Genomic DNA, 57,671 nt, shown 5'->3' with positions numbered 1-57,671 from the left:
CGGCCAGCTAAAGCGCGATGATCGTCATCGCGCTTTAGCTTGATTGTCTGGGCATGATCCTGTCGGAAAACCGCTGCACACTTTTCCGGAATCATGCTGTACAACCGGAGTTCTCATGAGCCTGAAGTTCTCGGTCGGCGATCTCACCATCCATCGCGTCATTGAGCAGGAAACCTCGTTCGTCCCGGCGCTGGAGATGCTGCCGGGATTGACGGCGGAGGTGCTGGCCGAGAACCGGGCATGGATGCGCGAGAACAAGGCGCTGGATGACCAAGACGTGCTGCTCCTGTGCTTTCAGTCCTATGTGGTGAAGACGCCCCATCACACCATCCTGGTCGACAGCTGCATCGGCAACGACAAGCCGCGGCCTCGGCCGAAATGGAACATGAAGACCGACGACACCTATCTGCGCGGGCTGGGCGCCGCCGGATTTGCGGTCGAGGACATCGACTTCGTGATGTGCACGCATCTGCACGTCGATCACGTCGGCTGGAACACGCGGCTGGAGAACGGCCGCTGGGTGCCGACCTTCCCCAAGGCACGCTACGTCTTCGCCAGGCAGGAATTCGACCACTGGACCGAGCAGAATGCGAAGGCGGAAGTAGCTCCCTTCGCCGACAGCGTGCTGCCGGTGGTCGAGGCCAACAGGCACGAGCTCGTCGGCAACGATCATGAGATCGGCGATCACGTCCGCATCCTGCCGACGCCGGGCCATACGCCGGGTCATATCGCCATCACGATGGGCCGCGGCAAGGACGATGCCGTGTTCTCCGGCGATCTCATGCACTCGCCGCTGCAGACGCTTCATCCGGAGCTGTCGATCAAGTTCGACGTCGATCCGGTCGCGGCAGCGAAAACGCGCCGCAGCTTCCTGGAACGCTATTGCGACACCGACACGCTGTGCTGTACCGCGCATTTCCCCTCGCCCTCGGTGGGGAAGATCCGGCGCAAGGGCAGTGCATTCGTGTGCGCGGCTGTTTAGCGAGATGCCGTAGGGTGGGCAAAGGCGCGCGCTTCGCGCGCCGTGCCCACCACTCTTTATGGTGGGCACGCTCCGCTTTGCCCACCCTACGATTCCACCCGAGTGGAGAGACACGATGACTGCACTCCCCGACATCCCCCTGCCCGCCGGAATCCGCTCGCGTTATGTCGACGGCATCAACGGCTTGCGCATGCATGTGCTGGAGGCCGGGTTCGAGACCAGGGGACGGCCATGCGTCCTCTTGCTGCACGGTTTTCCCGAGCTCGCCTTCTCCTGGCGCAAGGTGATGCCGACGCTGGCTGCGGCCGGCTATCACGTGATCGCGCCGGACCAGCGCGGCTATGGCCGCACCACGGGATGGCGCGCGGAATACGACGGCGATCTCGCGCCCTTCTCGCTCTTCAACCTGGTGCGCGATGCGCTCGCTCTGGTGTCGGCGTTCGGTTACAAGCAGGTCGATGTGGTCGGGCACGATTTCGGCAGCCCGGTCGCATCCTGGTGCGCGCTGATAAGGCCTGATGTGTTTCGTTCGGTGACGATGATGAGCGCGCCGTTCGGCGGGCCGCCGCCCCTGCCCTTCAATACGGTCGACACACCGGCAAAGCCGCCCGCCGAAGACCCCGTGCATCGCGAGCTCGCCGCGCTGCCGCGGCCGCGCAAGCACTATCAATGGTACTATTCGACACGCGAGGCGAACGCCGACATGCAGCACGCGCCGCAGGGCGTCCATGATTTCCTGCGCGCCTATTATCATCACAAGAGCGCGGACTGGACCGACAACAAGCCGTATCCGCTGTCATCGTGGTCGGCGAACGAGTTGGCAAAGCTGCCGACCTACTATGTGATGGACCTGAACCAGACCATGGCCGAGACGGTGGCGAAGGAAATGCCCTCACCCGCCGCGATCGCCGCCAACCAATGGCTGCCGGACAGCGACCTCGCCTATTACAGCGCCGAATATGGCCGCACCGGATTCCAGGGCGGGCTGCAATGGTATCGCTACGGCACGTCGGGCATGCTCAACAGCGAGATGCAGCTGTTTTCAGGACGCAGCATCCACGTGCCCTCATGCTTCATCTCGGGCAAGCAGGATTGGGGCACTTATCAGCGTCCGGGCGTGTTCGAGGCGATGCAGGGGCGCGGCTGCACAAGGATGCTCGGCTGCCATCTCGTCGACGGCGCCGGCCATTGGGTGCAGCAGGAGCAGCCCGCCGAGGTGAACCGGCTGCTGCTGGACTTCCTCGCCAGAACCCGCACCGCGTGATTTGACCCGGGAACCCCGGCCCCTTATATAGTTTAGAATAGTTCTAAACTATCGATACAGGGCCACCGTGAAGAATTTTGCCGATCTGACCGAGCGCGAGGTGCTTGCGGTCGCGATCTCCTCCGAGGAAGAGGACAGCCGCATCTACATGACCTTCGCCGAGGACCTCCGCGAGCGTTACCCGGACACGGCAAAAATCTTCGAGGAGATGGCCGAGGAAGAGCGCGGCCACCGGCACATGCTGCTGGAATTGTACGAGCAGCGCTTCGGCAAGCATCTGCCGCCGATCCGGCGCGAGGACGTCAAGGGATTCCTGCGCCGCCGCCCAGTCTGGCTCACCAAGAACCTGTCGCTCGACGCCATCCGCAGGGAAGTCGAGACCATGGAGATGCAGGCGGAGCGCTTCTACGTGAAGGCCGCCGAACAGGCCCAGGACGTCGGCGTGCGCCGCCTGCTCGGCGATCTCGCCGAAGCCGAGAAAGGTCACGAGGAGACCGCCGCAAAGCTGACGGGCGAGATCCTGAATTCCGACGTCCGCGCCGAGGAGGATCGCACCAACCGCCGCATGTTCGTGCTGCAATATGTGCAGCCGGGCCTCGCCGGATTGATGGACGGATCGGTCTCGACGCTGGCGCCGCTGTTCGCGGCGGCCTTCGCCACCCACCAGAACTGGCAAACGTTTCTTGTGGGCCTCGCCGCATCGATCGGCGCCGGCATCAGCATGGGCTTTGCCGAGGCGCTGTCCGACGACGGATCGCTCACGGGGCGCGGCTCGCCCTGGCTGCGCGGCATCACCTGCGGCGCGATGACGACGCTCGGCGGGCTCGGCCATACCGCGCCCTATCTGGTGCCGGATCATTGGGCCAATGCGTTCTGGATCGCAACCGCCGTCGCCTGCGTCGTCGTGTTCTTCGAATTGTGGGCGATCGCCTTCATTCGCTCGCGCTATATGGACACGCCGTTCCTCCAGGCCGTGTTCCAGATCGTGCTCGGCGGCGCGATCGTGCTCGCGGTCGGCGTATTGATCGGGGCGGCGTAGCGACCCGCCCGCGGTGTCATCGCCCGCCTTCGCGGGCGATGACGACGAATTCTGAACTCCTTCCGTTCCGTCTCGCCGGGACATCAATCGCGATCAAACGGCGGTTGCAGCATTCGGGCAAACTGCGCATCATCCTCCGACAACAAGAGCAGGAGAAGCGCCGTGGCCAGATCGGAATGGAGTTTCAAGAGCGCGGTCGAGCTGTCGGCCGCATTGACCGCAAAGAAGGTCTCCGCGGTCGAGCTTACACAGGATGCCATCGACCGCATCGAGCGTCACGACGGCAAGGTCAATGCGATCTGCGTGCGGGATTTTGATCGCGCCCGCAGTGCGGCACGCGAGGCCGATGTGGCGCTGGCGCGCGGCGAAAGAAAACCGCTGCTCGGAATTCCGGTGACGGCGAAAGAATCCTTCAACATCGCGGGCCTGCCCACAACTTGGGGCTGGATGCCGCAAAAGGATTTCAAGCCAACGGAGGACGCGCTGTCGATCTCCCGGGTGAAGAACGCAGGCGGCGTCATTCTCGGCAAGACCAACGTTCCCGTGGGCCTGGGAGACTGGCAGAGCTACAACGACATCTACGGCACGACGAACAATCCATACGATCTCGGCCGCACGCCCGGCGGCTCGTCGGGCGGCTCGTCGGCGGCGCTTGCGGCCGGCTACGGACCGCTCTCGCTCGGATCCGACATCGGCGGCTCGCTGCGCGTGCCGGCATTCCATTGCGGCGTCTATGCGCACAAGCCGACATACAATCTCTGTCCCACGCGCGGCCATACGCCGCCGCCATTTCCGGCGGTCCCGATGGAACGCGATATGGCGGTGATCGGCCCGATGGCCCGTAGTGCAGCCGACCTGACGCTGCTGCTGGACGTGATGGCCGGTCCCGATCCGGTCGACCTCGGCATCGGATACAAGCTGGCGCTGCCGGACGCACGCCACGACAGGCTGAAGGATTTCCGCCTGCTTGTGATCGACAGCCATCCGTTGCTGCCTGCGAATTCCGACATTCGCAGCGCGATCGAGACGCTGGCCGGGCGATTGACGGGCGCCGGCGCGAACGTCGCGCGCGAAAGCCCGCTGTTTCCGGACTTCCGCGAAGCCTCGCGCCTCTATATGCGCATGCTGATGAGCTTCCTCGGCGCCTTCCTTCCGCCGGACATTCTCGCCGGCGCGCGGGCCGGCGCGGCGCAACTCTCGCCCGACGACAAGAGCCTTGCGGCCGAGCGGCTGCGCGGCATGACCTCGAGCCATCAGGCCTGGGTGTTCGACGAGGGCGCGCGCGCCGGGCTGCGCGCGCAGTGGCGGCAATTGTTCAGGTCATTCGATGCGGTGATCTGCCCGATCATGCCGACCCCCGCCTATCCGCATGATCATTCGCCGGAGCAGGAGAAGCGTCGGATCAATATCGACGGCAAGGACCATGTTTATCCGGACCAGCTTGCCTGGCCCGGCATCGCCACGCTGACGGGCTTGCCGGCCACGGCCGTTCCGCTCGGCCTGTCGAAGGATGGTCTGCCGGTCGGCGTCCAGATCATCGGCCCCTTCCTCGAAGACCGCACGCCGCTCAGGCTCGCTGAACTGATTGAGTGTGAGTTCGGCGGGTTCCAGCCGCCGCCATTATTCAATGACTAGTTCTTCCCGTCATTGCGAGCGAAGCGAAGCAATTCAGAATTTTTCCGAGGCGACAGTCCGGATTGCTCCGTCGCCAGCGCAAAATTGCTTCGCAATTTTGTCGCGGGCTCCTCGCGATGACGGAGGACGACAACGTCGCGATTTTGGGCTCGCGCGTCGGGCGCCCCGGATTGACGGAAAGGAAGCACCATGAGCCAGGACCTCGACCAACTGACCGCCCTCAACCGTGACTACGTTGCCTCCGTGCAGAACTGCGACGTCAAGCGTTTCGACGAAATCCTGGCGGCGGAGTTTTATTGCTCCAATCCCGACAAGACGCTGGTCGACCGTGCCGCCTTCCTGGAGCAGACGGCGCGGCCGATCGCTATCCGGAACTTGAAAGAGCGCGACGTCATCATCCGCATCATGGGCGACTTCGCCATCATCCACGCCGCGACGAGCTACACCACGGCGGATGGCCAGCAGGCGACGGGGCGCTACACCGATTGCTGGGCGAAGCAAAATGGCAAGTGGCTCGCGGTGTCGGCACACGTGTCGCGGTGAGGAGGGAACGCTGCCGTTCCCCCTCAGGCCGCGGGTCATTCGACGACTGCCATAAAGAAATCGCTAACCAAACAATCTTTTCCCGAGCAATGGGCAAACCGCACATCTGAGATTTATCCGGCTGGCAATCGTTCGCCCGTCAAAATTGCAGGCGACGAGAGGTCCCCTCAGGGCATCGATCTCGAGCATGTCGGGAGGACACGCTACGAATCCGGCGAGAGTGATTGCGTGACAAACGATACAATCGAGATAGGCGCGCTCCGCGACCCCTATCATCGCGTCAATCCAGACGAGACGCTGCCCGAGAGATGGCGGATTCCGATCGCCATAGCGATCGGGTGCGGGCTCGTGGGCCTTGTGCTCCGTTACCTCGCGCGGGAACACGCGACCGCTGACGCCGCCGAGTACATCACCTGGTATAGCTTTGCGCGAGATCACGGCATTGGCGGGCTGGCCGAGGCTTTCACCAACTACACGCCGTTTTACAGCTACCTGCTGCTGATCGCCACGCAGTTCGATTGGCTAGGCCAGCCGCTTTCTCTCGTGAAGATGATCTCGGCCATATTCGAGTTCGGCTGCGCGATCGTCGTGGCCCGGATGGTCTGGCGCGTGACAAGTGTGCCGTTGCGCGCCTCCCTGGCCTTCTGCGCGGTGTGGCTTGCGCCGACAGTGCTCTTCAATGGCGCAATGTGGGGACAGGCCGATTCGATCTGGACCTTCTTCGCGCTGATTTCCGTGGCGATGTTCATGCGGGACCGAAACGGCGTTGTGCCGTTCGCAGTGGCCTGCTCGGTGAAAGCCCAAGGCGTCTTCCTGGGGCCGTTCGTGTTGGGCATGATCCTGCGCCGCAGGATCCACCTGGCATGGCTTGCCGCTATTCCGGGAGCGTATGCGATCCTCGCCATTCCGGTTCTCGTCGCCGGCAGGTCCCTGGTCTCCGTACTCGGGATCTATCTCGGCCAGGCCAACACATTTCATCACCTGACCATGAATGCAGCGAATATCTGGGTGTTCGCGGGAGGAACGCCGTACGCAATCGGGGTCGCCGCCGGCCTCGTGCTCGCGGCGGCGAGCGGGCTTGCCCTATCGATCTTCATCGCACAGTCCAGGCGCACGGGGCCGGAGTTCATTCTGCTCGTCGCGTGCGTATCGCTCATCCTCATGCCGTATTTGCTTCCGAAGATGCACGAGCGCTATTTCTACGGGTTCGAGCTTGCGGCGATCGCCCTGGCCTGCCTCAATCTGCGCTATCTGCCGTTCGCGGTGATTGCCCAAGTCGATGGCGTGCTATCCTACCTCGCATTCGAGAGCGAGATCGTCATGGGCCTGTTGCCGGCGGCGCTCTGCAACACCCTTCTCGTGTTCTACCTCGTGCTCGATCTCCGCCACGGCGAACGTGGATTTCGCCTTCCGAGGTTTGCCTGGCTTGGCTTCACCGCGTCGACCGCGGGATTGTTCTCCTATCTGCTGTTCGCGGGTCCCGGCTTGAACGTATCCCTCGCGTATATGCTCGTCGCGGGTCTCGCCACGGCCATGACGCTGCTGCTCGTGAAGGAGACACGTTGCGCCTCGGCCGACGGTCCGACCGCGTCGCATTGACTTGATTTTCGAGCGACGACGGCGTCCGTGGCGCTAGCTGTCGAACACGATCACGCTGCGCAGCGTCTTGCCGGCTTTCATGTTGGCAAAACCCTCGTTGATCTCGGACAGCTTCAATTTCGCCGAGATCCAGTCCTCCAGATGCAGCCGTCCGCGCAGGTAGAAGTCAACCAGGCGCGGCATGTCGACGCGAAAATGGTTCGAGCCCATCGAGGAGCCCTGGATCCGGCGCTCGCGCAGGAAATCGAAACCGTGCAGCTCGATCTTCTGGCCGAACGGGATCATGCCGACGATGGTGGCGGTGCCGCCGGAGGCGAGCATGCCGAACGCCTGCTCGGCGGTCTCCTTGCGGCCCAGCACCTCGAAGGAATGATGCACGCCGCCATTGGTGAGATCGCGCACCTGCTTCACGACGTCGCCGTCGGCGGGGTTGATGATGTCGGTCGCACCCAGCTTGGTCGCGAGCTGAAGCTTGGCCGGATTGGTGTCGATGGCGATGATGCGGCCGGCCCCGGCGATCTGCGCACCATTGATTGCGGCCATGCCGACGCCGCCGCAACCGATCACCGCCACGGTCTCGCCGGCCGTCACCTTCGCGGTATTCACCACCGCGCCATAGCCGGTGATGACGCCGCAGCCGATCAGCGCGGCGAGATCGAGCGGCATTTCTTTACGGATTTTGACGATGGCGTTCTCGTGCACCAGCATCTGTTCGGCAAAGGACGAGAGATTGAGGAACTGGTGCAGCTTCTCAGGCTTGGACCACTGCATCCGGTTTGAGGCCCCCGGCAGCAACTTCACGGTGGTGTCGGTGCAGAGGACGGTGCGGCCCGTGGTGCAGTTATCGCAGGTGCCGCAGAACACCGACAGGCAAGTGACGACGTGGTCACCCGGCTTGACGTAAGTGACATCGGAGCCGACCTGCTCGACGACGCCAGCGGACTCGTGGCCGAGCACCGCGGGCAGCGGATGCGGATAGAGCCCTTCCATGAAATGCAGGTCGGAGTGACAGAGCCCGGCGACCGTGGTGCGGATCAAGACCTCGCGCGGGCCCGGCTTCGGCAGGCTGACGTCCTCGATGACGAGCGGCTGGTTGACTTCATAGAGGACGGCGGCCTTCATCGAGCTCTCCCTGTCGCGTTTCTTGGTTTGATCGTGGCGTGCAGCCTACGCTGCCAGAACCAGTTCGCCAACCTCGCTCATGCCGGCTGAGCTGTCGCCGAGCAGCAGCGCAGCGATCCTGGCTCGCGTCGCATTTTCCGTCAGCCGGAACGGATCGCTTGGCGCCACCCGATGATCGATCACCAGCCGCGACAACAGCAACCGGCGCGCATCTCCGCGCATCTCGTGGATACGATGTGCCTCCCAGGCGAGCGCGACCGCGCTGGCGACATGATAGAGCAGGCTCGTTGCACGACGCGCATCCGCTTCGTTCTCGGATTTCCCCGCGACCTCTCGCGCAAAACCCACCGCACGATCGACGAGGCCACGTAGATTGTCGCGCCAGGCCTGCGGCACGGATGCACTGTCATCGAGCCGCGCATGCAGATCGGCTGACAGCGCGGATTCCGCGCCATGGCGACCGACTGCGCGCCGGAGCGCATCAATCGCGACGATGTTGCCGGTGCCTTCCCAGACCGAGCCGAGATGCGCATCGCGCAGCAGACGCGGCGTCGCGAATTCCTCGATATAGCCGATGCCGCCGCGCATCTCGAGCGCATCGCCGCAGACCTTGCGCGCATCGCGCGTGGCGCGGAATTTCAGCGTCGGGGTGAGTATCCGCAATAGCGCCGCCGCATCCTGGCTGCCGGCCTCGGCGCGGTCGAGCGCGTCCGCAGTGAGGAAGCTCATCGACAGCGCCTGCTCGACCGGCAGCATGATCTTCAGCATCTGCCGTCGGCCGAGCGGCAGGTCGATGATGCGATTTCCGAACACGACCCGATTTGTCGCAACCGTCATCGCGTCGTGATAGGCGCGGCGCATCAGTGCGGTCGATTTGACGCCATTGGAGAGCCGCGACGAATTCACCATCTCGGCCATCTGCACGAAGCCGCGGTCGAGCTTGCCGACCGCATAGGCGATCGCACCTTCGAGCTTGATCTCGCCCGAGGCCATCGAGCGTGTGCCGAGCTTGTCCTTCAGACGCACGATCCGGTAGTGGTTCTGCGAGCCGTCGTCGAGGAAGCGCGGCATCAGGAACAGGCCGACGCCGCGCGTGCCGGGGCCGGCGCCTTCGGGCCGTGCCAGCAGCATCACCACCTTGGCGTCCGCATTCGAGCAGAACCATTTCTCGCCAGTGAGGCGCCAATGGTCGCCCTCCTGCACCGCGCGCGTGGTCAGCGTGCCGACGTCGGAGCCGCCCTCCTTCTCGGTCATGAACTGGCCGCCTTGCGTTAGCTTGCTCATGTCGGTCTGGGTCAGGCCGTCCAGATATTTCGCCTTCAGCGCCTCGCTGCCGAAATTCGCCAGCAGCTTTGCGCAGCCGTCGGTGACGTTGATCGGACAACCCATGCCGAATTCGGTCTGGTTGAACAGGAAAGTAAAGGCATGTTTGGCCACCACGGGATATTTGCCCGGCCAGCCCATGATGCCCTTGCGGATCGAGAGCGCGTGGATGCCGAACTCGCCGAACGCCGCGTTCTCCAATTCGCGATAGGCCGGGTGATATTCGATCCACTGCACGTCGCGGCCGAACTTGTCGCGCTGGTGTAGCACCGGTGTATGACGGTCGGCGAGCCGCGCGCAGTCGTCGAGCCGGCCGCCGGCGAGTTCGCCGAGACGATCGAGATGCGGCTCGATATGGCGGAACAGATTTTCCGGGAGATGGATGCGGAGCAGGTCGGTCAGCGCGGGATCGGCGCGGTAGAAATTCATCCCCGTGGTGTCGGGCGCCAGCAGTCCGGATGATGCGGCCACGACATTCTTCGGCTGCGCTGGGGCCGGCTTGGGCATGATCGTCCTCTTGGTTTCCGTCGTGCGGACATTTTGCGCTGATTTGGCGCTTGCCGCTTGGAATGATGTCGATCATGCTCCAGCGGCGGATGCGGATAAACCCGCAAATCGTCAAGGCGGCATGATCGCCGCGAGGGAGCAAACTCGCCCTGCGGAATTGTGACCGTCCCGGCTGGTTGTCCGTGCGGACCATGCATAGATCAACGGCTTCCCGTCTGCGAGAAATCACGCCATGGAACATCCGAAATACAAGATCGCCCTCATCGTCGGTGCCGGCGAAGGCCTGAGCGCTTCGCTGGCGCGCTTGCTGGCTGCGCAAGGCATTCGCGTCGCGCTGGCGGCGCGCAAGATCGAGAAGCTGGGCGCGCTCTGTAGCGAGACCGGCGCGAAGGCCTATGCCTGCAACGCGGCGGATCCGGAGGAGGTCGAGCGGCTGTTCGGCCTCGTCGAGCGCGAGATCGGCACGCCCGACCTCGTGGTCTACAATGCCAGCGGCCGCACGCGCGGGCCGTTCGTCGACCTCGTCCCTGCCGACGTCGCCAACGCGATCGCGGTCAGCGCCTATGGCGGTTTTCTGGTTGCGCAACAGGCTGCAAAACGCATGCTGCCGAACAAGCACGGCGCGATCCTGTTCACCGGCGCCTCCGCCAGCGTCAAGGGCTACGCGCAGTCGGCCTCGTTCGCGATGGGCAAGTTTGCGCTGCGCGGCCTCGCACAGAGCCTGGCGCGTGAATTGTCGCCGCAAGGCATCCATGTCGCGCATTTCGTGATCGACGGCGGCATCCGCAGCGCGGCGCGGACGGAAGCCGAAGACAAGCCGGATTCGATGCTCGATCCCGACGCGATCGCGCAGAGCTATTGGAACGTGTTGCAGCAGCCGCGCAGCGCCTGGAGCTGGGAGCTCGAGCTGCGGCCCTGGGTGGAGAAGTTTTGAGGCGAATTGCCGTAGGGTGGGCAAAGGCGCAACGCGCCGTGCCCACCATCTCGGACGCGAAAAGCAATAATGGTGGGCACGCTTCGCTTTGCCCACCCTACGAGAGTGGGGAGGAATAATGAGCAGCGAAACCACCATCGACACCGGCACCAACGAGCTCCTCTGCGTCATCCGCGACCGCGTCGCTGTCATCACGCTGAACCGGCCGGACGCGCGCAATTCGCTGTCGGATACGCTGACACCGGCGCTGCGCACGATGATCCGCGGCTGCGGCGAGAACCCCGGCGTCGGCGCGCTGCTGATCACCGGCGCGGGCGAAGCGTTCTGCGCCGGCGGCAACGTCAAGGGCATGGGCGCCCATCGCGACAAGGCAAAGCTCGAGATGCCGCTGGAAGATCGCATCGCCGATCTGCAGGAACGGCAACGGCTGCTCACCGGCGCGCTGGTGTCGGTGCGCAAGCCGACCATCGCCGCCCTGCCCGGCCCCGCGGTCGGCGCCGGACTCGCCATCGCCATGGCCTGTGATATCCGCATCGCTGCGCAATCGGCCTTCGTCGCCACCGGCTATGCCCGCATCGCACTGAGCGGTGATTACGGCATCGCCTGGCTGCTCACCCGCCTCGTCGGCACCGCACGGGCGCGCGAGCTGATGTTCACCGGCGACCGTGTCGATGCCGCGCGCGCGGAGGCCATCGGCCTCGTCAACCGCGTCGTGCCCGATGACAAATTGCAAGCCGAGGCCTTCGCGCTGGCCAAATCGCTCGCCGAAGGCCCGCGCCTCGCGCTGCGCTACATGAAGGATAATCTCGACGAAGCCGTGCTGTTCGACTTCGAAACCGCGCGCGACCACGAAGCCGAACGGCTGATCCGCTTGACCACGACCGCCGATCACAAGGAGGCAGTGCAGGCGTTCATCGAGAAGCGGAAAGCGGTGTTCACGGGAAAGTAGCAGCGTTCGAAGATCTATGACCTTCACCCTGAGGTGGCCGCTTCTTCAGCGGCCCTCGAAGGGCGACGGCCCGACTGTTGCTGCGCGAAGTCCGACACCGGGGATGCAGAGGGGCCGCTCATCCTTCGAGGCTCCCCGCGCGTCGCGTTGCGCCGCGCGTCTCGCACCTCAGGATGACGGATCTGCAAGCAAAAAAACGCCCGGCTCTGGCTATGCCAGGCCGGGCTTGCAGTGATGTCAAACCGAGGCTGAGGGGCTTTCGGCCTGACGGGAAAGGGCGGCAAGGCGCCAGCTCGCGCAGGGAATATCCTTTGCTGCGACACTGATCTCCTTGTCGAAGCGCACCAGCTTCCAATCATCAGGGTGGTTGAAGGCGAAACCGGATTTGCGGGCGAGCGAGACCATGGCCTCGTTGGAGCGCAGCGTGTCGCCAAAGATGTGCTCGGCGCCAAGCGCGGCGGCGCGGCATTCGAGATTCTTCAAAAGCGCCGTGGCGATGCCATGGCCCTGCCAGCAATCATGGACCGACAGGCCGAATTCAAGCGCCGCGGTTTCGGCCTGCAGCGCATAGCGCGCCTCGGCGACGATGGTCTCGAAGCCGTCGACCATCATGGTCGCGACCACGGTGAAACGTTCGCGCTCGCCGATCTGAAGGAAGTCGTGCAGCAGTCCGTTCGGCAGCTCGCTGATCGCGCCGAAGAAACGGTTGTAGCGGGAGCGGGTCGAGAGGGAGCGGAAATAGTGCTGAAGCTCGTCGGTATCGCGCGGCTCGACGAAGCGCACATTGAGCGCCTCACCCTGCCGGGTGCGCAGCGTGTCCGAATATTGCTTCAGATCTTCCAGGCGAAGAGCGGTCATGACACATGCTCGGGACAAAAGTGACCGCCGGCGCCCCACAGTCAGGCGGCGCCGGCCTGGCGGCCAATCAGGCCCGCCAGAAGGGTTTGTCGGCCTCGTAGGCGATGTCACTCCAGGACAACCCGACGTCCTGAAGGTCGCGCGCGGTCCATTGGGTGAGTTCGCGCCTGTTACGGTAGCGCTCGTGCCAGACGTGGAGGGTCTCGCCGATCTGCTGGACCAGGCCGGGCGCATGATGATTTGTCATCGAATTGTCAGTCAAAGTAGACATTTTCAGCTCCTGGAGCTAAGTTGACCGCTAATATCTGCTTCCTGGTGCAGTGCGACAAACGACAATTTGTACCTTTTCGCATGAATTAACGTCATGTATCCTGCTGCCAAATGACTGCCAGATTGCCGTCCCTGAACGGATTGCGGGCGTTTGAGGCCGCCGCGCGCCATCTCAGCTTCACGCTGGCGGCGGCCGAGCTGAACGTGACGCAGACCGCGATCAGCCATCAGATCCGAAGGCTTGAGGAGGAGCTCGGCATCCGCCTGTTCATCCGGCAGAACCGTGCGCTGGCCCTGACCCCGGAGGCGCGCGACTACCTCCCCGGCGTCCGCGCTGCCTTCAACGATCTCCGGCTTGCGACCGACCGGTTGCTGCGCAAGGACGACGACAAGGTGCTGACGGTCTCGACGCTGGCCTCGCTCGCCGCAAAATGGCTGTTGCCGCGACTGACGGATTTCCAGGAGCAGCATCCCGGCATCGACGTTCGTATCACCACCTCGACCAGCTTCGTCGACTTCCAACGCGACAATGTCGATGCCGCGATCCGCTACGGCCGCGGCCAATGGCCGGGCCTGCGCGCCGACTGGCTGATGGCGGATGAGCTGTTTCCGGTGTGCAGTCCGTCGCTATTGCGTGGCGACAAGCCACTGCGCCGGCCCGAAGACCTGGGAAACCATCCGCTGCTGCACACCTCAAGCGCCAACAGCGACGATTGGCGGCTTTGGCTGACCGCGGCAGGCCTGCCGGCCGACATCGCGAGGCACCCCGGTATCACCTTCGACATGATCTTCATGACCATCCAGGCCGCGATCGACGGCATTGGCGTCGCGATGGGACGGACCTCCTACGTCCAGGACGACATCGCCAAGGGCCGCCTCGTGGTGCCCTTCAAGATCGCGCTGCCGGCCGACGCCGGCTTCTACCTGGTCGCGCCCGAGGGGCGCCGCGAAGCACCGAAGCTGACCGCATTCCGCCAATGGCTGATTGCTGCAACGCAAAATAAAGCCTGAAAAATCAGCAGCTTCCTCCGCAAAACGGATTGACTCGCCCAGCCTCGCGCGGGAAGAGGCGTGGCAGATTGTCGCAGCCTCTGTCGCCTTGCCGTGGGATGATTTCCCGGTCCGGCCAGACCTTTCCAAAGGGAGCAACGCCATGGCTGGACCAGCCGCATCGACCAATCCACCCGCGATCAAATCGCGCATCGGCGCCATCCTGCGCGCCACGTCAGGCAATTTTCTCGAGCAGTTCGACTTCTTCCTGTTCGGCTTCTATGCCGCCGCGATCGGCAAGGCGTTCTTCCCCTCCTCTGATGAGACCGCATCGCTGCTCAACACCTTCGGCGTGTTCTGGCTCGGCGCGTTGATGCGGCCGGTCGGCGCGATCGTGCTCGGCGCTTACATCGACCGCATCGGCCGCCGCCAGGGCCTGATCGTCACGCTCGCCATCATGGCCTTCGGCACCGTCGTCATCGCATTCTGCCCGAGCTATGCGACCATCGGCATCGCCGCGCCCATCATCGTGCTGGTCGGACGTCTGCTGCAGGGCTTCTCCGCCGGCGTCGAGCTCGGCGGCGTGTCGGTCTATCTCTCGGAGATCTCCACCCCGGGCAATCGAGGTTTCTACACCTCGTTCCAGTCGTCGAGCCAGCAGGTCGCGATCTTCGTCGCCTCGATCCTCGGCTACATCCTTTCGGAGGTGATGCCGGCCGACACCGTCGCCGCCTGGGGCTGGCGCATTCCCTTCTTCGTGGGCTGCCTGATCATCCCCCTGATCTTTGTCCTGCGGCAGACGCTGGAGGAGACGCCTGCCTTCCTCGCCATGAAAAAGCATCCGACGGCCAGCGAGGTGTTCGCCTCCGCGCTCGCCAACTGGCGTATCGTCATCCTCGGCATGATGATCGCGATCCTGACCACGACGACGTTCTACTTCGTCACCGTCTACACGCCGACCTTCGGCAAGACCGTGCTGAAGCTGTCGACGCAGGACGCGTTGCTGGTCACGTTGCTCGTCGCCGTGACCAACTTCTTCTGGAACCCGGTCGGCGGCGCGCTGTCCGACCGGATCGGCCGCAAGCCGGTGCTGATCGCGATCGCCTGCATGTCGCTCGTCACCGCCTACCCGGCGCTGCACTGGCTGGTGACGGCGCCGAGCTTCGGCAAGCTGCTCGCGGTCGAGATGATGTTCTCGTTCTATTTCGGCGTCTACAGCGGCACCATGCTGGGCGCGCTGGTCGAGATCGTGCCGGCGCATGTGCGCACCACCTGCTTCTCGCTCGCCTTCGCGCTCGCCGCCGCCCTGTTCGGCACCTTCACGCCGTTCGCCTCGACCTTGCTGATCGAGCATACCGGCGACAAGGCCTCGCCCGGCTTCTGGCTGATGCTCGCTGCACTGCTCGGCATCATCGCGGCCTCGACGGTGTACCGCGGCGGCGGCAAGGCGGTGCCGACATATGATGCGGTGGCCGAGCCTGTGGCGGGGCGTTGATGGTCGCTTCGATCATCGCCGCCTCTTACCCTGCCCCTCCAGGGGAGGGTAAAGAAAAGGGGCTACAGCTCCACCACCACGTAATCGCTCTCGACTTTCACCGGGATCGTCTCGGCCACATATGGCCCCTTCACCACGCTCGCGCCCGGCTCGACATGGGCCGGATAGGCCTTCACGCGGAAGCGGCGGGGATCGCAATAGGACTGGCCGGTGCGGATGTCGAACTCCCAGCCGTGCCAGGGGCAGCGGATGATCTCGCCGAGCCTGGTGTATTCGATTTCGCCGGGCTCCTTCGACTGCGCAAGACCAATCAGCGGGCCCTCGCACAGCGCCGCGCCCTGATGCGGGCAACGGTTCATCAGGCCGAAATATTCACCTTTGATGTTGAAGACCGCAATCGGCCGCCCGTCGATCTCCAGAAATTTTCGCGTCCCCGGCGGCAGTTCATCGACCGGCGCGATCACATGCCGCGCCATCAACCAATCCCGTACAGTGCGCGCGCATTGCCGAGATAGAACGCCTCGCGATTGGCCTCGCTGACGCCTGGAGGCAAGACGCGGGAGGGCTCGTCATAGTCCCAATGCGGATAGTCAGTGGCGAACAACAGGCGATCCCAGCCGATCCAGTTGATGACGTCGAACAGATCCTCGCGGCTTTCAGGATCCTCCATCGGCTGCGTGGTCCACCACACCTGCTCGCGAATATATTCCGACGGCGGCCGCTTCACATGCGGCACCTCGCTGCGCAGGCGCTGCCAGGTCTTGTCGAGCCGCCAGGCCAGCGACGGCGCCCAGCCGAAGCCAGCCTCGATCATCACCATCTTCAGTTTCGGGAAGCGCTCGAACACGCCTTCCAAAACAAGACTGGCCAGCGCCGATTGCTGGCATTGCGAGTGACCCACCATCTCCTCGATATAATAGGACGGCCAGCCCGACGGCGTAATCGGATTGCCGCCGAAGCCGAAGGCGTGGACGCCGACGGGAAGGCCGGCTTCCTCCGCGGCCTGGTAGATCGGCCAGTAACGGCGCTGGCCGAGCGGCTCGACATTGCGGCTGAGCAGCAGCACCTGCACGAAGTTCTTGTCGCCGGCGCGCTCGCGGATTTCGGCGGCGGCCGATAGCCCGTCCTCATTGCCGACGACGATCGAGGCTTTGAGCCGCTTGTCCTTGCTGGTCCATTTGTCGATCTGCCAGTCGTTGATCGCCGAACACAAAGCGGCCGAGAGTTCGTGATTGCGGATGCCCTGCCCGGTGTTGAGCGGATTGAGCACGCCCAGCTGCACGTTGTTGGGATCGAGCAGCTGCTTCTGCATGAAGGACAGCGAGGAGCCCTGCGGGCCGCCTTCGGGCGGATAGGCATCGCGGCGCGAGGCGTTGGGCTGGGCCTTCGGATAGGGCGGGCCTTCCATCATGCCCTGATAGGCATGGACGCCGTAGACTTCGAGATGATGCTGCCAACGTTTGGCGAGATAGGGATAAAGCTCGGTGCGGGTGGCGCGTGCCGGATGGATGTCGCAGTCCGCGATCGCGGTTTTGACGGTCAGTGGGGAAGCGGCTTCTTGGCTCTCGCGGAATTGGATATTCATCGCCTTGCCTCCTTTGGCAGCGGGCTCATTTCAGGCCGGGATAGGTCGCATGTGGATTTTCGATCATAATCTTGCGCACGAGATCGGGGGTGAGACCTTCGGGCAGCGCGTCCTGGCCGTCGAACTGCCAGTGCGGATAGTCCGTGGAGAATAGGACCAATTCGTCGGACTGCATATGATCAAACAGGCGAATTAATGTCGCCTCGTCTGGCGGCGCATCAAATGGCTGTAAGGAGAAACGGATGTTGCTGCGCACAATATCCAGCGGCGCGCGGTCGACCCAAGGCGTCTCCATCCGCACCCCGCGCCAGAACTTGTGCAGGCGCCAGAGATAGGGAGAGATCCAGGAGACGCCGGATTCCAGCATCACCATTTTCAGGCGCGGATATTTGGCGAACACGCCCTCGACGATCAGACTGGTGAGCTGGGTCTGGAACGCCTGGGCCTGCCCCACATAATCCTCGATGTGGTAGGAACCCCATCCCACGGCGGTCGGCGGATTGTGATAGGCGGAACCCGCGTGAATGCCGACGGGTAGTTCCAGCCGTTCCGCGGCTTCATAGATCGGCCACAGCGCGCGCTTGCCGAGCGGCGTGTAGCCCATCACCAGCATCAGCACCTGGACGAAGCGCTTGTCCTGCGCGCAGCGCTCGATTTCTGCTACGGCCTTCTCGACGCTTTGCGTCGGGATCACGATCGAGCCGCGCAGCCTCTTGTCGCGATCGAGCCACTCCTTCACCAGCCAGTCGTTCAGCGCGCGGCAGAAGGCGGCCTGCAAATCTTCCGAAAACACCATCTGCACGCCGTAGAGCGGATTGCAGATGGCATGTTCGAGCTTAAAAGCATCGAGCACATGGCGCTGCATGTCCTCCAGGCTTTCGCCGGGTTTTCCGCTTTCGGGGCGCCAGTCTGGCCGCGCCGTAATCGGTGAACTCTGAGGATAGGATTGCGAGATAAGGTCGACCATGCCGCGCGTCGTCACCTGATCGCGCCAATAGTCGTTCAGGTACGGCAGCAGGCTGGTCAGATGCGGCACGGCCGGATGCACGTCGCAATCCACCCCGCCGGCGATCAGGGACGCCATGACGTCTCCCTTCTCACGTTCCCTCGCATGTCTCTTCTTGTACCCGCCATTCAAGCAGGCCTGCCCGTCGCCCGCAACTCAGCCAAGCGTCCTGTCATATGCTAGGAAGGCTGAGCTCGGTTGCGAAGGAATGAGGGGTTGCGGAATGAAAGAGCTCGTCGGCATTGCGGAACAGGTCGCAGCCAAACTGATCGCGCGCAAACAGACCATTGCTGTCGCGGAATCTTCGACCGGCGGCCTGATCGCGGCCAGCCTGCTCGCGGTGCCCGGCGCGTCCGCCTATTTCCTCGGCGGCGCGGTCGTCTACACCCGCGATGCCCGGCGCGTGCTGATGGATATTTCGGACGAAGGCATGAAGGGCTTTCGCTCCTCGTCGGAGCCCTATGCGCAACTGCTGGCGGAGCAGATGCGAACGCGCTTTGGCAGCGACTGGGGCCTGTCCGAGACCGGCGCAGCCGGCCCCACCGGCAACCGCTACGGCGACGCTGCAGGTCATAGCTGCATGGCGGTGAGCGGACCTGTGGCGGAGGTCATGACGCTGGAGACCGGCAACAACGACCGGCTCGGCAACATGCAAATGTTCGCGGCGACGGCGCTGAGGCTGTTGTTGAGGAAATTGGAGCGGTGAGCTGCTTCTCGAATGAGTAAGAATAGTCTCGCCGCAGATACCGCTGTCATGCCCCGCGGAAGCGGGGCATCCAGTACGCCGCGGCCCATCGATTTAATCACAACTGTCTCGGAGTACTGGATCGCCCGCCTGCGCGGGCGATGACACCGGAGTATGTGGCATCACCGCCCCAAATGCCTCATGAAGATCCGCACCACATATCCCTGGAATCGCGGTGCTTCGTCGTAGAGATCTGACGCGATCCGCTCGATGGTCTCGCGCAACGACAAGAACTGCGCCTGCCGCGCGCTGCTTTCGGTGCCCTGCATGCCCGCGAGCTCGTCCATCGCGGCGTCGCTGATCTGGCACTGCACGACCTCGTCGCCGCTCAGCATGGTAAAGCGAAAGGCCAGCCGTTCGAGGTCATGGCCGATGATCTTGTCGCGCGTCAGCGGCATCCAATTGTCCCGTTCGCGCCCCCGAACGGGACAATGCTGAAAATCTGACGCCTTGTCACTATCCGCGCCGAAGGACGTGGCGGTCATCCGACGCCCATCAGCAGCGGCTCCACGAACCGGCTGCTCTCCAGCTTCAGTAGACGAGCGCCGTGCCGGTCGGCCTGTCGAGCGCCGCGGCCAGCGACCGATACTCCTCGCAACCGGTCCCGCAGATGGAGGCAATCCGGCTCAAATGATAAAGCGCCTGCTCGCGATTGCCCCGCTCGAGCTGCCACAGCCCGTAATATTGCCACGTCAGCACGTGGTTCGGATCGGCCTTCAATGCGCGCTCATACCAGACCTGCGATTGCTCGTAGTCGCCGAGCTTGCGATAGGAGTAGCCGATGAGGTTGGCGACATTCGGATGATCGTCATGCCCGAGCGACTTCAATTGCGCGATCGCGGCCGCGTAGTCGTTGCGCTCGTAGATCGTGTCATAGGCCACGCGGTAGCCGGCCGCGAATGCGGGATCGCCGATGCTGGACTGATTGTTCGGCTTCTTGCCTTTCTGGGTTGCCTTGGCGCCCGGGCGCTTCGGATAGGTCGGCTGCAACTTCTGATCCGAATAAGCGCCGGCGTACGGATCCGTGGAACTGGCGCCGCCCCCGCCTCCGCCACCGCCGCCTCCGCCCGCGGCAAATGCCGGCGAGCACAATAGGGCTGCCGCGAACGTACCCAACACGACGCGCCTGATCATCGCTGCGCTCATGTCTGCCTCCTGTGTTTCAAGCGGCCCCGGACCAATTGATAACCCTGCCTCGGCGGCAATATTCCGGGACGCTGCGCTCACGGAGGCGTCAGCATGCGTACGACAGTTCCAGTGTCCTTTACTGGAAGGCCACCTCGGCAAAGCTGCGCAGCTTTCGCGAATGCAGCCGCTCCGATTCCTGCTGCTTGAGCCGTTCCAGCGCCTTCAGGCCGATCTCGAGATGCTGGCCGACGCGGCGGCGGTAGAATTCGCTGGCCATGCCCGCGAGCTTGATCTCGCCGTGCAGCGGCTTGTCGGAGACGCAGAGCAGCGTGCCGTAGGGAACGCGGAAGCGATAGCCGTTGGCGGCGATCGCGGCCGATTCCATATCGAGCGCGACCGCGCGCGACTGCGACATGCGTCGGATCACCTCGGGCCCGGAGATCTCCCAATTGCGGTTGTCGACGCTTGCCACCGTCCCCGTGCGCATCAGGCGCTTGAGCTCGAAACCTTCGAGGCCGGTAACGTCCTCAACCGCCTCTTCCAGCGCGACCTGCATCTCGGCCAACGCGGGGATCGGGACCCACAATGGCAGCTCGCGATCGAGCACATGGTCCTCGCGCACATAGCCGTGCGCGAGCACGTAATCGCCGAGCCGCTGCGTGTTGCGCAGGCCCGCGCAATGGCCGAGCATCAGCCAGGCATGCGGGCGCAGCACCGCTACATGGTCGGTGACGTTGCGTGCGTTGGACGGACCAGTGCCGATGTTGATCAGCGTGATGCCGCGGTAGTCCGGCATGACCAAGTGGAAGGCCGGCATCTGCGGCATGCGCGCGGGCGCAACGCCACCGGTTGCGCCGCCGCTGCGCGTGATGACATTTCCCGGCGCGACAAAGGCTTCAAGGCCGGCCTCGCCGGACTGGAGCCGCTGCTGACAGAGCTGCGCGAAGGCGTCGACATAGAACTGGTAGTTGGTGAAAATGACAAAATTCTGGAAATGTTCGGGGTCGGTGCCGGTGTAGTGATAGAGCCGGCGCAGCGAGTAATCGACGCGGGCAGCACGGAACAGCGACAGCGGCTCGGGCGCGCCGGGCCGTAGCTCGAAGGTGCCGTCGGCAATCGAATCGTCCATGGTGGCGAGATCGGGCACGTCGAAGGCGTCGCGCAGCGATCGCGCGACAGGGGAATTCTCGCTCGTGGTGATCGCAGCTTCGATGTTGATGTCGCGGCGATAGGCGAAGTGGATCGGGATCGGCTCGGCGGACTCGCCGATCTCGACGGGCACGCCGTGATTCTGGATCAGGAGGCCGATCTGCTCGATAAGGTACCTCCGGAACAAATCCGGCCGCGTCACGCTGGTTTCATGCACGCCGGGCCCGGCGACGAAGCCGTAGGCGAGACGCGAATCCAGCCGCGCATGCGTCGCGGTGGTGAGGCGGACGAAGGGATAATAGGCGCGCACCCGCGTCGTGATCGCTTCGCCGCCGACATAGGCCTCGAACCGGTCGCGCAGGAACTTGGTGTTGCGCTCATAGATCTCTTCGAGCCGCGCGACGGCGAGGGAGGCGTCGGAGAAGGATTCGGTGGCGATGGAGGATGGGGATTGCATTGTTCGACCGCCGGGTTGCTGGGGCTTTGAGTCGAACTATAGCAAAGAAGGCGGTGCCGTAGGGTGGGCAAAGCGACTTGTCCGCCGTAGCTCGAAGAGCGAAGGCGGAAGCGTGCCCACCAACTTGTTCGTGGGAAAGATGGTGGGCACGGCGCGTTGCGCCTTTGCCCACCCTACGAGACCGCGTGTGCCGCACGAGATCCCGGATGCGCGCTAAGCGCGCTCCGGGATGACGCGCTTTCGCGCGTCACTTCTCCCGGAACGCCCGCATCAGCTGGTCGTGCAGCGGCTTCATCAGATAGGACAGCATGGTGCGGTCGCCGGTCTGGACGAAGGCTTCCACCGGCATGCCCGGGATCATCTTGACCTCGCCGAGACGGGCGATCTCCTCGGCCGGCATCGAGACGCGGATGGTGTAGTAGCTCTGGCCGGTGCGCTGGTCGGTGGTGACGTCGGGTGAGACACGGCTGACGAGGCCGTTGAGCTCCGGCGTGGTGCGTTGATTGAAGGCGGAGAGGCGCAGCAGCGTCTTCTGGCCGATCTGGAGCTTGTCGATGTCGATCGGATTGACCTTGGCCTCGACCTGGAGATCGTCGGCTTGCGGCACGATCAGCATGAGCGCGTCGCCGGCGGTGATGACGCCGCCGACCGTGTGCACCGTGGATTGCAGCACCATGCCGTCCTGCGGCGCGCGGATGTCGATGCGGCGAAGCTGGTCTTCGGCGGCGACCTTGCGCTCGATCAGCTCGCCGATCTTGTCGTTGGTCTCGCGCAGATCCTTGGAGACCTCGCTCACAACGTCCTTGTCGACCTGGATGATCTGCAGCTCGGTCTCGGTGATCTTGCCCTTGGCCTGGGCGCGCGAAGCGATGTATTGCGCGCGTTCGCCGTTGAGACGGGCCGAGTCGCGTTCGAGCTGGGTCAGGCGCGATATCTGCACCAGACGCTTGTCGTAGAGCTCGCGCACGCCGGTGAGCTCGTTCTGCACCAGCGCGATCTCCTGATCCTTGGCCTTCTCCTGGGCGCTGAGGCCCGCGATCTCCTCGTTGAGCTGCGTGATCCGCTCGCGAAGCTGGGCCTTCTGTCCGGTGCGGCCATTGACACGGACGTCGAACAGCTTGGTTTCGGCGGAGAGCAGCAGCTTGACGTCGGGATCGCTGGCCCGCTCGAGCAGGGATGGCGGAAATTCGATCCTGTCGACCCCGCGCTGCTCCGCCTGCAAGCGCGCGGCACGTGCCTGCGCGGCGTCGAGATTCTTGGTGACGATGGCAAGGTTGGCCTTGGTGACGGTGTCGTCGAGCCGCACCACGATGTCGCCGGCCTTGACCAGGTCGCCGTCGCGGGCGCGCACCTCGCCGACCACGCCGCCGGTCGGATGCTGCACCTTCTTGACGTTGGATTCGACCACGATCTGGCCCGGCGCGATCAGCGCACCCGAGATCAGCACGGTCGAGGCCCAGCCGCCGAGACCGACGACAAGGACCAGCACGATCACGAAGCCGAGGATCAGGTGAAACTTGATGGATTCGCGTACGGTCTTGTTCGCGGCCGGCTTCGGGCCGCCGATGGCCATCGTGCTCATGGCTTGGCAACTCCGCCTTCGCTGACGATCTTGATCGGGGCCGGCGGCGTCACACGCGGCTGCAGAACCTGGGCGAGCACCTGCTCCTTGGGTCCGAACGCCTGCATGCGGCCGTCGCGCAGTACCAGGACCTGGTCGACCGCCTCGACGCCGATCGGGCGGTGCGCGACCACGACGACGATGGCGCCGCGCTCGCGGGCGGCGCGGACGGCGCGGGTCAACGCCTCGTCGCCTTCGGTGTCGAGGTTGGAGTTGGGCTCGTCGAGCACGATCAGGAAGGGGTTGCCATAGAGTGCGCGCGCCAGCGCCACGCGCTGCGCCTGGCCGGCGGAAAGCGCCGTGCCCTGCTCGCCGACTTGCGTGTTGTAGCCCTCGCGCATCTTGATGATCATCTCGTGCACGCCGGCATCTTTCGCCGCCGCGATGATGCCCTCGGATGTCGCCTCGGGATCGAACCGGCTGATGTTCTGGGCGATGGTGCCGCCGAACAATTCGACGTCCTGCGGCAGATAGCCGATGTGCCGGCCGAGCATGTCGGACGACCATTGATCGAGCGCCGCGCCGTCGAGCCGCACCTTGCCGCGCACCGGCTGCCAGACCCCGACCAGCGCGCGGATCAGCGACGACTTGCCGGAGCCGCTCGGACCGATCACGCCGAGGCCGTTGCCCGCGGCGAGCGCGAAGGTGATGTCCTGCACGATGAGGCGCTGGTCGCCGGGCGGCACCATGGCGACGCCTTCGACCGAGAGCCGGCTCGTGGGCGCCTGCAGCTGGGTCGGCATCGTCTGTGCCGGCATCTGCTCCAGGAGGCGCGTGAGGCGGTGCCAGCTCTGGCGCGCCGCGACGAAGGATTTCCAGTGCGCAATGGCGAGATCGACCGGCGCGAGCGCGCGGGCGGACAGGATCGAGCCGGCGATGATGATGCCGGCGGTCGCCTCCTGGTGGATGACGAGATAGGCGCCGACCGCCAGCACGGCCGATTGCAGCATCATGCGCAGCACCTTTGCGACCGCGCCGAGACCGCCGGCGACGTCGCTCGCGCGCTGATTGCCGGCGAGATATTTTTCGTTGGCCTCGCTCCAGCGCTGGTTCATCCGGCCGGCCATGCCCATCGCCATCATGACTTCGGCGTTGCGGCGGCTGGCCTGGGCGAGATCGTTGCGCTGGGCGGCAAGCCCCATCGCCTCGCGCGCCGGCTGGCGGGACATGAACTCGGTGACCAGCGTCAGCCCGACCAGGATAATGGCGCCGGCCAGGGCGGTGACGCCGATCATGACGTGGAAGGCGAAGCAGATGGCGAGATAGAGCGGCAGCCAGGGTAGGTCGAAGAACGCGCTCGGGCCCATGCCGCCGAGGAAGGAGCGGACGTTGTCGAGATCGCGCAGCGGCTGCAGGCCCTCGTTGCGGCTGCCGACCAGAAGCGGCAGGCGCACGATGGTGTCGAACACGCGCTTGTTGAGGGCTTCATCGAGCGCGGTGCCGATCCGCCCCAGGATCCGGTTGCGGATCATGTCGAGCACACCCTGCGCCATGTAGAGGAAGCTGGCGAGGATGATCAGGCCGACCAGGGTCGGGACGCTGCGGCTCGGCAGCACCCGGTCGTACACCTCCAGCATGAAGATCGACCCGGTCAAATAGAGCAGGTTGATCATGCAGCTCATCAAGCCGACGCCGACGAACGCCGTGCGACAAGCGCGCAAGGCGTCACCGAGTTCTGAACGGCGGACGCCAGGACCGGCTGCCATCAGTCTGATCTCTTTCAGGTGGGGGCCAAGGCCCCTGATTTCACGGGCAATTCAGGATACTCGCCCCGGATTAACATCATGTTCGCGCTGCGTCCAACGCAGCCGGGTTCATCCAAAATCCCGATAGCCCACATCTACCCCTGATGGCCCCGCACGCAAGTCCGGTAATTCACAGTCTTTGCGGCTTTTTGGTGCAGTGGCCGCCGCCGCCTCCCCGGTCCTGGAGAGGCGGCTAGTTCCGATCGATCGAACCGGGCGGTTGCTAGAAACGGCCGCCGCCCCGCACCAGCCGCACCACCAGCAGCAGGATGACCGCGCCGATGGCGGAATAGACGATCTCGGATACCAGGCCTGTGCCGAGGCGAATGCCGAGCTTCGGAAACAGGAAGCTCGCCACCAGCGCGCCGGCGATGCCGACCACGATGTCGCCGATGATCCCGAACCCCGTTCCGCGCACCACCTTGCCGGCGAGCCAGCCGGCCACCAGGCCGACGAACAGGATGACGAGCAGGCCTTCGTTGGAAATGTACATAAGTCTGGTCCCTCTCCATGAACGGCCGCATGGAACGGGAACCGGGATGAATGGGGTGTGAATGCTACCCGCTTCACCCGCTCCGGCAAAAAGTCGAAAACAACCCCATGCAAAGTAGAACGGCTCTTGCCTGCGGTCCCCGGTGAACTGTGACAACCAGGTGTTGCCATGGAGGAATTTCAAAGGAAGGAGCGCTGCTGCAGCGCCGCTCGAATATTATGACAGCGCCGCCGCCTGCTCCGCCAGCACACATCGCGCCGCCCGGCCCGGCCCGACCGGCACATTGGCAGGCAATTGCTCCAGGCAACGGGGCTGCGCCACGGCGCAGCGCGGAGCGAAGGAGCAGTTGTGGGGTTTCTCGGCCAGCGAGGGCGGCGTGCCGGGGATGGTTTCGAGCCGGGCGCCACGCTTGGCGCCGTGAATCGTCGAGGCGAGCAGGCCCTTGGCATAGGGATGCACCGGGCTGCGGACGATGTCGCGAAGCGTGCCCTGCTCCACGATCTGGCCGGCATACATCACCGCGACACGGTCGCAGATCTCGATGGCGACGCCGATATCGTGGGTGACGAAGATGACGGACATGCCGAACTCGCGCTGCAGTTCGCGCAGCAACAGCAGTATCTGGATCTGCACGGTGGCATCGAGCGCGGTGGTCGGCTCGTCCGCGAGCAGGATTTTTGGCCGGCAGGCGAGCGCCAGCGCGATCATGGCACGCTGACGCATGCCGCCGGACATCTCGTGCGGATAGGCGTCGAGCCGGCGTTTTGCGGAGGGAATGCGCACGACCTCGAGCATTTCGAGCGCGCGTGCCCTGCCCTCAGCGTAGCTTTTGCCCTCGTGGCGCACGACGCTTTCGGCGATCTGCGCACCGATGGTGTAGACCGGATCCAGCGCCAATGCCGGCTCCTGGAAGATCATCGACACGGTCTGGCCGCGGAAGGACGACAGCTCCTCGTCGTTCATGGCGAGCACGTCGCGGCCCATGACGTTGACGGCGCCGGAAATCTGCGTGCGCTTCTTCGGCAACAGCCGCATCAGCGCACGCAGTGTCACGCTCTTGCCCGAACCGGACTCGCCGAGCAGGCCCAATACCTCACTGTTACCCAGCGAGAGACTGAGATCGTTCACGGCATAAACCGTACGCTCCCCGGTGAAACGGATGTTGAGGCCTGAAATCTCGACGAGCTTTGTCATGACGGCAGTTTCGGCAATCGATCGTGATAGTCGGTGACGCGCTGGAAGGCGGCGCCGATGGTGAGCAAGGTCGCTTCGTCGAAGGAGCGGCCGATCAGCTGCATGCCGACCGGCAGGCCGCTCTTCGTGAAGCCTGAGGGCACGGTAAGCGACGGCAGGCCGAGGAAGTTGACCGGGCGGGTGAACAGCGTCAGCCGCTGCACCATGGCCGGTGCGTTCGGCCCGCCGCCGACATCGCTCTCTTCGATCGTCGGCGCCGGCACTGGCGACGCCGGTGCGACCACCGCATCGACGCCTGCGGTGGCCGCATGGTGCGCAGCGAGCGCGGGGCCGCGCCAGCGCATTGCCTCGAGATAAGTGATGGCGGGAACGGCGAGACCGTTCTGCAGCCGCATCAGGACCTGCGGGCCATAATCCTGCGGACGCTCGATCATCCAGCGCTTGTGGAATGCCGCAGCTTCTGCGGCGAGCACGAGCTGGCTCGCCGAGGACAATTGGCGCTGGTCCGGCAGCTCAACCGTGACGATGTCGGCGCCCTCGCGCTTGAGCACGGCGATAGTCTCGTCCAGCACGCGCGCGACCTCGCTGTCGAGATCATCGACATAGAACGAGCTGGGCACGCCGATCTTCAGACCCTTCAGCGAGCCCTTGGTCGCGCCGACATAGTCCGACAGCGGCTCGTGGCTGCAGGTGGAGTCCGCAGGGTCCGCGCCGGCCATCAGCGCCAGCAGCAGCGCACAATCCTCGGCGGTGCGGGCGAGAGGGCCGACGGTGTCGAGCGACTGCGATAGCGGCATCGCGCCGGCCCGGCTGACGCGACCGACCGTGGTCTTCAATCCCGTGACGCCGCAGAAATGCGCGGGCATGCGGATCGAGCCGCCGGTGTCGGAGCCGAGCGCCGCATAGGTCAGCCGCGCGGCCACCGCCGAGCCGGAGCCCGACGACGAGCCGCCGGTGATGTGCGCGACGTTCCAGGGATTGCGGACCGGACCGTAATGGGCGTTATGCCCGGTCGGGCCATAGGCGAATTCGGCCAGATGCAGCGTGCCGAGGCGGACCTGGCCGGCGTCCTTCAACCGCTGCAACGCCGTGGAGGTCACGGTCGGCACGAAATCGCGGCGGATCAGCGAGCCGCAGGTCGCGACGTGGCCGGCATCGTAATACATGTCCTTGTGCGCGAGCGGCACGCCATGCAGGGGACCACGGACATTGCCCTTGGCGAGCTCGGAATCGGCGGCCTCCGCCGCTTTCAATGCAGCCTCGGCCTCGATCGACATGAAGGCGTTGAGATGCGGCTGCCACTGCGCGACGCGCTGCAGCAGCGCGCGCGTCACCTCTTGCGAGGATAGCTGCTTCATCGCGATCGCGCGCGCGACCTCGGTGAGCGTCATCAATGCAGGCTCAGCGCTCATTTCGACACCTTCTGCGTCTGCGCAATCGGATAGAGCGCGGGCTCGAGGTCGAACGGCAGCGTGCCGGCAATGACTGCGAAGCCTTCGAAGGCAGGCCCGATGGAATTGGAGATACGCGTCGCGATCTCGTCGTCCACGGGGACGCCGGCGATTTGCGCGATGGGTTTGATCTCTTTCGGTGTCGGTCTCGTCATGCGGTCTTCTCCCTGGGCGCGCGGCTATGGCCTGAACCCGGAATCGCCATGTAGCACGCGGCCTCGTGGCCCATATTATCGAGCGCGGTGAGCTTTGGTGTCGCATTTGCGCAGAGCGGCTCCGCAAACGGGCAACGGGTGTGGAAGCGGCAGCCCGGGGGCGGGTCGATCGGATTGGGCGGATCGCCGGTGATCGGCGGCTGCTCGGTGCGCCGGTCGGGGTCGGACGACGGCATCGCCGCAAGGAGCGCGCGCGTGTAGGGATGCGCAGGACTATCCCAGACCTGGTCGACCGGGCCGAGCTCGACGACTTCGCCGAGATACATCACCAGCACGCGGTCACTGATATAGCGCACGACGTTGAGGTCGTGGCTGATGAACAGATAGGTGAGGCCGAACTCACGCTTGAGGTCAGCGAGCAGGTTGAGCACCTGCGCCTCGACGGATTTGTCGAGCGCGGAGACCGCTTCGTCCAAAATCACAAGTCGCGGCGACAGCGCCAGCGCGCGTGCGATATTCACGCGCTGGCGCTGGCCGCCGGAGATCTCGTGCGGATAGCGGTTGGCGAAGTTCTCCGGGCGCAAGCCCACCTTGCCGAGCAGCTCGCGCGCCAATGCGCGTGCCGCGCCATCGGCCATGCCGTGCACCTTCGGGCCGAAGGCGATCGATTCCTCGATCGTCAGGCGCGGGTTGAGAGAAGCGTAGGAGTCCTGGAACACCATCTGCATGCCGCGGCGCAATTCACGCAGCGACAGCGACTGACCGACGGTCATGCCGTCATAGATGATGTCGCCGGTGTCGCGCGGCATCAGATGCATCAGCAGGCGCGCGGTGGTGGACTTGCCGCAGCCGGATTCACCGACGATGCCGACGGTCTCGCCCTTGGCAACGGCGAAGGAGACGTTGTCAACGGCGCGCACGGTGCGTTTGGCGGCGAACAGCCCGCCGCGTACAGGGAAGTGCTTGGTCAGCCCGTTGACCTGCAGCAGCGGCTGCGCGACGCCGCCGCGGTCTTCGACCGGCTCCAACATTTCGACGGATGTGTTGGTTTCGCTCATGGCCTAGTTCCTGATGTCCATGGCGCTGCGCAGGCCGTCCGAGAGCAGGTTGAAGCAGATCGAGACCGCGAAGATCATCGCGCCCGGCAATGCGGCGACCCAGGGATTGACGTAGATCGCGGTGCGCAATGTGTTGAGCATCAGGCCCCATTCCGGCTCCGGCGGTTTTGTGCCGAGACCGAGGAAGGAGAGACCGGCGGCGAGGATCATCGAGACCGAGATCAGGCTGGTGGCATAGACGAAGATCGCGCCGAGCACGTTGCCGAGGATGTGCACGCGCATGATGGTGATGGGTCCGGCGCCCGAGGCACGCGCGGCCTCGACGAAGTCCATGTTGCGCACGCCTGTGGTGACGCTTTCGGCGACGCGGGTGATCTGCGGCACGAACACGACCGTCAACGACACGATGGAATTGAGGATGCCGGCCCCCAGCGCGCCGGAGATCGCAATCGCCAGCAGCACCGAAGGAAAGGCGTAGAACACGTCGATCGTGCGCATGATCGCGGTGTTGAGCCTGCCGCCGACATAGCCGGCGACGAGGCCCAGCGAGGTGCCGATGCAGAAGGCGAGGATCACGGGCAGGATCCCGATGACCAGCGACAGCCGCCCGCCATAGATCAGCCGCGCCAGCATGTCGCGGCCGAGCTCGTCGGTGCCGAGCGGATAGCCAACGGTGCCGATGTGGCGCAGGCGGCGGATCATGGAGCCCTTGTAGGGATCTTCCAGACCCAGCCAGGGCGCGAGGATCGCGGACAGGAAGATCAACAGCAGCACCAGCGCGCAGGCCATGCTGACCTTGTCACGCCGGATGCGGCGGCCGACGGTCGCCCAATAACCGCGCGCCTTGGTCGCGGGCGCGGCCTGCAGCGCGGCATCGGCGGTGGCGGACAACGGAAGCTCGCTCATTGGCTGGCTCCCAGTCGTTGGTACGATCGATGCGAGCCAAGGAGGTGGTGCACCTCTCCCGCTTGCGGGAGAGGTCGGCGCTCCGGGCGATGCGAAGCATCGTCCCGCGCGCCGGGTGAGGGTTCTCTCCTCTTGGGGGTCCTCGATTGCGGAGACACCCCCACCCCGCCCCTCCCCCGCAAGCGGGACAGGGGGAGCACCTTTTGCGTGGCGACAGCTGAACTCATTATCAGCCCCGCTTGATGCGCGGATCGATCGCGGCCTGCGCGATGTCGACCATGAGATTGAGGAAGACGAAGAACAGCGCCAGGATCAGGATCGTGCCCTGCAGCAGCGGCAGATCGCGCTGGAAGATCGCCGAGTTGAGCAGGAAGCCCGAGCCCGGCCAGGAGAACACGGTCTCGATCAGAATCGAGCCGCCGAGCATGTAACCCAATTGCAGCCCCATTACCGCGAGCGCGGTGGGCGCGGCGTTCTTGATGACGTGGCGGAACACGCCGCGCTCATGCAGCCCCTTGGCGCGCAAGGCCTCGACGAAATCCTGGCTCAGGATGTCGCCGGTCAGCGCCCGCACCGTGCGGGTGACGATACCCATGGGAATCACCGATGTCGTGAACGCCGGCAGCACGAGGTATTGCAGGTGTGCCCAGTCCCAGGCCCAGGTGGCGGAGCCGCCGGGCCCGGCGCCGACCGCGGGCAGCCAGTTCAGCTGCACCGAGAAGATGATGACCATCACCATGCCGAGCCAGTAGTGCGGCACGGAGACGCCCGCAATGGCAAAGGACGTCGCGACCTTGTCGATCCAGGTCTCGCGGAAGTAGCCGGCGATCAGGCCGAGCAGGATGCCCATGGTGAAGCCGATGATGGCGGCGGCAATCGCCAGCGTGACGGTATTGCTGACGGCGCGCATGACTTCGGCGAGCACGGGGCGCCCCGTCGCAATGGAATTGCCGAGATCGCCGTGCAGGGCGCGCATCAACCACAAGCCGAACTGCACCGGCAGCGGGCGATCAAAACCATAGGCGGCACGGAGCTGCGCCGCGAGCTCCTGCGAGGCATCTGCGGGGAGCACGGCAACGAGCGGATCGCCCGGCGTGATGTGCACGAGCAGAAAACACACCAGCGCGACGCTGATGACGATCGGAACGACGTAGACGATGCGTCTGGCGATATAGGCGAGCACGTTTGGTTCTTTCTTCCTTCTCCCCTTGTGGAAGAAGGTGGCATAGGCCGCCTCCGGCGGCCGTTTTTAAGTCGACGCCGAAGCGAAGCTTCGGCTCCGGCGCCGGATGAGGGGTTCTACCCGCGGATACAGCGTTATCGGATGAGGGAAAGGGCCACTCGCGGAGAGAGACCTCTCACCCGGCTTCGCTGTCGCGAAGCCACCCTTTCCCACAAGGGGAGAGGGTGCACTGTTCGTGTGGTGCGAACTACTTCATCGACACCAGCGAGAAGTCGATGAACCAGCTCTTCGGCTGCACGACGCCGGTCACCTTCGGGCTCATCGCGCGGGGGCCGACGTCGTGGGCGACGTACAGGAAGGCGGCATCGTCGACGGAGGCCGCGTGCAGCTCGGCGAGCGCGGCGTCACGCGCGGCGGGATCGAAGGTCTGGCGCGCCTTCTTCACCAGCTCGTCGAACTTGGGATTGTTGATGAAACCCCAATTGTTCGAGACCGGCGGCGCCATGCCCGATTGCAGGAAGCGCACCAGCGCGAAGAACGGATCCATCGCCGCATAGGTCACGTTGGTCGCGTGCGAACCGTTGGCCGAGGGATCCTTGGCGCCGCGGCGCCAGTTGGTGAACAGCGTGTTCCATTCGATGACGTCGAGCTGCACATCGAAGTAGCATTCGGCAAGGGCCTGCTGGAGATACTCGTTCATCGGCAAGGGCTGCATCTGGCCCGAACCCGAGGCGGAGGTCTGCGTCTTCACCGTCAGCTTCTTGTTGGGGCCGAAGCCGGCCTCCTGCATCAGCTTTTGCGCAGCCGCCCTGTCATACTTGATCTCGAAGCTCGGCTTGCCGCGCCAGGGATGGCCGGGCTCGAAGGTGCCGGTCGCCGGCACCATCAGGCCGGCGAGCAGGCCGTCCTTGAGGCCTTCGCGATCGACGCAAAGGTTGGCGGCCTTGCGCACGCGGATGTCGTTCCAGGGCGACCCCTCGACGCGGGAGAACTGCCACGGCCAGACATGCGGCTGCTCGTTGGCGTAGAGCTTGAAGCCGCGCTGCTTCAGTTCGGGCAGAGCGTCCGGAGCCGGCGCCTCGACCCAGTCGACCTGCCCAGAGAGCAGCGCCGCGGTGCGTGCGTTGGCCTCCGGCATCGGCAACAGCACCATCTTGTCGACCTTGGGCACGCGCGCCTTGTCCCAATAGCTCGCGTTCTTCACGAGCTCGAGCCGCTCGCGCGGCGTGAAGCTCGCCATTTTCCACGGGCCGGTGCCTGCGGCGTCCTTGGCGAAGGCCGTCCACGCCGCCTGCGATTTGGCCTTGGCGTCGGCGCCTTCGGCCTTGTCGTAGAAATGCTGCCACTTCGCCGGGCTCGCCATGAACAAATTGGTGAGGTTGATCGGCAGGAAGCTGTCGGGCTCCTTGGTGGTGAGCTCGACCGTCATGTCGTCGATCTTCTTCGCAGAAGCCAGCGTCGGCATGCGCGAGGCCGTGACGCCGACCTGGCTGGCGTCGAACTGCGGCGCGTCCTGCTTCAACACCTTCTCGACGTTCCACACCACGGCATCCGCATTGAACGGGGTGCCATCATGGAAGGTCACGCCGGGGCGCAGCTTGAACACCCACTTGGTCTTGTCGGCATCGTCGACCTTCCACTCGGTGGCAAGGCCGGGAATCACCACGCTCGCCTTCTCGGCGGAGGACAGGTCCCAGCCGGTCAGCGCGTCGTACATGGTGAGGCCGGTGAAGCGGTTGCCTTCGAAACCCTGATCCGGCTGGCCAAGTGTGCGCGGAATATCGGCAGCGGTCATGCCGATGCGCAGCACGGTTTCGGCACTGGCCTCGCGCGGCCATGCGGCCGCCGTCGTTAGAGCGAGCACCGCGATCAATGCCGCGCGCGTGTTCTTCTTCTTAGTAAGCATCGCCTCAATCCTTTTCCGGCTTCGATGACTATTTTTGATGCAATCGTATGCAATGGCTATGCCAAAGAGAAACTTATTCTGCGATTTGGCCCTGCGACGACAAGTCCTTGTAGGCCGCAGGCGGGTGCACGCGCCGCGCTGCCTATTCTGGCATCAAGATTGCAAGTTCGGTCCCGAAATCCCCTGGGAGCTTTGGGCCATGCGTGTTCGTCTATCGATTTGTCTCGCCGTGCTTGCACTGGCGCTGTCCGCAATCTCGGCGCGCGCCGAAACGGTGGTGCGCTACGGCATCTCGATGGCCGACATTCCGCTCACCACGGGTCAGCCCGATCGCGGCGCCGGCGCCTATCAGTTCACGGCTTACACGATCTACGATCCCTTGGTCGCCTGGGAGATGGATGTCGCCGACCGGCCTGGCAAGCTGGTGCCGGGGCTCGCCACCGAGTGGAAGGTGGATGATGCCGACAAGACCAAATGGCGCTTCACGCTTCGCAAGGGCGTCAAGTTTCACGACGGCAGCGAGTTCAACGCCGACGCCGTGATCTGGAATCTGGACAAGGTGCTCAACGACAAGGCGCCGCAATTCGACAAACGGCAGAGCGCGCAGGTGAAGACCCGCCTTCCCTCCGTTGCAAGCTACGCCAAGGTCGACGATTTCACCGTGGAGATCACCACCAAGACGGTCGATTCCTTCTTCCCCTATCAGATGCTGTGGTTTCTGGTGTCGAGCCCTGCACAGTATGACAAGCTCGGCAAGGATTGGGACAAGTTCGCCAGCCAGCCCTCCGGCACCGGCCCGTTCAAGCTGACCAAGCTGGTGCCGCGCGAGCTCGCAGAACTCAGCAAGAACCCGGACTACTGGAATAAGAAGCGCATCCCGAAGGCCGACAAGATCGTGCTGGTGCCGATGCCGGAAGCACTGACCCGCACCAACGCGCTGCTTGCGGGACAGGTCGATCTGATCGAGACGCCGGCGCCGGATGCCGTGCCGCAACTGAAAGCGGCCGGCATGAAGCTCGTCGACAACGTCACACCGCATGTCTGGAATTATCATCTCAGCGTGCTGCCGGGCTCGCCCTGGACCGATATCCGCCTGCGCAAGGCGCTGAACCTCGCGATCGACCGTGACGCCGTGGTCGGGCTGATGAATGGCCTTGCCAAGCCTGCCAAGGGCCAGGTCGACCCGTCGAGCCCGTGGTTCGGCAAGCCGGGCTTCGAGCTGAAATACGATCTGGCTGCAGCGAAGAAGCTGGTCGAGGAGGCCGGCTACTCCAAGGCCAAGCCACTGAAGGCCACCTTCATCATCGCGCAAGGAGGCACCGGCCAGATGCTGTCGCTGCCGATGAACGAATTCCTGCAGCAGAGTTTTAAAGAGATCGGCATCGACATCGACTTCAAGGTGGTCGAGCTCGAGACGCTCTACACGCACTGGCGCAAGGGCGCGGCCGACGAGATCAACGCCGGCATCACCGCCAACAACATTGCCTACGTCACGTCAGACCCGCTTTACGCCATCGTTCGCTTCTTCCATTCGGGCCAGATCGCGCCTGTCGGCGTCAACTGGGGCGGCTACAAGAACCCGAAGGTGGATGCTCTGATCGACGAGGCCAAGCAGACGTTCGACAGCGCCAAGCAGGACGAGCTGCTGGCGCAGGCACACGCGCTGATCGTGGACGACGCCACGCTGGTCTGGGTCGTGCACGATACCAACCCGCACGCGCTGTCGCCGAAGATCAAGCAGTTCGTGCAAGCCCAGCACTGGTTTCAGGATCTGACGACCATCGGGATGGAGTGAGAGGCCAACGCAGGTGTCGTAGGGGGGGCAAAGCGCAAGCGTGCCCACCATTTCTACATTGCCGAGCAAGATCGTGGGCACGGCGCTACCGCGCCTTTGCCCACCCTACGAGAGTTGATATTTGGTGCTCACGCATCAAAACTCAGCTGTCGTCCCGGGCAAGCGCAGCGCAGACCCGGGACCTATAACCACAGGGAGTGGTTTGGCGAAGACTCGGAGTTACCCGCTCGCTGCCGTAACCACTCCCTGTGGTTATGGGTCCCTGCGTTCGCAGGGACGACAGCGAATGTGAGGCGTTAGCCGGGACTACACGCTCGAAACACTACTTCGTCAGCAGCGCATAGGCCCCGGTCCAGCCTTCCGGCGGCGGGTTGAGCTGGAAATCCTTGATCCTCGCCTCGTAGAGCCTGAACAGCTTCTCCAGCGTATCGGCGTCTTCGCTGTGACGGCCGCGTTCGATCGCATCGAGTGCGCCCTGCCAGTCGCGGCCGCGGTAGCAGCCGAGCATCTCGATGGTGATGTTGCGCAGGCGCTGGAAGGCGCCTGAGTGCATCACGTCCTCGCGCCCGGCGATGGCGTAGATCACCTCCGGCTCGGTCTTGCCCTTGACCATGATGAAGTCGAGCTCGAGGATCGCGAACCTCTCCTTGGCGGCGAGCGCGGTGCGAGAGCCGACGATGATGGGAAAGCCGTATTCCTTGGTTTGCCCTTCGAGACGCGATGCCAGGTTCACGCTGTCGCCGAGCACCGAGTAGTTCTTCTTCAGGTCGGAGCCCATGTTGCCGACCACGCCGATGCCGGTGTTGAGGCCGATACCGACATTGAGCGGGATATAGACGCGGCCGCCCTCGGCGGCTTCCTGCTCGCGCTCCTTGTTGACCGTGTCGATCTGCTCCAGCATCTGGATCGCGGCCTCACAGGCGTTGATCTGGTGCTCGGCATCGTCGAGTGGCGCGTTCCAGAACGCCATGATGGCGTCGCCCATATATTTGTCGATGTAGCCCTTCCGCTCGATGATGACGTCAGTCAGCGGCGTCAGGAAGCGGTTCATCAGCTCGATGAGCCCTTGTGGATCGTGCTTGTAGCTCTCCGAGATCGTCGTGAAGCCGCGCACATCGGAGAACATGATCGTCATCTCGCGCTCCTCGCCGCCGAGCACGAGCTTCTCCGGCGATTGCACGAGTTGCTCGACCAGCACCGGCGACATGTATTGCGCAAATTGCCCGCGAATCTGCACGCGCTGCCGCTGTTCGCGCACGAAGCTCGCAAAGATCAGCGTCAGGTAGACCGCGGTGGTCGACAGCAACGGGTAGGTGAAGTCGATGAGATAGCGGTACTGTGCGTAGAAGAACCAGGATACGCCGACCAGGATCGCGGCGAAGGCCCCACCCGCAAGCACCAGGCGCACCGGTCCGAGATTCGGCGTGAATATGATCACCAGCAGGCCGATGATGAGCGCGGCGAGCAGCTCGACGCCGAGTGCGTAATTTGGCTGCGAGATCGCCGCGCCGCTCAGCACGCTCTCCAGCACCTGGGCGTGGATCTCCACGCCCGGCATGGTCGAGGATACCGGCGTGGTCTTGATGTCGTTGAGCCCGGCCGCGGAGGTCCCGACTAGTACCAGCTTGCCGGCGAATTTGCTCGGCGACACGCTGTTGTCGAGCACGTCGGCCGCGGAGACGTAGATCGAGGGATCCCGGCGGGCGTAGTGCACCCAGAACTGGCCGTTCTTGTCAGTGGGGATCTCGACGCCCTTGAGGCGCACGGCCCGCACGCCGGTCTTGTCGGTCCTGACCAGCAGCGTCGGCGTGCCCGTGACGACCCGCAGGATCTCGAGGCTGAGCGAGGGCATGATGTTGCCCTGGGCGCGCATGATCATCGGCACGCGGCGGATGAACCCGTCCCGCTCTTTCCTGATCGAAAACAGGCCGCGGCCGGCAGCAACCCTCTCGATGATCGGCACGTTGCGCAGCAAGCCTGGAAATTCGAACAGGAAGCGTTCGGCGCTCTCCTCGCCCACGGTCGCCACCCCCGTGAGCGGAAGTGATTTATCAAGCTCGGTCAAAACCTCGGGAAGCCCGGTCTCGCCCAGCACCACGCGCGAGCGCTTGATCGCATCGGAGAGAATCTGGTCGTTGCTCGGCAGCTCGCGCAGCTTGGCGCGGGTGGCATCGTCCAGATAGCGCATGTGGCTCGCGACCAGATCCGGGTTGAGCCGGTCGGGTTCCGAGAACACGACGTCGAAGCCGATCGCCACCACGCCATTGTTGGTGAGGTTCTGGATCAGGTCGGCGATGCGCGTGCGCGGCCACGGCCATTGTCCGAGCCTGGCGAGGCTCTTGTCGTCGATGTCGACGATGGTAACCGGCCGCGCCGTCTTATGGCGAGGATCGATCAGCTGGAACATGTCGAAGGTGCGCAGCCGCAATTCCTGGATCGGCGGCGGGTCCCACAGCCGCGCGCCGGCGAACACGACCAGCAGCGCAAGGCACATCAGCCGCGCAAAGCCGAACTTGCGCGCAAACCACCGTCGCAGGATCTTGAGACGTTTCATGCTGGTGGAATATCACGCTTTGACGACGAGCGGCAGCTCCGACCTGGTGTGCCAACGATCGGCTTCGCCCAGGGGTGTCAGGAATGCACTATGAAGTCGCTTGCCTGAAGACTGACACCCTTGACGAGGATGGTGTTCGCCGCATCGAGCGTGATCAAAGTATCCGTTCCAGACGCAGCCACGTGCTGAGCCATCCAGTCGGACACGCTGGCGGTGGTCACGACGGCCGACAGATCGATGTGATCCTGATTGTGCGTGAAATCCAGAATGATGTCGCGATTCGAATTGGCCGCGAACACGAATTGATCCTGATAGCCCGTCCCGAACAACACATCCTTGCCATCTGTGCTGGCGAGGGTCATCGGGCCTTGTTCGGCCAGATTGAAGATCAGGTTGACCGTATCGCTCGCACCGTGGCTGTCGGTGACGGTGATCGCCAGCTTATCCGTCGCAGGCCCACCCTGGCTCGGCTCGGCGTATGTCAGATATTGAAGGGCCGAATTGACGCTCGCCAAGGTATCGGACGTCGGTGCTGGCTCCACATATGTGCCCGAATCCGCCGCCGCAGTGAGCGTGAAGGTTTCATCGGGAGCAGCGTCGGCGTCGGCGACGGTGATGCCATGGACGAACACCATGTCGCCTTCCTGCGTGACGTAAATCTGGTCGACGTCGATCACCGGAGCGTCGCTCTCGTCCGCGCCGGTCACGTCGACGGTGAGCGTGGCCGTGCCGATTGCACCGTGCACATCCGTGGTCTGGACCGTGAAAATATCCGCGTAGGAGCCGTCGGCCAGCGCGTTGATCACGGCGGCGTTCGGAACGTAGCTGTAGCTGCCGTCGGGATTGACCGTCAGCGTCCCGTAGAGTCCGCCAGCTGTCGTCGCCGCGTGGTGATCCGCGTTGATGACGGCATAGGTCAGCGTCGCCGTCTCGCCGGTATCGACATCGTTGCCCGCCACCGTCCCGGTCAGATCGCAGAAGGTGTCGTCGGCCGTCGTATCCTCGAGCGGTCCGATGTGGAGATCGGCCAGCGTCGGCGCGTCGTTGCTGCCGGCGATGTTGACGGTAACGACTGCGCTCGTGCCAGCGCCCTCGGCATCCGACGGAACGATCGTGTATTGCAGCGACAGCGTCTGGCCGGCGGCGAGGAAATCGAACGCCTGCCCGTGCGAATTGAAGGTCCAGGTGAACTGCGTATGAGTCGCGGTGCCGTCGAGGATATCACCCGAGGGGACAGTGAGATCCGCGAGGAGGTCGGCATTCGACAATCCGCCGACGCTGCCCGTTTGCAGCACGCCGTCGAGCGTAACCTGTACCTCGCTAACCGCCACCGTGACGTGATCGGTCGCATCGACGTCGGAGACCACCAGCACGCCATGCGCAAGCTGGCCGGCATTGGTTTCCACCAAATCGGCAACGGCGCCCCCCGGCCCGGAGGTGCTGCTTGCCCAGTCCGCATCGCCCGCGATCGCGAGGCTCTTGGCGGGGTTGACCGCATTGGAGGCCGTGGTCCCACCGCCGTCGGCGAGCTGGTAATACGCGGCCAGATTGGCCTCGTTGCCGGTGAGCGCGGTGAAGTCGATCGACTGGATCTGAGCTTGCGTCAGCGCGGTGGTCCAGACGCTGACATCGGCGATCGAGCCGGTGAAGCCCTGCGCCCCGAAGCCGGGGGCGTACCTGTCGCTTGCGGCCCCGATCATCATGTAGGACGGATCCTGGCCGCTGCCGACCGCGTTCACGCCTCCACTGTGGGAGTAGACGGCGTTCCCATCGACAAAAAGCGTGAAGGTACCCTGATCGCGCGTCAAGGCGAGGTTATGCCATTGCCCTGCAGTGAGCGCGAAGCCGGTATCCAGGATATCGACGCCTCCCTCGAGAATTTCGATCTCCAGATTGCCGCTGACGACGGTACCGATAAGACCGAAGCCGGCTGTCGAGGTATTGCCGTTGTAGAACAGGACCTGGCCGTCGGGCGCAGCGGCTCCGTTCCAGTTTACCCAGCCATCCAGCGTAACCCCATCGGACGCGACGGTCGGCACCTCGCCGACCGCGATGGTCTGGCCGTCGAAGTTCATGTAGTCCGACGTGACATAGGACACCGCCGGCGCATCATTGGTGCCGGTGATCGTGACGGTAACGTCCTGGCTGATCTTGCCGCCATGCTGGTCGTCGAGCGTAACGGTGTAGACCTGGGTGATGGTCTGCCCTTCCGCCAGCGACTGCAGCACGGGATCGTTGTTGTCGAGCGTGAAGTGCCAGCCCAACGTCGCACCGTCGTCGTTGTCGCTGCCGGATTCGGACACCGCATCGATCGTGAAGGTGCCGATATGCGAGCTGGCTCCGAAGCCCGGCAGGTCCGAGCTGACGGACGAAGATTTGAACGACCATGCCGCCGTGTGGGTGTCGGTCAGGTCCAGATCCTGGATCGCCAGCGTGCCGTCCGCCGTGAGCGAGGCGCACTCATCCTCGGTCACCGCGCCCGTCGCTGCGGCGGCATCGCTCGTGATCGTCGGTGCATCATTGACGCCCGTGATCGTGACGGTGACGTCTTGGCTGACGATACCGCCATGATGATCGTCGAACGTAACGGTGTAGACCTGCGTGATGGTCTGGCCCTGCGCCAGCGACTGCAGCATTGCATTGCTGTTGTCGAGGCTGAAGTGCCAACCCAGCGTCGCGCCATTGCTCGTGTCGGTATTGTACTCCAGCACCGACTGATCGATCGTGAACGTGCCGATGTGCGTGCTGTCGGCATCGAAGCCCGGCAGAGCCGAGCTGATGGACGAGGACTTGAACACCGCCTGCGCCGCATGGGTGTCGATCAGATCGAGGTCTTGAATCGCCAGCGTGCCGTCGATCGACAGCGTCAGGCCCGCGTCCTCGACGACATGACCTGTCGCCGCCGCGGCACCGCTGGTCACGGTCGGCGCGTCGTTCTTGCCGGTGATGACGACCGTGACGTCCCGCGTGACGGTCCCACCGTGATGGTCGTCGATCCTGACGGTATAGACCTGCGTGATGGTCTGCCCTTCCGCCAGCGACTGAAGCACCGGGTCGTTGTCGTCGAGCGTGAAGGTCCAGCCCACTGACCCGCGGGAGCTGGCGCCCGGGCTTTCATTTACTGAGCCGAGGCTGAACGTGCCGATATGCGAGGCGCCGTCGCTGAAGCCGGGCAGATGCGCGCTCGAAATCGTCGACTTCAGCGAAAAACTCGCGGTGTGGGTGTCCGTGAGATCAGGGTCGTTGAATGTGATGGTGCCGTTGGCGGCGAGCGTGGCCGCCGTATCCTCGGTCACCGCACCGGTCGGCGTGGTCAGATCTTCGACGATCGTCGGCACGTCGTTGGTGCCCTCGACATTGACGTCCGCACCGTCGATGGACACGGTAACCGGCGTGCTGACGACACCGCCGTGCCCGTCATCGACTTGCACCACGTAGTTGAGGGTCAGCTTCTCGCCTTTGGCGAGGAAATCAAACAGATGGTCGGGAACGCTGTAGGTCCAGGTGGCCGAACCGTTATTGCTGTTTCCAGCGCCCTGTACCACGGTCAGCGGCACCTCGACGGCGGCGATCGCCGCGAGCTGCTGCGGCGTCAGCGTCGACGTGATGTCGTGGCCTTGCGCATCGAGATATTTGAACGGCTGGGTCGACGAGAGCGCCGCGCTCACGATCGGGCGGTCCGTCAGATCGACGTCGGTGAAGGTGACGGTGCCCGTGATGGTATCCAGAGTCTCGTTGCCGGTCCCGACCTTCTCGATGACGGTTCCGCCCAACGTCGCGACGGTGGGCTTGTCGTTCGTTCCCGTGACCGTGATGGTGATCGGGATGAACTTGGACTCGGGATTGACTGCGAAATTGGTGTCGACGCGGACCATATAGGTCAGCGTCAGCGTTTCGCCGGCCGCGAGGAAGTCGAAGACTTTGTCCGGGATCGTGTACGTCCAGACCGCCGAGCCGTTGTTATTGTTGCCGGCGTCGGGGGCGACGTTGATCTGGATCTGGGTCGCCGCGATGTCCTGCTTCTGGAGCGCCGAGAGCGAGCCGGTGACGTCGTGCTGGCCGGCGTCCTTGTAGACATAGTTCGGCGCTTCGGCGAGGCTGATGCTCACCGTCGGCCGGTCGCCGAGGTTTTGATCGACGAATCTGATCAGGCCGGAAATCGTATCGGAATGCGTGTCGCCGGTGGTGTCAGCACGCTCGGTCAGCGCGAACGCCGACTTCACATTGCCGCCGGCGTCGAAGCTCTGCACAATCGGCTGGCCGGGGATACGCACGATGGGCGGCGTGGACGTGCTGGGCGCCTCCGATCCCTGCGGATTGAGATTGACGAATGTCGCGGTCGCGACGGCGCCGCCCCCCGACTTGAACACCACGTCCAGGCTCATCGGCGTGAGCGTGTCGGTGAAGTTCGTGGTCAGCTTGGTGTTGGTGTTGTTGTCGGTGAACTTCAGCGTGAACACGTCCGTGATCAGCTTCTGAACATCCGGCGACATCAGCGCATTGGAGATCGAGACGTTGCCGCCGCTGATCTGGATCATCTGGCCGGCCTGGTTGACCGTCGCGATCGGCAGCAGCGTGACCTTGTCGAACAGGATGTAGGAGCCCGTCGTGCCGTTCGGTTCGACCAGCACCTGGAAGCTCGCCTGCGGCTGCGGATCGCCGCCACCGGCGGGAACGACGAAGTTGATCTGGGTCAGCACGGCGGTGCCGCGGATGCCCATGGTGGCAACCGGCGTGTCGATCTTCATGTCACCGTGCTTGGCGGTCTCGCCGGCGACGAAGGTGATGGTGCCGGCGACGAGGCTCAGCAGCGAGGAGTTGCTCGACCCGTTGGGGTCGTAGACCATCTCGTTCAACACCATCCGCGCATTCGAGGACAGGCCGAACACGGTGCCGTCGATGAAGGTGATGCCGAGCGTGGAATCCGCGCCGGTCGAGACCACGTCACCCTTCTCGACATTGTCGCCGTTGTTCAGGATGACCGAGACGCCGTTGCGGATCGCCGTCGCGCTGCCCACGAGCTTGGTGACATGGCCGATGACCTGGGCTGCGGCCGCGCCGCCGGGCGCGGCTTGAGCAACCTGGACATGGCCCGTAAGCGCGTTGACGATTTCGCCAGTGAGATGGGCGCCGTCGGGCGAGGCGAGCGCGGCACGCTTTTCGCCCCTGAAATAATCGTGAACGACGAATTCGTGCCCCTCGTGGGACAGCACGAGATCGAGACCGGCACGCTTGAATTCGCCGTTGAAGATCAGGTTGGGGTCGGGAACAACGAACGCGCCCTCAGGCACGTAACCGTGCGCCTTCGCCGTAAAGGAATCGACATGGGCACCGCCGGGCGAGCGGGAACCCTGGCCATCCAAAGCAATCGCGGCGTCAAATTGGCCAGCGTAGTTCAACCGGGCACCGTAAAAAGGGTTAAAATTTAAGTAAGTATCGACCGCCTAAGCTTGCATAGCATTAGCAAGTCCTTAGCGATACCATCTATTGCTTGTGTGATTTCGCATCACTTGGCCCCAGGAAACCCCACGTCTTGGCGTCGCTCCAGAGAAGCGAAAGTAACCTTTTAAATATTCGCAAGTCGAATTCGGCCTGTTTCCACGCATTTCCAGTCATCCAAAGTAACCTGCCGTATAGTCAAAGAGCAGATACTTGCGTCATCTTACCTTCGCGAGGTCCCGCAGCATCCTGCGGCAAATACGCACTTAAATCTGTGACCTAACTAACAGAACCCCATGAAATAGGGGGTCGTTAGCCATAGGACCCAGATTCGGCACTTCCACAACCTGTGTCTGCAATTGGCTCGATTTCGCGGCAGACTGACACCACCTAGCCGGCGAATCGTAAAATTTTACGCAATTTGGACGGGCCTGTTTCAGCCTGTTCCCCGGATTTGGAACCCCAGCCGGGCGCGTTAAGCAGAACAAAACAGCCCGTCTCGCACTATCTCCGCGAAAGCAACAAAGCCCGGCGCGTTCAGGTCGAGGGGGACTTGGACCGAAGCCAGAAGGGGATGTCAGATGGAGACCGCTACTCGCTCGCGCGCCTGGCGCGCAATCCTTGTCCTGTGCGGATTGGTCCTGTGTGGGTCGGCCGCCGAGCTTCGCGCCGGCACGCTGCTGTCGCCGGGCGCAGGTCTACTCGTGCGCAAATCCGCCGAGCCGTTCGGCGTGTTCGCCTTCGCCATCTCCGCCGGCAGCCTGCAACAGAAATGGCTCCTGCTGAAGGACAAGCTCGACGGCGACATGGTGCAGCTCGCGCTATGCGACGGTGACCGCGACAATTGCGCTTCGCCCGCGGCCCTGAAGCTGCTTGCCATCGTCGACCAGGCCCGCGCCCGCGACGGCCGCGCCCGACTCGGCGAGACCAACCGCGCCATCAACCTTGCCATCCGGGCCGCCAATGACGGCATCGACGACGTCTGGAGCTCGCCGCTTGCGACCTTCGCGCGCGGCGCCGGCGACTGCGAGGACTATGCCATCGCCAAGCTCGCCGCGTTGCGGCTGGCGGGCGTGGCCGCCGAGGATCTCCGCATCGTCGTGGTGCGCGACGTCAGGGCCGGCGAGGAGCATGCGGTTGTCGCCGCGCGCCTCGATGGCCGCTGGCTGATGCTCGACAACCGCCGCATGGCGATGGTCGAGGACGACGCTGCGCGGAGCTACCAGCCGCTGTTCGCGCTCCATCGGTCGGCCGTGATGAAATATGTCGACGAACCGATGCAGGTCTCGATGATGGCCGTCGAGGCGCGCTGAGCCATCTTGTAGTCCGGATGGAGCGCAGCGAAATCCGGGGCCGCTGTCGCTTATCGCTCGAATCCCGGATTACGCTTCAGCCGGGCTACGAACCTCGGTTCACCAAAAACCCATTCCACGACGCGATCCGGACGGCTAGCATGGCCACGGCTTTGCGGGGGCGACGGGAATGCGGTTCATCGTGCTGTCTGTGATTGCGTTGCTGGCGCTCGCCTCACCCGCGGCAGCGCAGTCCGACCGCTCCATCGCCGATCGGCTGCCGCTGTTCGCCAAGAACAATTGCCAGCAGATTCGCGACCCCGGCAATCAATTGTTCTGCGGTGATGCCGCGCTTGCCGCCGCCGCCGAGAAGCTGAACACCGCGATCGAGGCGCGGCTCGCCCGGCTGCCCGATCGCCTTCCCGCGATCGAAGAGAATGCGATCTGGATCCGCCAGCGCAATCTCGGCTGCGGCATCGTCGGCCAGACCGCGATCCGCCCCGACGATTTCGAGCGGGTAAAGGCGTGCCTGCTCAAGGTGACAGAGGAGCGCGCCGCGATCCTGCGCGATCCGGATTTCGACTGCCTCGCTGCCAACACCGCGGCGGGCGCAGTGATCTGTGCGGACCCGTCGCTGGCACTCGCCGAAACGGAGCTCAATGGCCAGGTGCTCGGCCTGATCGGCAAGCTGGACCCGACCGCAGCGCGCTTTGCCTTCGCCGAATATGGCAGGTGGACACGAGAGCGCGATCGCAAATGCAATCTGGTCGGCAAGGAGAACGTGCCGCTCCAGGAGCTCGAATCCGCAGAGGATTGTCTCTCCGACCATCTAAAGCACAAGGCCGACGAGATCCGCACGGCAAAGGGCGACCCCAGAAAGGTGTTCGGCCGGCAGGTCGCGGCCCGCATCCCCGACACCGACGCGGTCGACTTCTGCGCGGCGCGGATCCATGCGGCCAATTCGTGCGGCAGCTTCCTCCGCATCAACCGCGTCTACGCGCTCGACAGCCAGGTGACCGAACAGGAGGCGCAGGTCACCGGCGAAATCGAAATGGCGGTGCTGGCGCCCTTCACCATGTGCAGCAAGGTCGCATCCAGCTGCACCGGCACCTGCTGGGACGCTAGGACGGGCCTCCCGCAGCCGAGCGCCGCCAACAAGGAGCGTTCGGCAGAAGCCTTCAACGTGACGCGTCGCCTGAGGATCCAGCGCACTTTTGCGTTCGTCAAAGCCGCCGACGGCTGGCGCTGCCGCGAGGACGAGTTGGCACCGGTGAATTCGGGGACGGCGAGCGGGGGATCTTGAGTTTCGCTCAGCTTGGCGAGCTTCTTCCTTCTCCTCTTGCGGGAGAAAACGCCGAAGCCAAGCTTCGGCTCTGGCGCCGGATGAGGCGTTTTTCCGCTCGCTAGGCTATTCGTGAGGATAGAGACCCCTCACCCGGCTCGCCGCTTTGCGGCGATCCACCCTCTCCCGCAAGGGGAGAGGGTGCACCGTTCGTGTCGCGAGAGCCGCCCTTCATCAAAACATCAGATTGTCCTTCACCAGCACCCAACGGCCGTTCTTCACCTGCTGCACCTGGGTGACGGTGGTGGCGAGATGGTTGGTCTTCGAGAACACGGTCGGCGGCGAATTGAAGATATCCTGGAACTTGTCGCCGGACTCGAGCGCGTCGAGCATCTTCTGGCCAGTGAGATCCTTGCCAGCCTTGTTGGCATAATGCGCGAACGTCATCACCGCATTGTAGCCGATGATCGCCTGCGTGTTGGCGTCGGCGTTGAACATCTTCTTGTAATTGACGAGCCAGTCCTTCACCTTTCCCTTCGCGGTGTCTTCGTAGGGGATTTCGAAGTTCGAAGCGGCATACAAGCCTTCCACCACTTCCTTGCCGAGCGCCGGCACTTCGAGCACGTTGACGGGCGTGGCACCGAGGAAGGTTACCTCCCAGCCGAGCTTCCTGGCCTCGGTCATGGTGCCGATAGGCTCACGGAGGACCGCGCCGAGCACGACGAGGTCGCAGCCGTCGGACTTCATCTTGGCGACCTGCGCCGAGAAGTCGGAGGCGCCGCGCTTGTAGCTCGTGATCGAGGCCGGCTGCACCTTCATGGCGGCGAGCTGCTGGTTGAAGCCATCGAGCACGTTTTTTCCGTACTCGTCGTCCTGATGCATGATGCACGGCTTCTTGAAATTCTTTGCCTCAATCATGTATTTGAGCGCTGCGCGCGTGCTCTCGACGTAGGGCAGGAGGTTGTTGAACTTCAGCCGCTCCTGCGGCTTGGCCGCATCGAACTTGAAGGTGAACTCGGCCGCCGTCAGCGGGAAGAGCTGAAGCACGCCGGCGTCGAGCAGGATATCCTGCGCAGCGAGCACGGTCGGCGATCCCATTGGTCCCACCATCGCGAAAATCTTGTCGCGCTCGATCAGCTTTTGCGAAGCCAGCACAGCTTTCTTCGGATCGTAGCCGCTATCCTCAACGACAAGCTTGATCTTGCGACCCTGGACACCGCCCGCCGCGTTGATCTCCTCGACCGCCATCTTCATGCCGTTGGAGACCGGCACGCCCCAGCCCTTGATCGGGCCCGACAGGTCCTGATGCGTGCCGATGACGATCTCGGATGCCGAGATGCCTTCATTGGTGACCTTGGTTTGAGCGGCGGCCGGCAGACAAGTCAGCGCAAGGGCGCTCACCGCCAGGCCCAGCGCCTTCAGCGATTTCGACATTGCAGTCCTCCTTCGGTGGCCCGTGTTGAGCGAAGGATCGGGCCTCTCAAGCCTTCGCCGTTTTCTCAAATCCATCTCTCTTGAGCATGATCCTCCGGATCTTGCTCAAGCAACCGCGCGCTGGCGATACATCGCCTCGATCTCGGCGGCGTAGCGCTTGTTCACGAAGCCGCGCTTCAGCTTCATGGTCGGCGTCAGCTCCTCGTCCTCCGGTGTGAGCTGGCGTTCGATCAGGTAGAACTTCTTGATGGTCTCGACGCGGGCAAAATTGCCGTTGACCTGCTCGATCTCGCGCCCGATCAGGTCCTGAATCTCGGTCGCCCGGCACAGGCTCGCGTAATTGGTGAAGGGAATGTCGTGGTCCTGGGCGAACTTCTCGACGTTCTCCTGGTCGATCATCACGAGGCAGGTCAGATACGGCCGCTTGTCGCCGATCACGACCGCATCGGAGATGTAGGGCGAGAATTTGAGTTGGTTCTCGATCTCGGACGGCGTGATGTTCTTGCCGCCGGAGGTGATGATGATGTCCTTCATCCGGTCGGTGATGCGGACAAAGCCTTCATTGTCGATCGTGCCGACGTCGCCGGTGTGCAGCCAGCCGCGCTGATCGATGGTCTCGGCGGTCTTCTCTGGCTGGTTCAGGTAACCCATGAACAGGAAGTCGCCCTTGATCAGGATCTCACCCTCGGGCGACAGCGCGACCTCGCCCCAGGGCACGGCGGTGCCGACCGAACCGAGCTTGATCCGCTCCGCCGGCATCATGGTGGCGACACCGCAATTCTCGGTCTGGCCGTAGAGCTCGTGCATGTCGATGCCGAGCGCGAGATACCAGCGGATCAGCTCCGGCGCGATCGGCGCTGCGCCGGTGAAGGCGACGCGGCAGCGATCGAGCCCGATCATGCGGCGGATATTGCGGAATGCGAGCCGGTAGGCGATCCGGCTTGCGAGGCGCAACGACAGCGGCGGCGGCTTGCCTTCGATCCGGTAATCGACCATGCGGTAGCCGATGCCGATGGCGCGGCGATAGACCCATTGCTGCAGTGGGGTCGCATCCTTCAGCGCGATGGTGATGGCGGAATAGAATTTTTCCCAGATGCGGGGAACCGCGAGGAAGACGGTCGGCTGCACCTCGCGCAAATTGTCCGGCACGGTTTCCGGGCTCTCGGCGAAATTCATCACCGAGCCGAGTGCGACCGAGATGTAGTAGCCGCCGATGCGCTCGGCGACGTGGCACAGCGGCAGGAAGATCAGCCTGTCCTCGTCCTCCTGCGCCGGAATGAAGTCATTGGCGTGACGCATCTGGTGCGTAACGCTGCGGTTGGCGTGCATCGCGCCCTTGGGCGGACCGGTGGTGCCGGACGTATAGACCAGGATCGCGAGATCGCCGGCGCCGCGGCTGCCGATCATCTCCTGCCACAGCGCCTCGCGGCCGACCATGTGATTGCGGCCGAGCGCGCGAAACTCGTCGAGCGACATCACCATGTCGTCGGAGAAGCCGCTGAGGCCCTCCATATCGAACACGATGATCTTCTGCAGGCTCGCGCAGCGCGAGCGGCAGGCGAGGATCTTGTCGAGCTGCTCCTCGTCCTCGGCGAAGATCACTTTGGTCCGGGAATCGTTGATGAGATATTCGACCTGGGACGACGCGTCGGTCGGGTAGATGCCCGAAGCGACGCCGCCGGCGCACAGGATACCCATGTCGGCATGGACCCATTCCGGCACGGCGTTGGCGATGATGGAGGCGACGTCGCCGGGCATGAAGCCGGTCGCATGAAGCGCGTAGGCAATCTCTTTCGATATCGCCAGCCATTCGCGCCAGCTTGTCGGCTGCCAGATGCCGAATTTCTTCTCGCGGATGGCCGGCCGATCGCCCCGCGTCTCCGCAGCGCGCAAGAAGCTCTTCGCGATCGTATCAGCGACCGTCAGCACCGCCGGTCGGGCCATGCACGTCTCCTCCTTGTCGCCTGCCTCCGCTGCCTGCCTTGCCGGCGGTCTTGATTGCGGATGGCAAGCTCATCTTACTGCCAGCTCTTCCTCACCGCCACGTCTTCTTCTTTTTCCAGCGCCGCTCGCCTCGCGCACCCGCTTCCTTGGCGCCAAGGTAGAACTCCTGGATGTCCTGGGAATGCATCAAGCGGTCGCAGGTGTCGTTCATCACGATACGGCCGATCTCCAGCACATAGCCGTAATGCGCCGTCTCCAGCGCCACCTTGGCATTCTGCTCGACCAGCAGGATCGACATGCCCTGCTCCTCATTGACGCGGCGGATGATGGTGAAGATCTCCTTCACCAGCAGCGGCGATAGGCCGAGCGAGGGCTCGTCGAGCAGCAGCAGCGTCGGCCGGTTCATCAAGGCGCGGCCGATCGCCAGCATCTGCTGCTCGCCGCCCGAGAGCTGACCGGCCGGCTGGTTGATGCGCTCCTTCAGCCGCGGAAAGTAACCATAGACGCGATCGAGATCCTCCGCGACGCCGGCGCGGTCCTTGCGCGGATAGGCCCCCATCATCAGGTTCTCGCGCACGGACAGGAACGGAAACACCTCGCGTCCCTCCGGCACATGGCTGAGGCCGAGCCGCACGATCCGGTCGGCCTCCATGCGCTGGATCGGCTTGCCCAGGAATTCGATCGAGCCCTTCTGCGGGTCGAGAATGCCCGAGATGGTCTTCAGTACCGTGGTCTTGCCGGCGCCGTTGGCCCCCAGCAGGGTGACGATGCGGCCGCGCGGCACTTCCAGCGAGATGCCGCGGATCGCCATGATCGGCCCGTAATAGCTCTCGATGTTGGAGAGTTTTAAGATGATCTCGGGCGTGACAGCGGCAACCATGCGTCAAGCTCCCAGATACGCAGCGACGACGTCGGGATGCTGCTGGACTTCGGCGGGCGACCCCATCGCCAGCACCCTTCCGTAATTCAATGCGATGACGCGATCGGAGACGCGGTTGACCAGCGACATGTCGTGCTCGACCATCAATACGGTGACGCCGAGCTCGCTCTTCATGTCGCGGATCCAGAACGACATGTCGTCGGTTTCCTCGACATTGAGGCCGGACGATGGCTCGTCGAGCAGGATCAGCTTCGGCTCCGAGCACAGCGCGCGCGCCAGCTCGATCACCTTGCGCACGCCGTAAGGCAGGCCGGAGATCAGCTTGTCGCGATAGGGTTCGAGATCGAGGAATTCGATGACCTGCTCGACCCTGCGGCGATGGACTTTCTCGTTGGCGCGCACGCTCGGCAGGAACAAAAGCTCCTGCCAGAGCTGCGTGGTCGAATGCCGATGGCGGCCGACCAGCAGGTTGGACAGCACGGTCGCATTCTCGAACAGCTCGATGTTCTGGAAGGTGCGGGCAATGCCGAGCTTGGCGATATCGTAGGGCGGCTCTTCGGTGATGTCCTGATCCTCGAAGAAGATGCGGCCCGAGGTCGGCCGGTAGATCCGCGAGATCAGGTTGAAGATCGAGCTTTTGCCCGCACCGTTCGGCCCGATGATCGAGAGGATCTCGCCCTTCTCGACCGCGAAGGACACCGCATCGACGGCCTTGAGGCCCCCGAAATGCAGCGACAGATTCTCGGCGCGGAAATAGCTCATCGATTCCGCTCCGACTTCACGTAGATCTTCTGCCGCTTGAAGGTGGCGCGCTTGTAGAGCGGGAACAGCTGGAAGAAGAGTTTTATCTTCAGCCAGCGGCCGTAGAGACCGAGCGGCTCGAACAACACGAACAGCACGATGATGATGCCGTAGATCGCGCCTTTCAGGCCGTTGAGCGAGGCAAAGGCCGCGACCTTCGACTGGATGTTGCCGGCGGTGGCCGGGCCGGCGCCGAACGTCGCCGCAATGCCCGCGATCAGGCCGGGCATGTCGTCCTTGAGATAGGTCAGGAACGGATCGATCATCACGATGAAGATCGCGCCGAGCACCGCGCCGTGCAGGCTGAAGGTGCCGCCGATCAAGATTACGATGATGAACTCGATCGAGAGCTGGAGCGTGAACATCTCCGGCGAGATGAAGGAAAGCTTGTGGGCGAACAGCACGCCGGCAAAGCCGGTGATTGCCGCCGAGATCGCAAAGGACTTCACCTTGTAGAGCGCGACGTTGACGCCCATGCTGCGCGCCGCCGTCTCGCTGTCGCGGATCGCGACGAAGGCGCGTCCCGTCGGCGAACGCAGCAGGTTGAGCGTGCCGACGATGGTCAGCACCAGAATTGAGAGGCAGAGGAAATAGAAGGTGGGGCTGTCGCGCGGGACGGTGACGCCGAGCAGCGACAGCGTCTTCACCCGCATGCCCTCGTTGCCGTGGGTGACGCTTTCCCAGCGCGCCAGGATCTCCTCGACGATCAGGGCAAAGGAGATGGTGGCGATGACGAGATAGATGCCGGTCAGGCGCAAAGCGGGAAAGCCGACCATCGCGCCGATGATGCCGGTCAAACCTCCGGCGGCGAGGAAGTAAACCGGGAACGGCACGTTGTACTTCTGCAAGTATGCCGCCGTGTAGGCCCCGATGGCGAGGAATGCAGCGTGGCCGAGCGAGGCCTGGCCGGTAAAGCCGGTCAGGATCAGCAGCGCGACGCCGACGATCGCATAGATGCAGACGAAGACGAGCTGGCTCATCAAATAGCTGGAGAGCACATAGGGCGCGATCAGCAGCAGTACGAGCAGGATGCCGTACGAGACCAGATAGCCCGAATGCGGGAACAGCTTGATGTCATCCTCATAGTCGGTCTTGAACAGGAAGCGCATGGCGTTCAGACCTTCTTGCGGACGTGGTGGCCGAACAGGCCTTCGGGCTTCAAGAGCAGCACCGCGAGCAGCACGAGGTACGGCGCGACATCCTTCCAGCCTTCGGGCAGGTAGAAGCCGGCCATGCTCTCGATCACGCCGATCAGGACGCCGCCGACCACGGCGCCCGGGATCGAGCCGAAGCCGCCGAGGACCGCAGCGGGAAATGCCTTGAGGCCAAGCACGAGGCCGACATTGGAATGGATGAAGGTGATCGGCGCCAGCAGCACGCCGGCGCAGGTCGCCACCGCCGCGCTGATCGCCCAGACGATCGACACCACGCGCTTGACCGGAATGCCCATGTAGTAGGCCGCGAGCATGTTCTCGGAACTGGCGCGCATCGCGGTGCCGAGCGTGGTCTTGTTGAAGAAGAGATAGAGCAGCGTGCACAGGATCATCGTCGCCGCGATCACCGACAGCTTGTCGTAGGCGAGCACCAGCGAGCCGATACGGAGCACGCCCTGGCTGAACGGGGTCTCGATCTTCAGATCATCGGTGCCCCAGATCATGCCGGCAACCGAGCGCAGGAAATAGCCGAGGCCGATGGTGGCCATGATGATGGAGAATTGCGGATAGCCGAGGATCGGCCGCACCACGACGCGCTCCGCCAGCATGCCGAACAGCGCCATCGCGGCCACCGCACCGGCGAAGCCGATCCAGTAGTTCAGGCCCATCATGCCGATGAAGGTGAAGGCGAAGAATCCGCCGAGCATCATCAGATCGCCCTGGGCGAAATTAACAACCTCGGTGGCCTTGTAGACGAGCACGAAGCCGAGCGCGATCAGGCCGTAGACGCAGCCGAGCGCAACACCGCTGACCAGCTGCTGAACGAAATCCAGCATTGACGCGCGTCCTCCCGATACAGCCGGCGGCTCTTCCCGACCGCCTTGCCGCATCTTGTGTCCAGTCGCTACGCAGTCGTTTCGCTGCGTTAGCGCCATTTGTCCGGAACCAATTCAGCCTGAACCGCTCCTTACTGTCAACAAACGGTGACTTGCCATTAGTCGAAACCGGATGGCGGAATTTGTGGGCCGTAGATTCACGGTGCCGAAACATCTTGGGATCATGGTCGCGAGCGATGCAAAACCGGATAGTGTGGGCGTCATGAAGCGGGACAAGTCGGCGCTGGAAGTCCTGGGGTTAACGAAGCGTTTTGACCGTCTGGCGGTCGACAGCCTCGATCTCACCATCCACGCCGGCGAATTCTATGCGCTGGTCGGCCCCAACGGCGCCGGCAAGACCACCACTTTGCGCATGGTCGCGGGCCTGCTGCGGCCCGACGCCGGCGCGGTCTCGATCTTCGGCATCGATGCGCTCGAAAATCCCGTCGCCGCCAAGCAGGTGATGGCGTGGGTCTCCGACGAGCCGATGATCTACGACAAGCTGACCCCGCTCGAATATCTCGAATTCGTCGCCGGCCTCTGGGGCATCGCGCCGTCGGTCTCGGAGCCGGTCGCGCAGGACCTGCTCGGCTCGCTCGGCCTGGAGCCACATCGGCACGAGCGCTGCGAGGGCTTTTCCAAGGGCATGCGCCAGAAGGTCGCGCTCGCCGGCGCGCTGGTGCACGATCCCCGCCTCATCATTCTCGACGAACCGCTGACGGGGCTCGATGCCGTCTCCGCCCGCCACGTGAAGGGCCTGCTCAGCGAACGTGTCCGCGCCGGCTGCACCGTCATCATGACCACGCATATTCTCGAAGTCGCCGAGCGCATGGCCGACCGCATCGGCGTGATCGCCTCGGGCCGCCTGGTGGCCGAGGGCACGCTGACCGAGCTGCGCCAGCAGAACGGCCATGCCGATACCAGCCTGGAGGATCTCTTCATCGCGCTGGTGACGCTTCCGGAAGCCGCATGAGTTCGGCCACCGCGCTCTCCTGGTTCGCACGCCACGAGCTCCGGCTCGCCTGGCGCGAATGGTTCGCCATGATGACCGGCGGACGGCGCAAGCGGGCGCGCGCCGCCGTCATCGGCCTCGTCTGCTTCGCCGCGCTGCTGCACCTGCCGGCCTGGGCGGTGATCGGCCGTTTCGCCGATCTGCAGCTGCCGCTCGACAAATCCTCGCTGATCGTGATCTCGGCGACGATCTTTCTCGCCTGGACCTTGATGCTGTCGCAGGCGATCGAATCGGTGACGCGGGTGTTCTACGCCCGCGCCGATCTCGACCTGATCATGTCCTCGCCGGCGACGCTCGCCAACCTGTTCTCGGTCCGCATCGCCGCGATCGCGCTGACCGTCACCGCGATCGCGCTGCTGTTCTCGACGCCCTTCATCGACGTGCTCGTGATCGGCGGCGGCGCGCGCTGGCTCAGCGCCTTCGGGGTGGTCGTCGTCATGGGCCTGTCGGCCGCGGCGGTCGCGATCGCCGTCACCATCCTGTTGTTTCGCCTGATCGGCCCGGCGCGCACGCGCCTGATCGCCCAGATCCTCGCCGCGATCATCGGCGCCGGCTTCGTGATCGCGCTCCAGATCGCGGCGATCATGTCCCACGGCACGCTGTCGCGCTTCACCATCCTGACCTCAGGCAGCGTGGCCGCCCATGCCCCCGATGTCGAGAGCATCTGGTGGTGGCCGGCGCGGGCGGCGATGGGCGACAGCGAAGCGCTGCTGCCGCTCCTGGCGCTCGCTTTGGTGCTGCTCGGAAGCGTCATGGCGATCTTCTCGCATCGCTTTGCCGACACGGCGATCGATGCCGCCGCTTACGGCACCTCCGGCAACAGGCGCGCGAAGGAGCGCCCGTTCCGCGCCGGGTCGCGGCAGCAGGCGCTGCGGCGCAAGGAGTTCTCGCTGCTCTGGCGCGATCCCTGGCTGATCTCGCAGACCCTGATGCAGCTGCTCTATCTGGTGCCGCCGGCCTTGCTGCTCTGGCGCAATTTTGCCGACAGCTCCGCGGCGCTGACGCTGATCACGCCGGTCGTGGTGATGGCGGCCGGACAGCTTGCCGGCGGACTGGCCTGGTTGACCATCTCGGGCGAGGACGCCCCCGACCTGGTGGCGACTGCGCCGCTGACGCCATCCGCCGTCATCCGCGCCAAGATCGAGGTGGTGCTGATCGCGATCGCCGTCATCTTCTGCCCGCTGATTGCCGCACTGGCCTTCGCCGCACCGATCCAGGCAGCAGTGAGTGCCGGCGCGATCATCCTCAGCGCGGCCTCCGCGACCGCCATCCAGCTCTGGTTCCGGGTGCAGGCCCGGCGCAGCCAATTCCGCCGCCGCCAGACCTCGTCGCGGCTCGCGACCTTCGCGGAGGCGTTCTCCTCGATTGGCTGGGCCGCAACCGCGGCACTGCTGCTTGCACTCCCCATCGCCGGCCTCATTAGTGGCCTGATCACCGCCAGCCTCGTTGCGATCACCTGGAAGTTCAGCCCAAGGCGGGACTGAAGGCGTGAGAGGCGCCTTGCCTGCCTCACTTGAAAGTAAGGCTAAATTACCTTACCTATCGGCTATCAAGAATTGAGGATCCCATGGGCACGCTTACTGTCACGGCAAAGGGGCAGGTTACGCTGCGGAAGGATCTCCTGGAGCACCTCGGTGTGCATCCCGGCGACAAGATCTCGATAGAGAAGCTTCCGGGAGGGCGGGTTGAGGTGAAGGCAGCTCGGCCCGTCGGAAAGATTTCGGACGCCTTCGGTTTCCTGAGAGGAAAAACGAACGGTCGATCATTGTCGATCGAGGAGATGAACGATGTCATCGCTGACGGCTGGACCGGCAAGCGATGAAGATAACGCCCGACACCAACGTGTTGGTGCGCGTTCTGGTCGGGGATGACGCCGAACAGAGCAAGGTGGCCGAAGCCCTTCTCAAGAAGGCAGACCTCATAGCCATCTCGATCCCCGCACTGTGCGAGCTGGCCTGGGTTCTCTCTCGAGGCTACAAAACTTCGGCTGAGAATATCTCGGCTTCGATCCGGCATTTGATCAATGCCTCCAATGCGGTCGTCGATCGGCCGGCAGCCGAGGCTGGATTGTCGTTCCTCGATGCCGGGGGCGATTTCGCCGATGGCGTCATCGCCCATGAAGGCAATTGGCTTGGAGCCGACACTTTCGTGTCCTTCGACAGGAAGGCCGTGAAACTGATCGAGGCAAGCGGCGGATTGGCGCGGCTGGCCGGCACCACATGACGCGAGGATTATTCGTCGATACACTCAGCAGATCGTCGATGAGCGGCGGACGGTTCTGCATGTTTCGACCATTGCTGACGGCTCTTGCGTTTCTCAGTTGGCTGGCCGCCCCTGCCCTCGCCCAGCAGCCACAGCGCAGCGAATGCCTGGCGATGGCCAACGCGGCCCCGCGTATCCTGCCGGTGGCGTTCCGGCCGGCGGCCGGCACAGGCGGGGTCGAGATCACCTATGCCGGCCATTCCACCTATTTCATCGACACGCCCGGCGGCCTGCGCATCGCGACCGATTATAGCGGCGCCTATCAGGTCGGACGACTGCCCGACGTCGTGACCATGAACCGGGCCCACAGCACGCACTACTCGCTGTTTCCCGATAAGCGCATTCCTCACGTGCTGCATGGTTGGGGCGAGGACGGCAAGCCGGCGATCGTGTCGGAGCGCATCAGTGACGCCTTCATCCGCAATGTCACGACCGACATCCGCCGCTATTTCGGCGATGATGCCGGCGCCGACATGATCCGCGACGGCAATTCGATCTTCATCTTCGAGGTCGCGGGGCTCTGCATCGGCCATCTCGGCCATCTCCATCACAAGCTCGACGACAGCCATTTCGCCCAGATTGGACGGCTCGATATCGTGATGGTGCCGATCGACGGCACCTACACCATGTCGCTCGAAGGGATTTCTGACATCACCAAGCGCCTGCGCGCCTCCGTCGTGCTGCCGATGCATCGCTTCGCCACCCCGCTCGACGATTTCATGCGCCGGATCGGCCAGCAATTCGAGATAGACCGGCGCTCCGAGCGGTCGTTCCGCATGTCGCGGGATGCGCTGCCGTCGAAGCCGACGGTGATCATCCTCGACGGGGTCTGACGCGCAATTTTCTCCAAGCCGGCGATCGGCCGGTCGTGCTGATCTGTCTGAAACAGGAGATCGACATGACCGACTTTGCCAGACTCTTGCACGCGGATGGACCGAACCCCGAGCACGCGGCGGCGCTGCAGCTCTATGGCCGCTTCGTCGGGGATTGGGTTGCCGAGATCACCGCCCATGGGCCCGGCGCAGCGGAACACACGGCAGCCGGCGAGATCCATTTTGGCTGGGTGCTGGAGGGCCGCGCCGTCCAGGACGTCTGGATCATCCCGCGCCCCGCAGGCAGCCCCGACTTTCCGATCGCGGGCAATTGGTACGGCACGACGCTGCGCGTCTACGATCCGACCATCGCTGCGTGGCGGATTTCCTGGTTCGATCCCGGACGCAGCGTCTTCCGCCAGCAGATCGGCCGGCCGCGCGGCGCCGACATCGTGCAGGAAGGCACAACGGAGGCCGGCGAGCTGACGCGCTGGAGCTTTACGGAAATCACCGACGATTCCTTCCACTGGCTCGGCGAGGCCAAGCCGGCCGATGCAAGTGATTGGCGGCTAATGGTCGATGTGAAGGCGAAGCGGCGCAGGGCTTAGGCCGATTGGATTTTGATTGAAACGATCCGGCGGCAAACTCGCTGCAACCTCTCCCGCTTGCGGGGGAGGTCGGCGCGTAGCGCGGGTGGGGGCTTTCTCCGCATCTGGAATGTCCCATTGCGGAAGCACCCCCACCCCAGCCCTCCCCCGCAAGCGCAGGGCTATCGCATATGGCTGAGGGTGGCCAAGAGGAATGCGTTGTCCCAGCCAGCGCGCTTGATTTTACGCCGGAGGG

At 64.0% G+C, this 57,671-nt stretch carries 50 protein-coding genes (1 of these 50 running past the window's edge); 22 read left to right on the top strand and 28 right to left on the bottom strand.

Annotated features, from left to right (window positions below):
* The 7 genes from GGD67_RS30070 to GGD67_RS30040 form a co-directional block, all read left to right on the top strand.
* Positions 1-11 carry the end of a glutathione S-transferase family protein gene (locus GGD67_RS30070; RefSeq protein WP_092254243.1) on the top strand. 601 nt of this gene lie to the left of the window's left edge, so only the last 11 of its 612 coding nucleotides appear in the window; the start codon falls outside the window, past its left edge; it ends in the stop codon at positions 9-11.
* A 104-nt stretch (positions 12-115) separates the two neighbouring features.
* Positions 116-982 carry an MBL fold metallo-hydrolase gene (locus tag GGD67_RS30065; RefSeq protein WP_179737951.1) on the top strand — a complete coding sequence of 289 codons (867 nt, stop codon included), beginning with the start codon at positions 116-118 and terminating at the stop codon, positions 980-982.
* A gap of 115 nt (positions 983-1,097) precedes the next feature.
* Positions 1,098-2,246: an alpha/beta fold hydrolase gene (locus GGD67_RS30060; RefSeq protein ID WP_179737949.1), complete on the top strand. Its 1,149-nt coding sequence runs from the start codon at positions 1,098-1,100 to the stop codon at positions 2,244-2,246.
* A gap of 67 nt (positions 2,247-2,313) precedes the next feature.
* Positions 2,314-3,285 (top strand): iron exporter MbfA, encoded by a 972-nt coding sequence (mbfA, locus tag GGD67_RS30055; protein ID WP_018321384.1) that lies wholly within the window; start codon positions 2,314-2,316, stop codon positions 3,283-3,285.
* Positions 3,286-3,447: 162 nt separating this feature from the next.
* Positions 3,448-4,920: an amidase gene (locus GGD67_RS30050; protein WP_179737947.1), complete on the top strand. Its 1,473-nt coding sequence runs from the start codon at positions 3,448-3,450 to the stop codon at positions 4,918-4,920.
* Between the two features lie 189 nt (positions 4,921-5,109).
* Positions 5,110-5,463: a nuclear transport factor 2 family protein gene (locus GGD67_RS30045; protein WP_179737945.1), complete on the top strand. Its 354-nt coding sequence runs from the start codon at positions 5,110-5,112 to the stop codon at positions 5,461-5,463.
* 228 nt (positions 5,464-5,691) lie between these two features.
* Entirely contained in the window at positions 5,692-7,062 is a 1,371-nt protein-coding gene (locus GGD67_RS30040) for a hypothetical protein (RefSeq protein ID WP_179737943.1), read from the top strand.
* A 33-nt stretch (positions 7,063-7,095) separates the two neighbouring features.
* On the opposite strand, the gene GGD67_RS30035 is transcribed toward GGD67_RS30040, so the two are convergent.
* Positions 7,096-8,184 carry a Zn-dependent alcohol dehydrogenase gene (locus GGD67_RS30035; protein WP_028140641.1) on the bottom strand — a complete coding sequence of 363 codons (1,089 nt, stop codon included), beginning with the start codon at positions 8,182-8,184 and terminating at the stop codon, positions 7,096-7,098.
* A gap of 45 nt (positions 8,185-8,229) precedes the next feature.
* Positions 8,230-10,014: an acyl-CoA dehydrogenase family protein gene (locus GGD67_RS30030; protein WP_179737941.1), complete on the bottom strand. Its 1,785-nt coding sequence runs from the start codon at positions 10,012-10,014 to the stop codon at positions 8,230-8,232.
* On the opposite strand from GGD67_RS30030, the gene GGD67_RS30025 reads away from it, so the two are divergent.
* From GGD67_RS30025 to GGD67_RS30015, 3 genes are all read left to right on the top strand, one after another.
* Positions 10,007-10,177: a hypothetical protein gene (locus GGD67_RS30025; RefSeq protein WP_179737939.1), complete on the top strand. Its 171-nt coding sequence runs from the start codon at positions 10,007-10,009 to the stop codon at positions 10,175-10,177. The genes GGD67_RS30030 and GGD67_RS30025 overlap by 8 nt on opposite strands.
* 69 nt (positions 10,178-10,246) lie before the next feature.
* Positions 10,247-10,948, top strand: a complete 702-nt coding sequence (locus GGD67_RS30020) for an SDR family NAD(P)-dependent oxidoreductase (protein ID WP_092254227.1) — start codon at positions 10,247-10,249, stop codon at positions 10,946-10,948.
* A 118-nt stretch (positions 10,949-11,066) separates the two neighbouring features.
* Positions 11,067-11,897 (top strand): enoyl-CoA hydratase, encoded by an 831-nt coding sequence (locus tag GGD67_RS30015; RefSeq protein ID WP_179737937.1) that lies wholly within the window; start codon positions 11,067-11,069, stop codon positions 11,895-11,897.
* A gap of 237 nt (positions 11,898-12,134) precedes the next feature.
* Here the strand turns inward: GGD67_RS30015 and GGD67_RS30010 are convergent, their stop codons facing one another.
* Together GGD67_RS30010 and GGD67_RS30005 are read right to left on the bottom strand one after the other, a co-directional pair.
* Positions 12,135-12,755 carry a GNAT family N-acetyltransferase gene (locus GGD67_RS30010; RefSeq protein ID WP_179737935.1) on the bottom strand — a complete coding sequence of 207 codons (621 nt, stop codon included), beginning with the start codon at positions 12,753-12,755 and terminating at the stop codon, positions 12,135-12,137.
* Between the two features lie 67 nt (positions 12,756-12,822).
* Positions 12,823-13,026, bottom strand: coding sequence for a DUF1127 domain-containing protein (locus tag GGD67_RS30005; RefSeq protein WP_018321374.1), 204 nt, complete (start codon positions 13,024-13,026; stop codon positions 12,823-12,825).
* Between the two features lie 110 nt (positions 13,027-13,136).
* On the opposite strand from GGD67_RS30005, the gene GGD67_RS30000 reads away from it, so the two are divergent.
* The gene (locus GGD67_RS30000) at positions 13,137-14,036 is read left to right on the top strand and encodes a transcriptional regulator GcvA (RefSeq protein ID WP_018321373.1); all 900 of its coding nucleotides are present in this window, start codon (positions 13,137-13,139) and stop codon (positions 14,034-14,036) included.
* Positions 14,037-14,178: 142 nt separating this feature from the next.
* On the top strand, positions 14,179-15,510 hold the full coding sequence (locus GGD67_RS29995; RefSeq protein WP_179737933.1) for an MFS transporter: 1,332 nt from the start codon (positions 14,179-14,181) through the stop codon (positions 15,508-15,510).
* A gap of 62 nt (positions 15,511-15,572) precedes the next feature.
* On the opposite strand, the gene GGD67_RS29990 is transcribed toward GGD67_RS29995, so the two are convergent.
* From GGD67_RS29990 to GGD67_RS29980, 3 genes are read right to left on the bottom strand one after another with little or no spacing between them, the layout of a single operon-like run.
* On the bottom strand, positions 15,573-15,986 hold the full coding sequence (locus tag GGD67_RS29990) for a Rieske (2Fe-2S) protein (protein ID WP_018321371.1): 414 nt from the start codon (positions 15,984-15,986) through the stop codon (positions 15,573-15,575).
* Positions 15,986-17,095 (bottom strand): amidohydrolase family protein, encoded by a 1,110-nt coding sequence (locus tag GGD67_RS29985; RefSeq protein WP_018321370.1) that lies wholly within the window; start codon positions 17,093-17,095, stop codon positions 15,986-15,988. The genes GGD67_RS29990 and GGD67_RS29985 overlap by 1 nt, the downstream gene beginning before the upstream one ends.
* 25 nt (positions 17,096-17,120) lie before the next feature.
* Positions 17,121-18,179 (bottom strand): amidohydrolase family protein, encoded by a 1,059-nt coding sequence (locus GGD67_RS29980; protein ID WP_179737931.1) that lies wholly within the window; start codon positions 18,177-18,179, stop codon positions 17,121-17,123.
* A 145-nt stretch (positions 18,180-18,324) separates the two neighbouring features.
* Here GGD67_RS29980 and GGD67_RS29975 point away from each other — a divergent pair, with 145 nt between their 5' ends.
* Entirely contained in the window at positions 18,325-18,807 is a 483-nt protein-coding gene (locus GGD67_RS29975) for a CinA family protein (protein ID WP_179737929.1), read from the top strand.
* A 161-nt stretch (positions 18,808-18,968) separates the two neighbouring features.
* Here the strand turns inward: GGD67_RS29975 and GGD67_RS29970 are convergent, their stop codons facing one another.
* The 13 genes from GGD67_RS29970 to GGD67_RS29910 form a co-directional block, all read right to left on the bottom strand.
* Positions 18,969-19,244 (bottom strand): DUF1488 family protein, encoded by a 276-nt coding sequence (locus tag GGD67_RS29970; RefSeq protein WP_020508771.1) that lies wholly within the window; start codon positions 19,242-19,244, stop codon positions 18,969-18,971.
* A gap of 133 nt (positions 19,245-19,377) precedes the next feature.
* Positions 19,378-19,992, bottom strand: a complete 615-nt coding sequence (locus GGD67_RS29965) for a lipopolysaccharide assembly protein LapB (RefSeq protein ID WP_179737927.1) — start codon at positions 19,990-19,992, stop codon at positions 19,378-19,380.
* 118 nt (positions 19,993-20,110) lie between these two features.
* Complete coding sequence (locus GGD67_RS29960) at positions 20,111-21,580, bottom strand: AMP nucleosidase (protein ID WP_179737925.1); 1,470 nt, start codon at positions 21,578-21,580, stop codon at positions 20,111-20,113.
* Between the two features lie 247 nt (positions 21,581-21,827).
* On the bottom strand, positions 21,828-23,162 hold the full coding sequence (locus tag GGD67_RS29955; protein ID WP_179737923.1) for an HlyD family type I secretion periplasmic adaptor subunit: 1,335 nt from the start codon (positions 23,160-23,162) through the stop codon (positions 21,828-21,830).
* Positions 23,159-24,907, bottom strand: a complete 1,749-nt coding sequence (locus GGD67_RS29950; RefSeq protein WP_179737921.1) for a type I secretion system permease/ATPase — start codon at positions 24,905-24,907, stop codon at positions 23,159-23,161. Before GGD67_RS29950 ends, GGD67_RS29955 begins: the two co-directional genes overlap by 4 nt.
* Positions 24,908-25,169: 262 nt before the next feature.
* A complete protein-coding gene (locus GGD67_RS29945; protein ID WP_018321362.1) occupies positions 25,170-25,439 on the bottom strand; it encodes a GlsB/YeaQ/YmgE family stress response membrane protein in 270 nt (89 codons plus the stop codon).
* 216 nt (positions 25,440-25,655) lie between these two features.
* Positions 25,656-26,633: an ABC transporter ATP-binding protein gene (locus tag GGD67_RS29940; protein WP_018321361.1), complete on the bottom strand. Its 978-nt coding sequence runs from the start codon at positions 26,631-26,633 to the stop codon at positions 25,656-25,658.
* Entirely contained in the window at positions 26,630-28,045 is a 1,416-nt protein-coding gene (locus GGD67_RS29935) for an amidase (protein ID WP_092254207.1), read from the bottom strand. Before GGD67_RS29935 ends, GGD67_RS29940 begins: the two co-directional genes overlap by 4 nt.
* Positions 28,042-28,239 carry a hypothetical protein gene (locus GGD67_RS29930; RefSeq protein WP_179737919.1) on the bottom strand — a complete coding sequence of 66 codons (198 nt, stop codon included), beginning with the start codon at positions 28,237-28,239 and terminating at the stop codon, positions 28,042-28,044. Before GGD67_RS29930 ends, GGD67_RS29935 begins: the two co-directional genes overlap by 4 nt.
* Positions 28,236-29,297, bottom strand: coding sequence for an ABC transporter ATP-binding protein (locus tag GGD67_RS29925; protein ID WP_018321358.1), 1,062 nt, complete (start codon positions 29,295-29,297; stop codon positions 28,236-28,238). Before GGD67_RS29925 ends, GGD67_RS29930 begins: the two co-directional genes overlap by 4 nt.
* A gap of 3 nt (positions 29,298-29,300) precedes the next feature.
* The gene (locus GGD67_RS29920; protein WP_018321357.1) at positions 29,301-30,203 is read right to left on the bottom strand and encodes an ABC transporter permease; all 903 of its coding nucleotides are present in this window, start codon (positions 30,201-30,203) and stop codon (positions 29,301-29,303) included.
* 229 nt (positions 30,204-30,432) lie between these two features.
* The gene (locus tag GGD67_RS29915) at positions 30,433-31,386 is read right to left on the bottom strand and encodes an ABC transporter permease (protein WP_179737917.1); all 954 of its coding nucleotides are present in this window, start codon (positions 31,384-31,386) and stop codon (positions 30,433-30,435) included.
* A 247-nt stretch (positions 31,387-31,633) separates the two neighbouring features.
* On the bottom strand, positions 31,634-33,292 hold the full coding sequence (locus GGD67_RS29910; protein ID WP_179737915.1) for an ABC transporter substrate-binding protein: 1,659 nt from the start codon (positions 33,290-33,292) through the stop codon (positions 31,634-31,636).
* 199 nt (positions 33,293-33,491) lie between these two features.
* Between GGD67_RS29910 and GGD67_RS29905 the strand changes: the two genes are divergently transcribed.
* A complete protein-coding gene (locus GGD67_RS29905; protein ID WP_179737913.1) occupies positions 33,492-35,087 on the top strand; it encodes an ABC transporter substrate-binding protein in 1,596 nt (531 codons plus the stop codon).
* 322 nt (positions 35,088-35,409) lie between these two features.
* Here GGD67_RS29905 and GGD67_RS29900 read toward each other — a convergent pair whose 3' ends face one another.
* Positions 35,410-37,641, bottom strand: a complete 2,232-nt coding sequence (locus tag GGD67_RS29900; protein WP_179737911.1) for a CHASE2 domain-containing protein — start codon at positions 37,639-37,641, stop codon at positions 35,410-35,412.
* A gap of 77 nt (positions 37,642-37,718) precedes the next feature.
* Positions 37,719-43,040, bottom strand: coding sequence for a VCBS domain-containing protein (locus GGD67_RS29895; RefSeq protein WP_179737909.1), 5,322 nt, complete (start codon positions 43,038-43,040; stop codon positions 37,719-37,721).
* A gap of 621 nt (positions 43,041-43,661) precedes the next feature.
* On the opposite strand from GGD67_RS29895, the gene GGD67_RS29890 reads away from it, so the two are divergent.
* Together GGD67_RS29890 and GGD67_RS29885 are read left to right on the top strand one after the other, a co-directional pair.
* Positions 43,662-44,393: a transglutaminase-like cysteine peptidase gene (locus GGD67_RS29890; protein ID WP_179737907.1), complete on the top strand. Its 732-nt coding sequence runs from the start codon at positions 43,662-43,664 to the stop codon at positions 44,391-44,393.
* A 169-nt stretch (positions 44,394-44,562) separates the two neighbouring features.
* A complete protein-coding gene (locus GGD67_RS29885; RefSeq protein ID WP_179737905.1) occupies positions 44,563-45,675 on the top strand; it encodes a lysozyme inhibitor LprI family protein in 1,113 nt (370 codons plus the stop codon).
* Between the two features lie 213 nt (positions 45,676-45,888).
* Here the strand turns inward: GGD67_RS29885 and GGD67_RS29880 are convergent, their stop codons facing one another.
* The 6 genes from GGD67_RS29880 to GGD67_RS29855 all read right to left on the bottom strand — a co-directional run bounded on the left by GGD67_RS29880 (position 45,889) and on the right by GGD67_RS29855 (position 52,703).
* Positions 45,889-47,088, bottom strand: a complete 1,200-nt coding sequence (locus tag GGD67_RS29880) for an ABC transporter substrate-binding protein (RefSeq protein WP_018321349.1) — start codon at positions 47,086-47,088, stop codon at positions 45,889-45,891.
* Between the two features lie 105 nt (positions 47,089-47,193).
* A complete protein-coding gene (locus GGD67_RS29875; RefSeq protein WP_179737903.1) occupies positions 47,194-49,032 on the bottom strand; it encodes a long-chain fatty acid--CoA ligase in 1,839 nt (612 codons plus the stop codon).
* A 91-nt stretch (positions 49,033-49,123) separates the two neighbouring features.
* Positions 49,124-49,912 (bottom strand): ABC transporter ATP-binding protein, encoded by a 789-nt coding sequence (locus GGD67_RS29870; protein ID WP_018321347.1) that lies wholly within the window; start codon positions 49,910-49,912, stop codon positions 49,124-49,126.
* A gap of 3 nt (positions 49,913-49,915) precedes the next feature.
* Positions 49,916-50,674: an ABC transporter ATP-binding protein gene (locus GGD67_RS29865; protein WP_018321346.1), complete on the bottom strand. Its 759-nt coding sequence runs from the start codon at positions 50,672-50,674 to the stop codon at positions 49,916-49,918.
* Entirely contained in the window at positions 50,671-51,822 is a 1,152-nt protein-coding gene (locus GGD67_RS29860) for a branched-chain amino acid ABC transporter permease (protein WP_179737901.1), read from the bottom strand. The genes GGD67_RS29865 and GGD67_RS29860 overlap by 4 nt, the downstream gene beginning before the upstream one ends.
* Positions 51,823-51,827: 5 nt before the next feature.
* Positions 51,828-52,703: a branched-chain amino acid ABC transporter permease gene (locus GGD67_RS29855; protein ID WP_018321344.1), complete on the bottom strand. Its 876-nt coding sequence runs from the start codon at positions 52,701-52,703 to the stop codon at positions 51,828-51,830.
* 262 nt (positions 52,704-52,965) lie between these two features.
* Between GGD67_RS29855 and GGD67_RS29850 the strand changes: the two genes are divergently transcribed.
* The 6 genes from GGD67_RS29850 to GGD67_RS29825 all read left to right on the top strand — a co-directional run bounded on the left by GGD67_RS29850 (position 52,966) and on the right by GGD67_RS29825 (position 57,436).
* Positions 52,966-53,715 carry an ABC transporter ATP-binding protein gene (locus tag GGD67_RS29850; RefSeq protein ID WP_026202537.1) on the top strand — a complete coding sequence of 250 codons (750 nt, stop codon included), beginning with the start codon at positions 52,966-52,968 and terminating at the stop codon, positions 53,713-53,715.
* Positions 53,712-55,238 carry a permease gene (locus tag GGD67_RS29845; RefSeq protein WP_179737899.1) on the top strand — a complete coding sequence of 509 codons (1,527 nt, stop codon included), beginning with the start codon at positions 53,712-53,714 and terminating at the stop codon, positions 55,236-55,238. Before GGD67_RS29850 ends, GGD67_RS29845 begins: the two co-directional genes overlap by 4 nt.
* 83 nt (positions 55,239-55,321) lie before the next feature.
* The gene (locus tag GGD67_RS29840; RefSeq protein ID WP_179737896.1) at positions 55,322-55,576 is read left to right on the top strand and encodes an AbrB/MazE/SpoVT family DNA-binding domain-containing protein; all 255 of its coding nucleotides are present in this window, start codon (positions 55,322-55,324) and stop codon (positions 55,574-55,576) included.
* Positions 55,573-55,977, top strand: coding sequence for a type II toxin-antitoxin system VapC family toxin (locus GGD67_RS29835; protein WP_018321340.1), 405 nt, complete (start codon positions 55,573-55,575; stop codon positions 55,975-55,977). Before GGD67_RS29840 ends, GGD67_RS29835 begins: the two co-directional genes overlap by 4 nt.
* A gap of 59 nt (positions 55,978-56,036) precedes the next feature.
* The gene (locus GGD67_RS29830) at positions 56,037-56,849 is read left to right on the top strand and encodes an MBL fold metallo-hydrolase (protein WP_179737894.1); all 813 of its coding nucleotides are present in this window, start codon (positions 56,037-56,039) and stop codon (positions 56,847-56,849) included.
* Positions 56,850-56,914: 65 nt separating this feature from the next.
* Positions 56,915-57,436 (top strand): hypothetical protein, encoded by a 522-nt coding sequence (locus GGD67_RS29825; protein ID WP_179737892.1) that lies wholly within the window; start codon positions 56,915-56,917, stop codon positions 57,434-57,436.
* The last annotated feature ends 235 nt before the right edge of the window (positions 57,437-57,671 follow it).

The organism is Bradyrhizobium sp. IAR9 (assembly GCF_013408065.1).
Lineage (GTDB): Bacteria > Pseudomonadota > Alphaproteobacteria > Rhizobiales > Xanthobacteraceae > Bradyrhizobium.
This window is presented reverse-complemented; position numbering and strand designations above follow the sequence as displayed.

Coding starts and splice junctions, on each gene's coding strand:
- GGD67_RS29855 (WP_018321344.1), bottom strand. CDS start 52,703: ATGCTGGATTTCGTTCAGCAGCTGGTCAGCGGTGTTGCGCTCGGCTGC.
- GGD67_RS30020 (WP_092254227.1), top strand. CDS start 10,247: ATGGAACATCCGAAATACAAGATCGCCCTCATCGTCGGTGCCGGCGAA.
- GGD67_RS29960 (WP_179737925.1), bottom strand. CDS start 21,580: ATGCAATCCCCATCCTCCATCGCCACCGAATCCTTCTCCGACGCCTCC.
- GGD67_RS30060 (WP_179737949.1), top strand. CDS start 1,098: ATGACTGCACTCCCCGACATCCCCCTGCCCGCCGGAATCCGCTCGCGT.
- GGD67_RS29830 (WP_179737894.1), top strand. CDS start 56,037: ATGTTTCGACCATTGCTGACGGCTCTTGCGTTTCTCAGTTGGCTGGCC.
- GGD67_RS29975 (WP_179737929.1), top strand. CDS start 18,325: ATGAAAGAGCTCGTCGGCATTGCGGAACAGGTCGCAGCCAAACTGATC.
- GGD67_RS29995 (WP_179737933.1), top strand. CDS start 14,179: ATGGCTGGACCAGCCGCATCGACCAATCCACCCGCGATCAAATCGCGC.
- GGD67_RS29900 (WP_179737911.1), bottom strand. CDS start 37,641: ATGAAACGTCTCAAGATCCTGCGACGGTGGTTTGCGCGCAAGTTCGGC.
- GGD67_RS29930 (WP_179737919.1), bottom strand. CDS start 28,239: ATGACGAGACCGACACCGAAAGAGATCAAACCCATCGCGCAAATCGCC.
- GGD67_RS29840 (WP_179737896.1), top strand. CDS start 55,322: ATGGGCACGCTTACTGTCACGGCAAAGGGGCAGGTTACGCTGCGGAAG.
- GGD67_RS29880 (WP_018321349.1), bottom strand. CDS start 47,088: ATGTCGAAATCGCTGAAGGCGCTGGGCCTGGCGGTGAGCGCCCTTGCG.
- GGD67_RS29875 (WP_179737903.1), bottom strand. CDS start 49,032: ATGGCCCGACCGGCGGTGCTGACGGTCGCTGATACGATCGCGAAGAGC.
- GGD67_RS29965 (WP_179737927.1), bottom strand. CDS start 19,992: ATGAGCGCAGCGATGATCAGGCGCGTCGTGTTGGGTACGTTCGCGGCA.
- GGD67_RS29890 (WP_179737907.1), top strand. CDS start 43,662: ATGGAGACCGCTACTCGCTCGCGCGCCTGGCGCGCAATCCTTGTCCTG.
- GGD67_RS29940 (WP_018321361.1), bottom strand. CDS start 26,633: ATGACAAAGCTCGTCGAGATTTCAGGCCTCAACATCCGTTTCACCGGG.
- GGD67_RS29990 (WP_018321371.1), bottom strand. CDS start 15,986: ATGGCGCGGCATGTGATCGCGCCGGTCGATGAACTGCCGCCGGGGACG.
- GGD67_RS29835 (WP_018321340.1), top strand. CDS start 55,573: ATGAAGATAACGCCCGACACCAACGTGTTGGTGCGCGTTCTGGTCGGG.
- GGD67_RS29865 (WP_018321346.1), bottom strand. CDS start 50,674: ATGAGCTATTTCCGCGCCGAGAATCTGTCGCTGCATTTCGGGGGCCTC.
- GGD67_RS30005 (WP_018321374.1), bottom strand. CDS start 13,026: ATGTCTACTTTGACTGACAATTCGATGACAAATCATCATGCGCCCGGC.
- GGD67_RS30045 (WP_179737945.1), top strand. CDS start 5,110: ATGAGCCAGGACCTCGACCAACTGACCGCCCTCAACCGTGACTACGTT.
- GGD67_RS29920 (WP_018321357.1), bottom strand. CDS start 30,203: ATGAGCGAGCTTCCGTTGTCCGCCACCGCCGATGCCGCGCTGCAGGCC.
- GGD67_RS30065 (WP_179737951.1), top strand. CDS start 116: ATGAGCCTGAAGTTCTCGGTCGGCGATCTCACCATCCATCGCGTCATT.
- GGD67_RS30015 (WP_179737937.1), top strand. CDS start 11,067: ATGAGCAGCGAAACCACCATCGACACCGGCACCAACGAGCTCCTCTGC.
- GGD67_RS30000 (WP_018321373.1), top strand. CDS start 13,137: ATGACTGCCAGATTGCCGTCCCTGAACGGATTGCGGGCGTTTGAGGCC.
- GGD67_RS29850 (WP_026202537.1), top strand. CDS start 52,966: ATGAAGCGGGACAAGTCGGCGCTGGAAGTCCTGGGGTTAACGAAGCGT.
- GGD67_RS29985 (WP_018321370.1), bottom strand. CDS start 17,095: ATGAATATCCAATTCCGCGAGAGCCAAGAAGCCGCTTCCCCACTGACC.
- GGD67_RS29945 (WP_018321362.1), bottom strand. CDS start 25,439: ATGTACATTTCCAACGAAGGCCTGCTCGTCATCCTGTTCGTCGGCCTG.
- GGD67_RS29905 (WP_179737913.1), top strand. CDS start 33,492: ATGCGTGTTCGTCTATCGATTTGTCTCGCCGTGCTTGCACTGGCGCTG.
- GGD67_RS29860 (WP_179737901.1), bottom strand. CDS start 51,822: ATGCGCTTCCTGTTCAAGACCGACTATGAGGATGACATCAAGCTGTTC.
- GGD67_RS29925 (WP_018321358.1), bottom strand. CDS start 29,297: ATGAGCGAAACCAACACATCCGTCGAAATGTTGGAGCCGGTCGAAGAC.
- GGD67_RS29825 (WP_179737892.1), top strand. CDS start 56,915: ATGACCGACTTTGCCAGACTCTTGCACGCGGATGGACCGAACCCCGAG.
- GGD67_RS29910 (WP_179737915.1), bottom strand. CDS start 33,292: ATGCTTACTAAGAAGAAGAACACGCGCGCGGCATTGATCGCGGTGCTC.
- GGD67_RS29885 (WP_179737905.1), top strand. CDS start 44,563: ATGCGGTTCATCGTGCTGTCTGTGATTGCGTTGCTGGCGCTCGCCTCA.
- GGD67_RS29955 (WP_179737923.1), bottom strand. CDS start 23,162: ATGAGCACGATGGCCATCGGCGGCCCGAAGCCGGCCGCGAACAAGACC.
- GGD67_RS30030 (WP_179737941.1), bottom strand. CDS start 10,014: ATGCCCAAGCCGGCCCCAGCGCAGCCGAAGAATGTCGTGGCCGCATCA.
- GGD67_RS29935 (WP_092254207.1), bottom strand. CDS start 28,045: ATGAGCGCTGAGCCTGCATTGATGACGCTCACCGAGGTCGCGCGCGCG.
- GGD67_RS29845 (WP_179737899.1), top strand. CDS start 53,712: ATGAGTTCGGCCACCGCGCTCTCCTGGTTCGCACGCCACGAGCTCCGG.
- GGD67_RS30035 (WP_028140641.1), bottom strand. CDS start 8,184: ATGAAGGCCGCCGTCCTCTATGAAGTCAACCAGCCGCTCGTCATCGAG.
- GGD67_RS29970 (WP_020508771.1), bottom strand. CDS start 19,244: ATGCCGCTGACGCGCGACAAGATCATCGGCCATGACCTCGAACGGCTG.
- GGD67_RS29980 (WP_179737931.1), bottom strand. CDS start 18,179: ATGGCGTCCCTGATCGCCGGCGGGGTGGATTGCGACGTGCATCCGGCC.
- GGD67_RS29950 (WP_179737921.1), bottom strand. CDS start 24,907: ATGGCAGCCGGTCCTGGCGTCCGCCGTTCAGAACTCGGTGACGCCTTG.
- GGD67_RS30010 (WP_179737935.1), bottom strand. CDS start 12,755: ATGACCGCTCTTCGCCTGGAAGATCTGAAGCAATATTCGGACACGCTG.
- GGD67_RS29870 (WP_018321347.1), bottom strand. CDS start 49,912: ATGGTTGCCGCTGTCACGCCCGAGATCATCTTAAAACTCTCCAACATC.